Genomic DNA, 56,882 nt, shown 5'->3' with positions numbered 1-56,882 from the left:
CGCCCTTCATGTGCCGGATCTGGCGGATCAGCTCGGCGAGATCAGCCGCGTTGTTGACGAAGTCGATCTCCGTGGTCTGGAGGACCAGCAGCGGGGTATCCGTGTATCCGAAGAAGAACTCGTTGTACGCGCGATTGAGCGCGTCCAGGTACTCCCACGTCAGCTCCTTCTCGTACTCGCGCCCGCGCTGATGGACGCGTTGCATGAGCACGTCGGTCTCCGCGTGCAGGTAGATGACCAGATCCGGTTTGGGCAGGCGGCCTCGCAACAGGCCGTACACCTGGTCGTACAAGACCAGCTCGTCCGGAGAGAGATTGAGCGAAGCGAAGATGCGATCTTTGGGCAGAAACACGTCGGTGATGGTGACGTTGGAAAACAGCTCGTGTTGCGCCATTTCTTCTTGCTGGCGATACCGCGACAACAGAAAGAACAATTGCGTCTGGAACGCCCAGCGCCAGCGGTCCCGGTAGAACCGGAGCAGAAAGGGATTGTTCTCGGACTCCTCCAGGATCGCCTTGCCGGCCAATTGCTCGGCCAGCAACGTCACCAGGCTGGTCTTTCCCACGCCGATGGGGCCTTCGACGACCAGATACTTCGGGTCCATGCGCCGCTCGCGAGTGGCCGGTCACGCGGACCGGTTAATCGCCTCAAACAATCGGACCACGTGCGGATCGGCGAGGCGGGCGCGCAACTCCGCCACCGTGGCCTGGCGCACGGGATGCACGGCGCGCGGCGCGATGTCCTCCAGCGGAATCAGCACGAACGCGCGCTCCGCCATGCGTGGGTGGGGAATTTGCAGGTCCGGCGTGTCCACCACCCGGTCGCCGTACAGGAGAATGTCCAGGTCAAGAGTCCGCGGCCCGCCAGGGGATTCTTGCGCACGATCGCGGCCCCGGTCGTGTTCGATGCGACGGCACCTGGTCAGCAACTCGTGCGGCCCCAACACCGTGTCGATCGCGACCGCGCCGTTCAGAAACCAGTCCTGCGCGATCTCCCCGACCGGCTCGGTCTCGAACCAACGCGAACAGGCCGCCACCCTCGTCCCGCCCAGCCGACCGAGTGCGTCCACGGCCGCCTGGCAGTGCGCGAACCGGTTTCCGACGTTGGATCCCACCCCGATGTAGGCGCGAATGGTCTCGGGCATCGGTCAGAACACCAGTCCCAAATCAGACAACCGTCTCTTCAATTCATCCAGCACCCGCCGCTCGTCGGCCTCATCTTTCGCGAGAAACGTTGCGGAGAAGCGCAGATAGTGCCCCGCGTCATCCCAGGGCACCGTGGAGATCAAGCGTTCGGTGATCAGGAACTCCGACACGTCCTCCGCGCTCCGGAATTTCCGGCCGGCTTTCACGCCCTTGGGGGCGGCCGTGTACAGAAAAAACGACCCGCGCGGCATGGCGACATCGAAGCCCACCGAGGACAACGCGGCGACCATCCCCCGCAACCGTCGCTCGTATTTGCGCCCGATCTCACGGGTGATCTCGGGATGATCGAGCGCGTAAATCCCCGCCCGCTGGATGGCCTTGAACTGCCCGGAATCACAATTGTCCTTGACCATGCCGAACGCGGAGACGACCAATGGATTGCCTGCTACGAATCCCAGCCGCCAACCGGTCATGTTGAAGGCTTTGGACAACGAGTGCAGCTCCACGCCCACGTCCTTGGCGCCGGGGACCGACAAAAAGCTCAACGGCGGTTCCCCGTAGGTCAGCCCGGCGTATGCCGCGTCCACCACCACGATCACTTTGTGTTTCTTCGCGAACTTGACGACGTCCTGGTAGAAGTCGCGGGTAGCGGACGCGCCGGTGGGGTTGTTGGGGTAGTTGAGGTACAGGAGCTTGGCGCGTCTCAGGTCCGCGGCTTTCAGCGCACCCAGATCCGGCAGATAATGCCGTTCTTGGACCAGGGGGAGCTCGACCACCCGGCCGCCGTACCACCGCGTATGCGTGGCCATCACCGGATACCCGGGCACCGTGACGATCGCCACGTCGCCCCGGTCAATGAAGCACGCCGGCAGCATGGCCAGCGCGGGTTTGGCGCCGATGGCGTGGAGCACCTCGGTCTGCGGGTCGATCCCCGGAGCCCCGAACACGCGGCCCAGGTAACGCGCCGCGGCTTCTTTGAATTCGGCGATCCCGTTGTCCGCGTAGCCCCGGTTCTCCCATTTCGCGGCCTCGCGTTGCAGCGCCTCGACCACCCCCGGAAACGCCATGTCATCGGGCTCGCCCACGCCGAAGTCGAGCAACTCCACTCCGGGGTGGGCTTTCTGCGCGGCCGCCTTGGCGCGCTTGATCTTCTCGAATTTGTAGATTTTGGTGGACTTGCCGAACTTGGCCCCGCCGATCCGTTCGGCAAACCGCCCTTGAATGTACGATGACGCCACGAACACCTCCTGAGATGTTTACACTACGCGGTTTCTCAACGTGCCGATGCCTTCGATCCGCACCTCGACCACATCGCCCGGTTTCATCGGCCCCACGCCCGACGGCGTGCCCGTGGTCAACACGTCGCCGGGCATCAACGTCATGACCTTGGACACGTGGCTGATCAACGTGGGGACGTCGAAGATCATGGACGAGACCGGCGCGTCCTGTTTCACCTCGCCGTTGAGGCGCGTTTCGATGCGCAGCTGCGACGGATCGAGTTCCGTCGCAATCACCGGCCCCAAGGGACAGAACGTGTCGAACCCCTTGGCGCGGCTCCACTGGCCGTCTTTTTTCTGGAGGTCGCGCGCGGTCACGTCGTTGCAGCACGTGTAGCCCAGAATCACCGCGGCGGCCTGTTCGGGGGTGAGGTGGCGCCCGCGTTTGCGGATCACCACCGCCAACTCCCCCTCGTAGTCCACGCGCCGCGTCACCCCCTCCGGATACACGATCGCCTCTTCAGATGCCAGCACCGCGCTGGGCGGTTTGAGAAAGATCAAGGGCTCTTCGGGCAGGTCCTTCTTGAACTCCGCGGCGTGGTCCTTGTAATTGACGCCGATGGCGATGATCTTGGTCGGCAGGCAGGGCGCGAGCACCCGCACGGCCGCGAGCAACACGGTTCGTTCGGTGACCTTGTACCCCCCGAACAAGTCGCCATCGATCACCCGGACTAGATCGCCTTCCAGGCGGCCGTAGGCCACGACATTGTCATGAACGAAGCGAAGATAACGCATACCCGCCAGTCAACCGGGTCGGATCTTCGCACGATCAATGCAAAACGGTCAAGGCAAGCGTGGTCAGCAACGCGCCGGATGCAAGGCGCTGCGAGAACCGGAGCGGAGCGTACTAAGTCTGTACGTGAGCACCGGAAGCACAGCAGCAACGCCGCAGACGGCCGTTGATGGCCGCGCTACCCCCGGAACATGAAATAGACGGCGCCGATCAGACACAGCGCGGCCCACAAGAAGTTCCATCGCAACGGCTGGCCCATGTACCAAATCGCAAACGGCGCAAACACGGACAACGTGATCACTTCCTGCAGGATCTTCAGTTGCGTCAGATCGAGCGCCTGAAACCCGGTCCGGTTGGCCGGAACCTGCAGCAGATACTCGAACAGCGCGATACCCCAACTTGCAAACGCGGCCAGATACCACGGGTGATGATTGAGGTGTTTGAGATGGGCGTACCAGGCAAACGTCATGAAGACGTTGGATAAGACCAACAAGCCCGTGGTCTGCAACACAATCGGCATCAGCTCCTCCTCGGCGTGACAGATTTTCCCGCGATTGTAGAGCCGCTCCGGCTCATGATCAAGCGGGCTCGCCGCTCGCGCGCGGCAAGACGCCTGGAAACCGTGTGCTATCCTTACCGATCGTTTCGCCCGTGGAGCCGGTGTGACCACCCCAGAACGATTCGGCCCGTACCTCTTGTTGAAAAAGATCGGTCGCGGCGGCATGGCCGAGCTGTTCCTCGCCCGTCAGACCGGCGTGGCGGGATTCGAGCGGGTGGTGGCCATCAAACGGATTCTCCCCCACCTCACCGAGGACCGCGAGTTCGTGCAGATGTTCGTGAACGAGGCCAAACTCGCGGCCCAGATCACGCACCCCCATATCGTGCAGATCTACGATTTCGGCGCCGTGTTGGGCACCTATTACATGGCCATGGAGTACGTGATGGGCAAGAGCCTGGCCGCGGTGTTGGCGCAGGGGCAGGCTCGGGGCGTCCCCGTCCCCCTGTCCGCCGCGGTGCTGATCACCGCGCGGATCGCGGCGGGATTGGACCACGCCTATCGCGGCACCGCCGCGTCCGGCGCGCCGCTGGGGATCATCCATCGGGACATCAGCCCCCAGAACATCCTGATCGGGTACAACGGCGACGTCAAACTCGTGGATTTCGGGATCGCCAAGGCCGCCTCGTCGTCCAGCCACACCCAGACCGGGGTGCTCAAGGGCAAGCTCGCGTACCTGTCGCCGGAGCAGGCCTGGGGCAAAGCCGTTGACCATCGATCGGACCTGTTCGCGCTCGGCATCGTGTTGCACGAAATGCTCACCGGACAGCGCCTGTTCAAGGCCGACAACGAATTCACCACGCTCGAACGCGTCCGCACCGCCGACGTGCCGGTTCCATCCGCGGTCAAGGAAGGGTTGCCCAAGGCCTTGGACGCGATCGTGCTCAAGACACTCGCGAAGAACCCCGGCGAGCGGTATGCGACCGGCCAGGCGTTCGAGGACGCGCTCAACGGTTACCTGCGGACCCTCTCCCCACCGCCCAGCGCCAGGGATCTGTCCGAGTACCTCCGCACACTGTTCGACAAGGACATCGAAACCGACACGGCAACGTATCGGCAGGTCACCACTATTACCAAAACCACCGCGCCGCCGACGAATAAACGCCCGGAGCCCTCTGCACATGCAGAGAGAACGCGGACGATTGCCACCCCCGCGTCGCGCTCGGTTCCCGCTCCCACGCCCGCTGGTCGCGGCCGTTCGATTGCAATCGGGCTGGGTGTCGCTGCGGCGCTGGCGGTGAGCGCGGTCGGCGGGTGGGCGGTGCTGAATCGCTCGACGAACGAATCGCGTCCGACACCCGTTGCGGTCGCGCCGCCTACCGAGCCGGTGGTGGCCGATCCCCGCGTGGAGTCTCCGCTGGTGACGCCGGAACACCCCGTGGCGGTGGCACCCGCGCCTCAGGTCCCGGCACCCGTTCCCGAGACCATGTCGCCTCCTCCGAGTCCGATCGAACCGCCGCCGCAACGCAAGGAGCCCAAGCCCGCAAAGAAACCTGCGCCCGTTCCGGTCACCGCCCCGCGTAAGGAGCCGAGCCGCGTCGCGCCGCCGATACACGAAGCGCGAACGGTCACCCCGTCCCCTGAACCCAAGCCGAAGGCCCTGGCTCCGGCGCCCCTGGTCGTCGCTCCACCCGCGACCGAGGCGCTCAAGCCAGTCGCCGAGGTCAAACCAGTGGCTCCGCCGGCGACCCGACTCTCGACGGTGCGCGAATCTTCGAGCGCCTCCACCCCGGCGCCCCAACCACCACCCGAGCCGGCGCACGACGAAGCGCCGCTCCCCTTGCTGCCGTGAGATGACGACGCGACGCCTCGCAGCCACCGTGCAACGCGTCCTGCTCTTCGCAGTCATCGCAGTGCTGCCTTCGACCGCCGTCGCCGAACCGATCCGTTACTCCGTCGGGGTCAAGACGTGGGCCGCGGACTGGGGGGCCCTCAACGCGAACGGAGAATTTCGTTCCTATGTGGGCGCGTTGTTCGGACCCGTGGCGATTGCACGGTACCGGCAGGTGTTCGTGGGCGCGACGTTTTTTACCGGTCAGTTGGACTTCCCGTTCACGCAAACGGTCGTCAACCCGCCCAACATTACGACCACGAACACCACGATCGTGGCCCAGCGCACCGATCTCGATCTGACCGCGGGATACTACTTTCTGCCCACGTTCGGCGTGATCGGCGGGTTCAAGAGCGTCACCTTCGAGTTTACGATTCCCCCCCAACCCGGTTCAGGGCAAAATTCCACGCGGGTCGAGCAAACGTCCTCGGGCCCGTTCGTGGGATTGCTCGGCAGCTATACCCTCGGTCGCACGCGCTTCGCCCTGTATGGCAATGCCACGTACTCGTTCTTACAACGCGAACTCGGGGGAAGCGGCAGCGCCTCCAGCTCGTTCGGCGGCCCGTCCGGCGAGATCGGGCTCGCGTATCGGTTTCCGAAGCAGCCGGTGACGATCGCCGAGGCGTACAAGTTCCAGCGATTCGAGAGTGAAACCGGCGACAGCTCCGACACCTTCCAAGGAGTCATCTTCAGTATCGCGTATACCTTCTGACAACCCTGGTGCCGCCGCGCGCTCAGGGTCCGCGCCAGCGACTTCCACCCTGCTTCGGAAAATAAATCGGTTGCTTTTGGGGTCCTGAGTGAGAGAACCTCGCGTGACCGCGCAACCACACCATCGGGACGGAGCAAGCAAGCACATGACCATCAAGACACTGGCCAATGGATTCCGCGTGACCATCTTCCTGCTGATCGCGGGCACGGCGCCCGGGGCCCTGCGCAGCGCCGACGCCGGCGACGTGTTCGTGGAAGAAGTGGTACAGCACGTTACGGCCCAAGACAACGCCATCAGCGACCAAACCGCGAGCGTGCTGGTCCGTCAAGTGGACGCCCGCGGCGTCGAGCGCGTGAGCACCCATCGCCTCTATTGGAAGAACCTGCTGGGCGACAAAGGGTTGATCGGCAAGGCGCTGTTGGTCACGCAGACGCCGCTCGATAAACGCGGCGAGGGCTTCTTGCTCTGGCAAATGGAGCGGGCAAACGACTCCCAGGCCTGGTTGTACTTGCCTGATTTGCGTCAGGTCCGTCGCGTGGCGATCGCGGGTCACGAGCACCACGAACACGGAAGCCGGCGGCAGCCTGCGCTGGATCTCGGTTTCGAACAGCTCGGCACCCGCCTCGTGGGCACAACCGGACAACTCGTGGGGAAGGAAGCGATCGACGGCGTGGATCACCTGATACTGGACGACCGCTCCACCGTGACCAACGACCTGTTGCCGTTACGCCGCTTCTGGATCTCGTTTGCGGATTGGACGATCGGAAAGATCGAATACCGCGACGCCACCGGGCGCCTGATCCGCACCCAGCGAATCACGTGGGAGCACCTTGACCAAGGCTGGGTGTGGAAGCGGACCGAAATTCAACCTGCGGGCAGCTCAGGCAAGACGATCGTCGAATTGAGCGACATTGCGGTCAACACCGGCCTCGCTGACCGCCTGTTCACGGTCGAAAACCTCAAATCCGGAAGGTTGCCCTGAGGACCCCACATCGGGGACGTTCTTAATTAATTTAGAAACTCTCGAAGACCGCTCCTCAAATCAACCCGTCGCTTGAGAAGCCGTGCGCCGCGGCGTTCGGCAAACGTCACGGCCGGCGGACTCATGCCCAGCGCTTCGGCCAACTCAGTGCCTGTGATCCGATACCGCGTGCGCGCCACGTACGCTACCAAGGCCCGGCCGTTCGAGAGCGGTCGCGTGCGGCGCCCCGACGCCAGCGCCTGCGGCGAGAGACCGAGCGCGCGGCAGACCGCCTCCACCACGAACCGACAGCTCGCATCCGGCTGCTCAGGGGGGCGCGCGCTTCGGGCGCGGAGGCCGGCCACGAACTCCGGGCTCCCCCACGCGCCATTCGGATCAGCGCCCACAGGACGCGACGGGAGTTGCGCGGCGGTCGCACCAGCGGCCAAGAGCTCGGCGGTGTCTGTCCGCGGCGCTTCCTCGACATCGGCCTCCGCCGCGACAAACGCCGCGTATTCTCTGCGAGCCTGCTCCGGCGTGTCCCCGAACCGCGCTAGCACCTCTGCGGTTTCCTGCCAAGAGTGTTCGACCCGACCCAGCAGCGCGCCGTGCCCGCACCAAGGATGCTCCGCCAGCGCCTTGAGCCCGTTCACGATGCCGGCACGGAGGGGATTCAGGTGTACGTATCGGACCAAGGCGAGCAAGTAGGGTTCCTCCTCGCACACGATCGACTGGTACCGGTTCTGGAAGAGATGCCCCACGCGGCCGTGGCGACGATTAAATGCGACCGCGTACCCGGTCAATAAGCGCCGCATCAGAAACGACAGCCCGCGCGGCCCCGAACGCAGCGCGAGATGGACATGGTTCGGCAACACGCACCACGCCAGGCACGTTGTTTGGGTATCGGGGAGGAGGCGAGCTATGCGGCGGATGAAGTCTGCGCGGTCGTCGTCGTTCTGAAAGATCTTTCGCTGCTCAATGCCACGCACCACGACGTGGTGCACCACCCCCGGAGCGTCGAGACGCGGCCCGCGCGGCATGGCCGAGGCTATAGCACGAACCAGGAGGACGTGTAAAGCCGTGAGAACGAACGTCAGGGAAGAAGGGCCCTGGTCTGCTCCTTTACAAAGACCAGATCGCCGTAATACGCGGTGGCGCGCTCCTGCGTGTTGTCGGTATCCGTCATGATGGCGACGCCGCTGACCAGCGGCGGTTCCTTGCCGAACGCCCGCCGATAGTCGTCGTACACATTTCGTTCCTCGGCCACCCAGTCGCCCACCCGCGCTTTGCCGCTCTCGATCACGATGATTTTGACGATGTTCCCCATATGCGGACTGTCGACCACCGTGCCCACCGGCGTGCGGCTCGCCCAAATATAGGAAATCGCCGCGTACGGCACGCCGCCGAACAAGCGCCGGGCGGTCTTGTATCTTAAGCGCTCGCCAAAGCTCACCTTCTCGGGCTCGAATGCGAAAGTCACATACACCCGCGCCGCGTAGTCGTCCTTGTCCTTGCGACGAGGATCACCGGACGCCACCACGTTGTCGACCTTCCATCGCCACCGCAACACCGGGTACTCCCTCAGGTCCACGGGCACCTCGTACTCGAGCCCCGAAGCCGCACCGACGCTCTCAGCACGCACCACCGTCGTATCTCCATCTCGGACCACGCCGTACACGGTCTGTTTGGCGTCTCTTCCCTTCTTAAAGATCTGCGGTTTCCAACCCGAGGGGAGCGCGCCTTCGACTGCCCGGGAAAAGCCACCGACCACCAACAAATCCGTTGCGCCGACCGCTGGTTCGAACGCCAGGACCAACGCAGGTACAGCCAAGATGGTGACGTACGCCGTCGTGGCCTTCATCCGAGGATCAGAACGAGGGCGCGCTTACCTACATCAAGTCGTTCACGCATTGCCGATGATCCTACATGACTCGCAGATATCCCCAGAATAGCACCCGCTCTCCATCCCGTCTTTTTCGCGGCTCGTCGCTGCTGCCCCGCGTCCAAGCGCACCTCAAGCGCGACCACGTCGGACAATCTTGACTTTGGCCTCCGCGCAGTGCTAAGCAACAAGCACGGCGTTTCCCCTCTTTCGTCCTGTTCTCGGTTTCATTTGGGGGACGAGGCTCGTCCCCGAAGCGAGCGCCTCACGGCGACGCAGGCAGTAGTGGCCAGAACCATGGGAGGCGGGTTCCATGGAGTCGTGGCTGCGCGCTAGAGCCAGAGTCCCTCCCTCCGGCGTTTGTTTCCTAGACCACGCGGCTCTCGTGGCGTACACCCCGCTGCTTCTCGGATGGTTCTCAACCAAAGGAGGGAGCGCCATGACCACTGATCCAGATCATTACCCCCAGCGTCCGCCGGCTGTTTCTGAGAGGATGATGCTCTCGTTCGCGGCAGCGGTGCTGACCGTGCTGCTGATCCCAGAGGGTCGGGTGTTGTCGGCCGCAACCAGCGATCCAGGTGCCGGTGTCGAGCAACAAGAGTCCTCCGTCCAAAGCCCGGACCCGCAGGTCCAAGAAGAGATCGGGAACCGAATCCTCGCGCTGGACCGGTACGACTCCGAACGACTGACCCAGCTCGCCGAGCGCTGGAGGCGCGTCAGCGACGACGCCATCAGCTTCGCCGACAGTCGCAACGCCCGCCTGCAGGAAGCGCTCGGGCTTTCGATCGCCACCACCGCCCAGCTCCTGTACAATGACCGAGCGTCGCTCGACGCCGCCCTCGCCGACGCCCTCGACCTGCAGCAGCGCGTCCGCAGCGGAGCGTGGCTTCAGGAGCGCCTGGGCGAGGTGATCCTGCAAACCGCCGCCTTTGCTGCGCCGAACACGGCGCGCTTTCAAGAGCAGCTCCAATCGCGCATCAAGGTGCTCTCCGAGATGGAACGGCGGATGGCGCTCAACACCGACGCGCGCGTGGTCGCGCTGAGCGCCCGCCAGGCGCAGCTTCCCCGCGAGGCAATCGCCCGCCTGGCCGACGCCGTGGCGGACGGGCACCGAGTCGCGCGTTTCTATGACGCGTCCGTCGACGCCCGCATCGCGCGCGAGATGGACGCGATCCGAAACGAGATGGCCCAAACACGGAGCGCCGAGGACTACCAGCAGCTCGCTGAAGCGGCTGAAGCCGCGATTCGGTCTCCCTGGAACACCCGAGGATTCCTTGAGTTCGGCGCGGCTGCGCTGCTCGGAGCCATCGCCATGATGGCGTGGGTCGGCCTCTTTGCCAGAGGAGGGCTCCCCCGTGCGCGCACTCGGGATATCAAACCCATCGGCTGGAGAGCGTCACCTCCGCTTCGATGGAGAGACAAGGTCGCGCGAACGCAGTCCACGACCTTGTCCATCTGGCCCCACGAGGTCATGTTCGGCAGCCATTGTACGCGCGACATTGGGCGTTACGTCGCCCGCGAGAAGGCCGCTCACGTCACGATCGTGACGGATCAGGGCGTCGCCCAGCAAGGCCTGGTGGACCCCGTGAAAGCCTCGCTCACCAAGGCCGGGGTGACGTGCGACGTCGTGGATCAGGTCTCGCGCGAAGTCCCTCACACCGTGATCGCCGAGATCGCGAGTCGCTGCCAGAAGTCGGGAACGGACTGGCTGGTCGCGGTCGGGGGCGGAAGCGTGATCGACACTGCGAAGGCGGTCGGGATCGTGTTGGCCAACGGCGGATCGATCCAAGACTACGAGGGTGTCGACCGCATCAGTCGCCCGATCACGCCGCTCTACGCGGTTCCGACCACCGCGGGCTCCGGGGCCGAAACCAGCCCCTTCTGCATCGTGCGGGACACCGCGCAGAAACGGAAGATCGAAATCTTCAGCCGCAAACTCATCCCGCAACGGATCTTCATCGATCCCTTGATGACCCGCTCGATGCCGCCGGAGCTGACCGCGAGCAGCGGGATGGATGCCCTGGCCAACGCCATCGAGGCGTATTTCTCCACGTTCGCGAATCCCGTGAGCGACACGCTCGCGCTGGACGCGATACGGTTGATCGCGGAGAACCTCCGCGCGGCCGTGGCCAACGGCAACAACCTGAAGGCCCGCCAGCAGATGGCGCTCGCGGCCTTCGAGGCCGGGCACGCCGCCGTCAACGCGAGGAGCGGCGCGGTGCACGCGCTCGGGCACTCGCTTTCGGGGCTGTTCGATATCCCGGAGCGGATCGGCGACGCGATTCTGCTGCCTCACGTGATGAAGGCCAACATGAACGCCGACATCAGGCGCATGGCCAAGGTGGCCGAGGCCCTGGGCGAATCCGTGGAGGGATTGAGCGTGCGCGCCGCGGCTCAGCGGGCGATCAACGCCGTGATGCTGCTCATGGTGGATGTGGGGCTTCCCACCAGCCTGACGCAAGTGGGTGTGGACAAGAGCGCAATCGCGACCCTGAGCGAACGAGCCTTGCAGGACCCGTTTCTGGCGACCAATCCGCGGGCGTTCAGCCGCAAGGACATCGCGGCGATCTACGAAGACGCGTTCATCGAGTACGCTGAAGTCGAGATGGAATCGACTCCGTCTCAAGGCACCAGCGCCACGGTCCCCTAAGCACCGACCGAGCGGCGGCGGCCCTTCCGAGGGCCGCAGCTCGGTGCGTCAAAATTCAACCTGGCTTGGCGGTCCTGAGGAGCGGCTCCAGCTTGCGGCGGATCACCTCTGGATCGCGCAGGCCCGCCAGCCGCACGTAGGTTCCATCCTCACGATGAAGCGCCACCGTGCCGATGCCGAGCAATCGATCCAGCCCACTCTGCCGCACGCTCACCGACTCCACCTCGGACATCGGCAATCGGTCTTCGCGTTGGCCCCAGACGCCGACCGTTCGGTAAATCGCGTCCTGGGTCACGGTGTACCGGGTGGTGCGCCGAAAAAACACCGCGAGACCCACGAACGCGGCCATGCCCCCGACGTGGATTGCCACGATTCCCCACTGCGCCCACCACACAGACAAGACAGCCCGGACGCCGAAGACCAGCGTGATGAACCAGAGAAACACGTACTCGCTCCACGCCGGCTGGCCGCTCCAGCGGGTGACTTCATGGCCGTGTGGCGAGTCACCAGAGTCCATGGCAGTCGTTTACGAAATTCTTAAGAAGTTGCTAGCGATCATTTAAGAACGCGTTCGCGGCGATCCGCGTATGCTACGCCTTGCATGATACTGCAACCCTCAACCGAAGGAGGACGCCATGAAGATTCGTCTCGTCAGCTTCACCGTACTGGCAGCCATCGCATTCCTGAGCTACACGGCCCTCGCCGACTCGAGGCCGGACGCGGACAAGGCCATTCTTGACCGCGGACGGTACCTGGTCTGGATCGGTGGGTGCAATGACTGCCACACCCCAGGCTTCCCGGAAGCCGCTGGCGGAATTCCCGAGGAGCGATGGCTGACCGGGAACCCGGTCGGATTCCAAGGTCCATGGGGCACGAACTATCCCAAGAATCTCCGCCTCTATATGCAAAACATCTCCGAGGAGCAGTGGCTCGCGCGCGTGCGAAAGCCCATGGGACCGCCCATGCCGTGGTTCAATCTGCGCGACATGACTGACAGCGACCTGCTCGCGATCTATCACTTTGTGCGCTCGCTCGGCCCGGCCGGCGTACCCGCGCCCGCCGCGGTAGGACCCGGCGTGGCGGTCACGACGCCGTATATCGAGTTTTTCCCCAAGAACCTGCCGAAGCAGGCGGGGAAATAACATCCCGCCAGGAAGGAGATCAGACATGGCTACGAAGAAGCTTATCGCCATTGCCGGGGCCACCGGCGCACAGGGTGGCGGATTGGCGCGCGCGATCCTGAACGACCCGACCAGCGGGTTCGCGGTCCGCGCGCTCACACGGGACCCGAAGTCCGAGAAAGCACAGGCGCTTGCCAAGGCCGGAGCGGAAGTCGTCCAAGCAACCATTGACGATGAGGAGAGCGTGAAGCGGGCATTCGACGGCGCGTACGGCGCGTTCTGCGTCACGTTCTTCTGGGACCACTTCTCGCCTCAGCGCGAGGTGGACGAGGCGCGCAACATGGCTCAAGCGGCCAAACGCGCCGGCGTTCAGCACGTGATCTGGTCCACACTGGAAGACACCCGTCGCTGGGTGCCCCTCAGCGACACGCGCATGCCCACGCTGGGGGAGCGGTATAAAGTGCCGCACTTCGACGGCAAGGGCGAGGCGGACCGCCTGTTCACCGAGGCGGGATTACCGGTCACGCTCCTGCTCACGTCGTTCTACTGGGAGAACCTCATCTACTTCGGCATGGGTCCCAAGAAGAGCGCGGATGGCAAGCTGGCGATCGCGTTCCCCATGGGCGACAAGAAACTCCCCGGTATCGCGACTGAGGATATCGGCAAGGCCGCCTACGGCATCTTTAAAAGGAGCCGTGAGTTTATCGGGAAGACCGTCGGCATCGCGGGCGAGCACCTGACCGGCGCTCAGATGGCGTCGGCGCTTGCCCGGGCCCTGGGTCAGGAGGTTGGTTACCACGACATGCCGCCCGACGCGTATCGCGCCTTGGGGTTTCCGGGCGCCGATGACCTCGGCAATATGTTTCAGTTCAAGCGCGATTTCAACGAGGACTTCTGCGGCGCCCGCAGCGTGTCGGCAAGCCGCGCGTTGAATCCGGCTCTGCAGGACTTTGCGACCTGGCTTGACCGCAACGCGGCTCGCATCCCGATCGGGTAACGGGCGGCCGAATCAGCGACCGGGCGCGTCCGTGAGCCGCAGGGGCCGTGAAACGCTCAGGCGGAAACGGCCGCGCCCGGTCTTTTCAATCGCGAGAAACGCGTGGCGCTCGGCGAGCCGTCGTTGCAGGAGAATCAGCCGCGCTTCGAGATTGTCCGTGATGTCCGGCAAGCCCAGTGAGGGATCGCGCCGCAGCTCGCAGTTGGTGAACTCGGTCCTTCCGGCGTCGACGTAGTCGCCGATCAGCTTGCGCAGGATCGCGCCGGCAACACCCTTGATCAGATACTCGTTGTCGACGAACACACTGTGGTCGGCGGCGAAGTGCCGGATCGCCACCGGCGTTCCGCGCACCGGTGCCGGCGGCCCGGCGACGGCGGGCGGTTCGTCGGGCGGTTCGGCCGCGTCGGACAAGAGCTGGATGGACAGCGCCAACTGGCCGGCAAACACCTCGAGGGCGTCTTCGTCCTCGTAGCTGAAACGCCGCGCTTGCGGGCTTTCCACGTACAGGACGCCGAGCAGGCGGCGCCCGCGTGTCAGCGGGACGGCCAGTTGACTATTCGAATTCTGCAGGCCCGGAAACGGAATCTCGGTTTCAAGGGCATCCACACCGCTCTGCTCAAACCCCGCCCGCGCCACGCGACCGTACAGGTATTCGCTCGCCGCGTAGCTAATGCGGATCGCCGTCCGTTCACGCGCCGCAACGCCGACAATGCCTTCTCCGAAGCCGATCTCCGAACCAACGCCGGATGCGGGGTAGCCGCGGCTGGCCACGGCGTAGAGCCGGTTGCGGCGTTCGTCGTGCATCAACAACATCGCGTGTCGAATGTCAAAGTGCTTATCCAGTCCCTGCAACGCCTCGTTGAACAGCCGCGCCAGGTCGTCGCACCGGGCGAGATCGACTAGACCCGCGCGGAGTGACGACAGCATGCGTTGAGTGTGGGATGCGTCGGCCGCTGGCTCGCCGAACACGTGCTCGATCCGGACCACTCGGTACACGTCCGAGCCGCGCAAGCGAAACACCTTGCTCATCCCGGTGTGCGAGGCGATGCCGGCCAGCTTGGCCTTCATCTTCTCGAACAATGGGCCTTCGGTTTCGGTGCGCAAGTATTCGAGGTGCAGGCGGAAGTGGGCGGCTGTGTCGGGATCTACAATCTGCACCACTCCTCGCGGGTTGGCCAGGATGTTTTGGCGGGTGGTGTTGAAAAACTGATACGTCAGCGCGACGTGCTCGTCGTCCACGAAATGCACCTGGGACAGGTACGCAACATTCGGTGTGCCGTCCGGGTCGCACGTCGCAAACGCCGATGGCACCGCGCCTTCAAAACAACTGCGCAGGTCCGCGAGCCGAGTGGTCATGGGTTGACAGCCAGACGCTGCCCCGCGCCCGGCCCCGGAGTCTGCACGAACGCGGCGATCGGTGTAAATGTTACGCCCACCGCCGCTCCGCTCGCGCCTGAGACGATCGCGCGCGAAAACCGCTCCTTGAACCCGATCGCGCCAACCTCCGCCATAAACGCGTCCGCGTATGCGGCCATGATCGCGCGGTCGCCGCGGCCAAGCGGCGCGACCTTGACGTCAGCGCCCTTGAGCTGGATGGTCTGGTGGGTCTTGGGTCGGGTGAACACCACTGCGACCGGGCGCCCGGCGCGCAGGTCGCGCAACAACGGCTCGGCCTGCGGCACGGAAAGAAAGACCGTGACACGCCGCCGGTCGCTGGAGATCCGACACCCATAGCCGCGGGCGACTGACGGCATGTGTTTCTCGTCACACGATGCCACGTTGATCGCCACCGGACCGCCGAGAAACGCGGCGTGCGTCTGATCGAGCAGGGAACTGTCAGTTGAGGTCGCGGTTATCGCACGCGTCGAAGCGCGCGCAGTCGGAGAGCTGTTGCGAGTTTGGTTACGGCCAACCGGTTGAGAAACCCGTCTTTGTCGCGTTGATCGCACCGCCGATTACCTGGCGAAGCCTATAGCACGAACCCGCAGAAGGTGTAAAGCGTTCGGCTGATTCCCGGTAACGAACCGTCCACGATGGACGCATCTGTTACTCGTCCCGCGCGTTGCTTGACGGGGTTGCCAATTGGCAGCTAGAATAGCGCCAAATGGATGTAGAGCGATGAGCACCCCTCAACTGGCCCCGCCGACGCCGCCGGACGAACCGTACTCGAAAGACGTCGCGGATTTCGTGGATTTTCTGCGAAAAGGCAGCCCGGGACCTTATGCGTATGTGATCCTGTTGGGCCTGAAGGCGTTCGATTCGGCCCGCCTGCTTCGCATGGTGGAAAGTGGCCTGTCGTTCAAAACGCTCGAGCGCTTTCAGCGCAACTTCTCGCTCTCGCAGTCGCAGATGACCGCACTCGTGCACATCGCGCCCCGAACCCTGGCGCGTCGCCGCCAGGAAGGCCATCTCACCCCGGAGGAGTCGGATCGGCTGCTGCGTGCCACCCGGTTGCTCGCCCGAGCGCTGGAGTTGTTCGAGGGAGACACGGTCGCCACCAGGAAATGGCTGTCGAGCCCTCAGGCCGCGCTGGGCGGCGCGGTGCCGTTTGATTTGGCTCGGACCGAGGTCGGTTCGCGTGAGGTGGAAGCGGCGATCAGCCGGATCGAGCACGGCGTCTTTGTGTAAGTGATAACGAGCTGGCGTATCGTCAAGAAGCCCTACGCCACCCACGCGTTCGACGGCGAGGGCGCACGCGCCAGCGGCGGGCGTTGGAACTCGCCGGGCGTCAAGATGGTCTACACCGCGGACTCCCCCGCGCTCGCGACGCTTGAGATCCTCGTCCAGCTCGGCAACCCCACCATCCTGCCGAGTTTCGTGCTGATCTCCGCCACGTTCGAGGAATCCCTAGTCACCCGTGTCCAGCCCCACACCCTGCCCGCCAAGTGGCGTTCGTATCCGGCACCGCCTGAATTGCAGCGACGCGGAGACGAATGGCTCCTCTCCCGATCCTCGGCGGTCCTGGCCGTGCCCAGCGCCGTGGTGGAGCATCACACCAACTACCTGATCAACCCCGAACACCCCCACTTCCCCACCATCACCCGCTCCTCGCCCCAGCCGTTTGAGTTCGACCTGCGGCTACTGAGGAAACCCTAACCCGCGAAGGCACCGGACTCTGCCCCGTGCGATTGTCTCAATTGACTTCCTGCGCGATCGCCCGTAGTCTGCGGCCCGTGCGTGGCACGCAAACCCCGACCACAATGCTCAGCCCTGACCCCAAGGCGATTCACGCGTGAAAGCACCACGCGAGCGCCTGCCCCACCGGCGTCCCGATGTGCGACGGGCCAAGCTGGTCGCGACTGCTGCAGGGAGTCACTTCAAACTCACGATCGAATACGACGGGTCTCGCTACCGGGGGTGGCAGGAACAGAGCAACGCCATGACGGTGCAGGAAGTGATCAAGAACGCGCTGAACGAACTCTTGGCTAAGGACTACCAGATGGCCGGAGCCGGGCGGACCGACGCCGGGGTCCACGCCCTCGCGCAGGTGGTCTCGCTCCACTCCCCGCGCGTGATCGCCCCGTCGGTATTGCTCGACGAACTCAACCGGCGCCTGACCAAAGACGTGAACGTGCTCAAGGTCGAACCCGTGGGACCGGATTTCCACGCCCGGCATTCCGCCGTCGCTCGCTATTACCTTTACCAGATCAGCCTGCGACGTACAGCGTTTGCGAAAAACTACTGTTGGTGGGTGAAGCACGCGCTCGACCTGGGCGCCATCGACCGCTCGTTGCCAGCGTTTCTCGGCCTGCACGACTACAAAGCCTTCGCGGACGCACGGACGGGGGACGGTTCTACCAAAGTCCAGGTGGACGAGCTGCGGGTCACGCGCCACCGCGAGCTGCTCATGATCCGAATCGGCGCCTCCCACTTTCTCTGGAAGATGGTGCGCCGGATCGTGGGCGTGTTGGTCAGAATCGGCTCGAAGGAGGTTCCGGCGGGACTCGCGCTCTCAGAGCTCAGCCGGCGGTACGCCCAGCAGATTCCCACCTGGACCGCCCCCGCCGCCGGCCTGTTCTTGGAGCGTGTGTGCTACCCCGGCGACCCACCGCCGGGTGAACCGAAGCCGCTGATCGCGCTGTAAACAAAGCGTGCGCTCTGGACGGCCTGGGCTATCGAGCCAGGCCGATCTGTTTCATGAAGGTTTGGTTATCCGACATCAACCATTCCTCGTCCATCACACCGTCTTTCCAGTGCCCGATCGTGACCATGGTCACCTTAAACGCCTTGCCGGTCGGCGGGATGGTCTTACCGTCGCCGATCGGCATCGGCTGAGTGAAGGTCCCCTCCGTGACTCCCATGACCGCGGTCCGGTCGCCCGATGCGATCTTGATCGGGTGCTCTTTGATCCGCGTGTCGGGCGCAAACACGAACATAGCCTTCAGGTCTTCGATGTGCGGCTCGATCCCGGTGGTGGTCCGGCCGTCGGGCCAGTGAACGATGATGTCCTTGGAATGGCTCTTGCCGAGCTCGTCCCACTTCTGACCGGAAAAGACGTTGAAATCCAGATCGTCGAAGGTCGCCAGATTCGCCTGTTCCATCTGCTCCGTCATCCTGACCTTCGCCAACTCAGCCGCGCTCTTGGAATCCGTGCAGCCGACCTGTATCCATGCAAGCAGCACCGCGATCATTACCGGAAGCTTCGTGTTCATGACCGACTCCTTCCCGGCTAACTTGAGCAGGTGTGAACAACCGTTGCCTGTCCGAATGTCCCAATCGGGCCCATGGCAAGAAAGGCCCAGCGCTTCATGGTCGGCCTCCCTATATTTGGAGATGGGGTTACGTCACGACCGGCTTTACTAGGCTCGCGGCCAATTTCGCACGTTGCCGCGCTTCGTCCGTGTCCTTCCCGATCGCCAGCGCCACGCCCATGCGGCGCTTGGTGAAGGATTCGGGCTTGCCGAAGAGCCGGATTTCCGCGCTCGGCACCTCCAGCGCGCGGTTCACGTTCTCGAACGCGATGCCTTTGGCTTCTACCCCGCCGTAGATTACCGCGCTCGCGCCAGGGGCTCGCAAGGTGGTCGAGACGGGCAACCCCAGGATCGCGCGCGCGTGCAGATCGAACTCGCTTTGCCATTGGCTAATCATGGTGACCATGCCGGTGTCGTGCGGCCGGGGGCTTACTTCTGAGAACAGGACCTGATCGCCCTTGACGAAGAGTTCCACGCCGAAGATGCCGCGGCCGCCGAGGTTGTCGGTCACGAGTTCGGCAATCTCGCGCGTCTTGACGAGCGCGGTCTTTGTCATGACCTGCGGCTGCCAGCTTTCAACGTAGTCGCCTTTGATCTGGACGTGGCCCACGGGCTCGCAGAAGAACGTTTCGACCTTGCCTGACTCGCCGATTGCACGCACGGTCAGTTGTGTGATCTCAACGTCAAACTCGATCAGTTCCTCGACGATCACCTTCCCGTGTTGCACCCGCGTGCCGGTCATGGCGTACTGCCAGGCCGGATCCACGTCCTCGCGGGATCTGACCACGGATTGGCCCTTCCCCGACGACGACATCACGGCCTTGACCACGCACGGATAACTGATTCCCGAGTCGATCGCCCGCTGCAACGCGTCGCGGCTTTCCGCGAACGCGTAGCGCGACGTGGGCAGCTTCAGATCTTCGGCGGCCAGGCGGCGAATCCCTTCGCGGTTCATGGTGAGACGCGTGGCGCGCGCGGTGGGGATGATCTCGGTCCAGCCCTCGCGCTCGATCTCGACCAATGCCTCGGTCGCGATGGCTTCGATTTCCGGCACCACCAGATGCGGCCGCTCCCGCTCGATGACAGCCCGCAGCTGCGCGGGATCGGCCATGTTGATGACGTGATGGCGGTGCGCCACCTGGTGGCCTGGGGCGTTCGGATAGCGGTCCACCGCAATGACTTCCACGCCCAGGCGCTGCAGCGCGATGATGACTTCTTTGCCCAGCTCGCCCGCGCCCAGCAACATCACGCGCGTGGCCGAGGGGCTCAGCGGGGTGCCGATTCGCATGCGTGAACCTCCAAGGAGAGGGGGCGATCATAACACGGTGCGGGCGGGCTGCGGAAGCTGGCTCGTTGACCCCTTGAGAAGGCCTGTGTTATGACCACGATGTGAGCGGCCTCCCCCAAGTCCCGCGCGACTTCGGGCTTCAGGAAGAGAAGGTCTGGAGCCTGGAGGAGTCCTTTGCGCACTGCGAAATGCTCGCGAGAACCCACTACGAGAACTTCCCGGTGGGCTCATGGCTCCTGCCGGACGACAAACGCAAATATCTGTGGGCCATCTACGCGTTCGCGCGCACGGCCGATGATTTTGCCGACGAAGGCCAGTACCTCGACAACCTGCGGCTCCCGCTGCTGGAGAACTGGGAGGGCCAGCTCCTGCAGTGCATGTGGCGTAAACCCCAGCACCCCGTGTTCATCGCGCTCAAGGACACGATCGAGACCTTCCGCCTGCCGGTCGAACCCTTTCAAGACCTGTTGATGGCGTTCAAGATGGACGTGGTGGTCGATCGCTACAAGACCTTCGATGACCTGCTCGGGTACTGCCGCTTGTCCGCCAACCCGGTGGGCCGACTGGTGCTCTCCGTGTTCGGCTACCGCGACCCTGACATCCACGAGTGGTCGGACGCCATCTGCACCGCGCTCCAGTTGACCAACCACTGGCAGGATCTGGCGATCGACGCGAAAAAGAGCCGGATCTACCTGCCGCTGGAAGACATGGCCCGACACGGCTACAGCGAGGAACAATTGCGCGCCGGGGTGGTTGACGACGCGTTTGTGCGCCTCATGGCCGACATGGTGGAGCGCACCCGCAGTCTGTTCGATCAGGGACGGCCGTTGCTCGATCGCGTGGGCCGCGATCTGTCGTTCGAGATGCGGCTGGTGTGGCTCGGGGGCACCGCGATTCTCAGACGGATCGAGGCCGCGCGGTACGACGTGTTCCGCAGGCGGCCCTCGCTGGGGTTGGGATCCAAAACCGCGTTGCTCGCGCGGGCCGCCCTGTTCTCACCGGCCAAGAGCGCGCAATGACCGTCGCGGACGTCGTCAAGCCGCCGTCGCACGCCAGCAATTTCCGCTACGCGTTTCTGGTGCTCTCGCGGCCGCAACGGCGCGCCCTCCAGTCGGTGTACGCGTTCTGCCGCGCGGTGGACGATGCGGTGGACCACGCGGACTCGGTGGATACCGCGCGCGCCGGCCTGCTCACCTGGCGCCGCGAGCTGGATCGCATTTATCAGGGCACGCCCGAGACCCCGGTGGGTATGCTGCTGGCGCCGGTTGTGAACGCGTACCACCTCCCCCGCGAGCACTTCGACGAGTTGCTGCTGGGCGTGGCCATGGACATCGGCCGACCCCGGTATCAGACGTTTACTGAATTGTCCCGTTACACCTACCGCGTGGCATCAACCGTGGGGCTCCTGTGCCTGCCAATCTTCGGCGTTGACGGCGAGGCCGCGCAACGCTACGCGATCGAGCGGGGCCTGTCCTTGCAGCTCACCAACATCATCAGGGACGTCAAAGCCGACGCGGCCCTGGGCCGGATTTACCTGCCCCTGGAAGACCTCGCGGCGTTCGAGTATTCCGAAGACGACCTGTTGGCGTGCCGACACACGCCCGCGTTCGAGCGCTTGATGGCATTCCAATGCCGACGCGCGCGCGACGCGCACGAGCGCGCCCGGATGCTCCTGCCCGACCCGCGCCGCCTGCTGGTGCCGGAAATCATGGGACGAACCTATGAAGCGCTATTGGACCGGATCGAGGCGTCGGGCTACCGGTTGTTCGACAAGCCGGTGCGACTCAACACCTCAACCAAAGCCGCGATCGCGTTGACGAGTTGGGTGGGCGTCCGCTTGGCTCGCCCGGCATCGTCACGGGAAAGGAGGATCTGATGGGACTCGCAGACAATGCGTGTATCCCCTGCCGCGGCGGCGTACCGCCGCTCCCGCGCGACAAGGTCGACGCGTTATTGAAAGAACTGGAACCCGGCTGGACCGCGACGCACGAGAGCACGCGGATCGAACGCGCGTTTCAATTCAAAGAATTCGCCGACGCCCTGGCTTTCGCCAACCGCGTGGGTGAGATCGCGGAACGCGAAGGCCATCACCCTGATCTCCACATCGGCTGGGGCCGCTGCCGCATCGAGATCTGGACCCACAAAATTAACGGGTTGACCGAGAGTGATTTCTATCTAGCTGCGAAGGCCGACCGCGCCTACCACGGCTAATCGTGAGGTTTTGATCTTCCGGTCACACGGTTCTGCCACCGCTGAGCGTCAAGAAGGCGGCGGATGCAAGGCGCCGCGAGCTGCTGTGTTGTCGCTCTCTTAAGGTGCCACGGCCGCCTCACCGTCTCGGCGGCGCTCGTGGCTTGGCGCCACTTCTTCGTGGCGCCACTCGCCTCAGGATCGATACGCGGCGTTGATGCGCACATACTCTTGCGACAAATCGCATGTACGCACGATGGCCTCGCCTTTGCCCTGACCCAAGTCCACCGTCACGCTAAATTCGGCCTGCTTCAAGATCACGGCGGCTTCCGCTTCAGCGGACGGTCCGAGCCCCACGCCGTGCCTCACCACCGCGACCGGTCCCACGAGCAACGCGATGCGCTCGGGTTTGACCGGCACGCCCGCGTTGCCGATGGCCGAAATGGTTCGACCCCAGTTCGGGTCCTCGCCGTGCCACGCGGTCTTCACAAGGGGCGAACGCGCGACCGCCTCCAGCACGCGTTTGGCGGCCACGGCGTTGGCGGCTCCGGTCACGCGCAGCGTCACCAGTTTGTTGGCGCCTTCGCCGTCTCGGACGATCATCAGCGCCAGGCGCTCACAGACCTGGTGCAGCAATCCTTCGAACTTGGCCAGGCCCGCGCCCGAGGTGAGGGGGGGGTTCTTGGCCAGACCGTTGGCGAAACACAACACCAGGTCATTGGGGCTCGTTTCACCGTCTACGTCGATCGTGTTGAAGGTCGAGGCCACGGTTCGCTTGAGCAACGTCTGCAGCGTGCGGGAGGGCACCGCGGCGTCGGTGGTGATGAAGGCGAGCATGGTCGCCATCTGGGGGTGGATCATGCCGGCCCCTTTGGCCATCCCGCCCACGGTGATGGCGATGCGTCCGCTCGCTTCGCGGATCGCGATCTCCTTGGGCATGGTGTCGGTGGTCATGATGGCGGTTGCGGCCTGCGGGCCGCCCGACGGGGTGAGCTGGGCCGCCGCGCGGATGATGCCGGCTTTGACGCGATCCATAGGTAACCGCGCACCGATCACGCCGGTGGACGCCACCAGCACGTCGCGCTCGTCCAGGGCAAGGGCGCGAGCCGTTTCCTGGATCATTTCCTTCGCGTCCTCGAGTCCCTCGGCGCCTGTACACGCGTTGGCGCACCCGCTGTTGATCACCACGGCGCGGCCGCGCCCCCGTTTGATCCGCGGTTGGTCGAGCAGGAGCGGAGCGGCCTTGATGCGGTTGGTGGTCATCACCCCGGCCACCGACGCTTCGGCGTCCGATACCAGCAGCACCAGATCGGGCTGCTCCCGCTTCTTGATCCCAGCGGACACCGCCGCCGCACGAAATCCCTTGGGCGCGGTGACGCCCCCAGACACGTGGACCGGCGCGTCGGCCTGCCGCGTCACGGAAACACCGGCGGAGCGGACAGCCCCTGGGTTTCGGGGAACCCGCACATGAGGTTCATGTTCTGGATGCCTTGACCTGCCGCACCCTTCACCAAGTTGTCGATCGCTGTCATAAGAATCACCCATCCGGTCTCGGGAGCCGACGCCGCGCCCAGATCGCAGTAGTTGGAGCCCCACACCGCTTTGGTCTGCGGCGACTCGCCGGGTTCCAGCACGCGAATAAACGGTTCATCGCGATACGCGGCGCGATAGAGCGCCACCACGCGTTCAGGCGTCAGCGCCTTGGCGGTTTCCACGTAGATCGTACAGAAAATGCCTCGCGTCATGGGCGTCAGGTGCGGGGTAAAGACGACCGACGGGGCCGGCGCGGTGAGGCGACCGAGTTCCTGGGTGATCTCCGGCTGGTGTCGATGCCGCCCGATCTTGTAGGCCATCAGCCCCTCGTTGGCCTCGGGATAATGATAGGGCAGCGCGGCTCCCCGACCCGCACCGGAAATCCCGGATTTGGCGTCGATGATCACGGGCGAACTGGGCTTCAGAAGCCCTTTGCGCGCGAGCGGAGCGAGCGCGATGATCGCACCGGTGGGGTAACAGCCGGGATTCCCTACCAGCCGCGCCTTGACGATCTGGCGGCGGTGCAGCTCGGGCAAGCCGTACACGGCACGGCCCAGAAGTTTGCGATACCGGTGAGGGTTTCCGTACCAGCGCTGGTACACCGCAGGTTCCACGAAGCGGTAGTCGGGACTGAGGTCCACCACCCGACACCCTAAGCCGCACAACGCAGCCGCCGCATCCATCGCCGCGCCGGACGGCAGGGCCACAAACGCCACGTCGGCGTTCGCCGCCACCTTCTCCGCGTCGAACGCGACGAGCGGCGCGTCGATCACCCTTGCGAGCGAGGGGAACACCTCGGACACGGGTTTGCCCGCGGACTGTTCCGAGGTGACCACGGTGAGCCGCACCCCCGTGTGGCCCACCAAAAGGCGCAGCAGTTCGCCGCCGGTGTATCCCGTGGCGCCGACCACCGCGACCCGAATCGGTTTGGCCTGTGCCATCCGCCTTCTCAGCGCAACGCCCTCACCCAGGGTGCCATGATCATTCGGCCCACGCCGGGACATCGCGCGTCGATTCCACGAAAAAGGGGAAGGCCGGTTGACCTTCCCCTTGATCGATCCTGGTTGAGGTCGTTACCGTTTCGAAAACTGGAAGCGCCGACGGGCGCCCTTCTGCCCATACTTCTTGCGCTCTTTGACCCGCGGGTCCCGACTCAGCAGTCCGTCGGCTTTGAGCCGCGGCCTCAAGGTCCCGTTGACCTCCAGCAGCGCGCGCGCAATGCCGTGGCGGACCGCGCCCGCCTGACCGCTCAACCCTCCGCCCGCGACGTTCACGGACACGTCGTACCGGCCCATCAGGCTGGTGGCTTCAAGCGGTTGTCGCACTTGGAACTTCCACGCGTCGCGAGGGAAATATTCCTCGTAGGGCCGCTGGTTGATCAGAATCATCCCGTTGCCCGGCCGAAGGATCACCCGCGCGACCGCGCTCTTGCGACGTCCGGTTCCGGAGAATGGAGCGGCCATTATGCGCCTCCTTGCTGGCGGGTCTTGAGCGTGAACGGTTGAGGGGCCTGCGCCACGTGCGGGTGCGTCGCGCCCCGGTACACGCGCAGCTTGGTGGCCAAGTGTTTCCCGAGTTTATTCTTGGGGAGCATGCCGTTGATCGCCAGGGTCACGAGCCGCTCCGGTTTCTCTCGGAGCAGGATGCCGGCCGACACTTCCTTGAGCCCCCCGGGATACCCGCTGTGGCGGCGATAGATTTTTTGCCGCAATTTGTCGCCGGTCAGCCGGACCTTGTCGGCGTTGATCACGATCACGTGATCGCCGGTGTCCACGTGCGGGGTGAAAATCGCCTTGTGTTTGCCCCGCAGTAAAATCGCCACCTGCGTGGCCAGCCGTCCCAAAATCTGGCCGTCCGCGTCCACGAGGTGCCAGGCCGCCTTCACGTCGGCCTTCTTCGCTGAAAACGTCTTGCTCATCAGAAACACCCCTGTTCCATCGTCAACCCGAGCTTGCAAAGCAGGTATTAACACAAAAATTGCGGTCGCTTGTCAAGGAGATTCTACCGCCGTCCCAGCCGCTCGTACCCGGGTCCGGAACGTTGCTCCCTTTGATCATTGGCCGGTTTTCTGCTACAAGCGTGCTCGGCCGACTCGGTGACCATTCAATGTCCTCGTTCGTCTACGCCGCGTACAAGATCGTCAAAATCGCCGTCTACCCGCTGAGTTGGATTCTGCTGTTGCTGGTCCTCGCGCTGTTCGGGTTATGGCGCGGCCGCCGCCGATTGCTGCAAACCTGCCTGGTGGCGGCCCTGGTGCTGACGTACGGCCTGTCGCTCCCTCCAGTGGCCCGCACGCTGGCCCGCACGCTCGAGCACCGTTATCCCGAACCCGCCCGGATCGAAAAGCCGCCGGCCAAGCCTTGGTACGACGCGGTCGTGGTCCTCGCGGGAGGCGTCAGTCGACGGGGCGGCTTGCGCGCCGAGGACCAGCTCCAGCCGGCGTCGCTCGAACGGCTGCTCTGCGGTCGAAGCCTGGTGACGCAGGGCCTCGCGCCGGTGCTGGTGTTGTCCGGCGGCAACGCGGACCCGTTCGCCGATTACACCCCCGAAGCCGAGATCATGGCCCGCACGCTGCAGACGTTCGGGCCTTCGCCCGCGACGATCGAGATCGAATCCCGCTCCCGAACCACTTACGAAAACGCGGTGGAGACGAAGAAGCTCCTGGGGGCACGCGTGCGCATTGCCCTCGTCACGTCCGCCCTCCACATGCCGCGTGCGATGGCGCTGTTCAAACAGCATGGGTTTGAGCCCGCGGCGTTCCCCTGCGGATACCTCGCAGGCGCGCGCGAATCCGGGATCAAAGAATACCTTCCGGATATCCGGAACCTGCACCACAGCACGCGCGCGATCAACGAATGGGTGGGCTTGTGGCTCTACGACTTGGCAGGGAAGGCCGCGTCGGACTAGCCGAGGTCACTCCGCAGGCGGTCGAGAACGACCGTGCCCGCCGCCACCCCTGAACGGCAGGGCCTCCCACTGGGCCTTCAGGTCGGGGTGCTGGGCCAAAAACGCGTTGACGGCGTCTTGATCGCTGAACACCTCGCGCTTGCGGGCGTTGTACTCCTCGGTGGTGAGGCCGTATTTCTTCAGGATACTCGCGACCGTCTGATCGATCTGCGCCACCATCGCCTCCCGCTCACTGGGAGGCGGGCTGCCGGCCCCAGGTCCCATGGTGGAGAAAAACTCCTTCATCGCGGCGCCGATCTCGATCTGAATCCGCACATAGCGCTCCAACTCCGACATCGTGTTCGTCGGATCGGCTGCGACAGCGGCGCCAACCAGCGCGAAGATCACCCATCCCGCGAGAAACGCGTTGCGTAACCACCGACCGGTCATCGAACCCTCCTTTTCTGCGCCGGGGATCCGCGGAAGACTCCGCGTCCCCGCGGTCGCTACCCGCCCCGCAAGGACCCGCCGGTTGCGGCGGCCGGAATCGCAAGGGACACGAGCACCACCTGGTACCAGAGCGGAAGCCACCCCCGGAACGCGAGCATCCACGTCAGGCCGAGCACCACCATGACCGCCCCCAGGACCACCGCGTGAGCGATCGGCGCGCGACGAGCGACCCTGGCGGTGACGTACCCCGCCGCAATCATGAGCGCGACGTCCGAGCCCAACAGGGCGAGGAGCCATCCGGGATGCGGAAACACGTCTTCGCCGGGTGCGGGCAATATTTGGGGGGAAAAATACCGGATCAACCAGAACTTTGACGCAATGGACACGGCCAACAGAAAATAGCCGGCCAACACCGCCGCCGCGCTCCGGGTCATGCCCTCCTCGATCAGTGTGGTCGCCGTCATGGAATGGCCTTCGGAATGGCCATTGAACCGGCCGCATCCTACGGCAAGCCCCACGTCGGGTCAAGCGGAGGCGCGTGTTATCGCCTAATCGCGAACTCGACAACCGTGTGGCACTTGTCGCAACGCGGCCCGAGCGCCCCGTCGTGGAGGTCGTCGTTGCGGTGGCAAACGCCGCAGACGGTCGGAGTCCTGGTCGTGAAGAGCGGCCGGATGTGGCACTCCGTGCACTTGACCTTCCCGTGCGCTCCTTGCAGGGCGTAGCCGGTCTCCTTGCGATGATCGAAGTCTTTCCGCTCCCACGTTCGGTCGGTATGGCAGCGCTCGCACTTCGTGCCGAACTTCCCTTTGTGGTCGTCGTCCTTCTTGTGGCACTCAAAACAGACCTTCGTCGTATCGGCGAACAGTTGCGTCCGATGGCACGTCTTACACTCGACCGGCTCATGCTTGCCTCTGAGCGGAAATTCGGTCTTCTGGTGGTCGAAGGTCGGCGCCTTCTTCCAGGTCTTGGCGTCGTGACAGGTCTCGCAGCGATTTCCGAGCTTGTCCTTGTGTACATCATCCTTGCGATGGCAGCCGATGCACGTGGTCGGCGTCTGGTCCAGTTTGGGCGTGGTGTGACACGCAAGGCACTCTGTCTCGCGGTGTGTGTCGAGGAGCCGAAAGTCGGTCTTGTTGTGGTCGAAGGTCGGCTTCTTCCAGTCGCGTTCCGTGTGGCACGTCTCGCACTTCAAGCCCAAGATATTCTTGAATTGTTTGTTCTTGTGGGGGTCATCGGCTTTGTGACACCCAGCGCATTCCATCGGAATGTTCTGGTACCGCTCGCCCGCGTGACACTGATCGCACCCGACCTCGACGTGCTTCCCCACGAGCGGATAGCGCGTCTTGGAGTGGTCGAAGCGAAACTTTTTCCAGTCGGCAGTGGTATGGCAGTCGGCACACTGCATGCCCAGATTCCCTTTGTGACGGTCGTCTTTCTTGTGACAGGTGTAGCAGACCTGCGGAGTTTCTTGGAGCCTGGGGGTTTTGTGACAGTCTAAACATTTCGTGTCGCGGTGCCTTCCCGTCAGGGGGTAGTCCGTCTTGTCGTGGTTAAAGATGATCGATGTTTTCCAATCCCGGTCGGTGTGACACGATTCGCACTTCTCGCCCAAGATGTCCTTGTGCGGGTCGGCCTTCTTGTGGCACGCCACGCACGCGGTAGGAGTCTGTTTGACGTCCAACTCCTTGGTATGACACTGCTCGCACTTGACCGGCTCATGCTTCCCGTCGAGCGGGAAGTCGGTCTTGTCGTGGTCAAAACGGATTTCTTTCCACGAGGTATCGACGTGGCACTGCTCGCATTCCTTTCCCAGCGTGCCTTTGTGGTAGTCGTCGTCCTGATGGCATCGGTAGCACACCCGCGGAGTCTCGCGAAATTTGGGCTTCTGATGGCATTTGTCGCACGCGACCTCCAGGTGTTTGCCCGCAAGCGGGTACTCGGTCTTATGGTGGTCGAATGTTTTCTTATCGAACGTGACCAACTGGAAGGCGCGGCCCTTGTGCTCGCTGTGACAGACCTCGCACTTGGCGGTGTCGGTCTTCCCGTGAAACCCGCGCGTGTTCGCCAGGTCTGCACCGACCTCTTTGTGGCAGATGACACACTTGGGTTGGAACGACCTGCCCAGGGCGGCGTGGCACTCGAAGCACTTCTCCTCGACCTTGACGTGCGGCTCGGCCACCTTACCGGGCATCACGCCCTTGAACAGGCTGATGCCATAGGCCATGGCGGGCCAAACCGAAACCAGCAGGAGGAGCAGGAGAAGCGGGCGACCAGCCCGCCCAGGGATCAGCCGCACACGGTTAGAATAGCAGGACCGCCGTCAGGTGGAAGACGACGGTGACAACCAGCACGACGAGCAGCGGCAGGTGCAAGTGGTGCCAGAACCGAAACGCGCGCTCCGTGGCCTCGACCAATGCGATGCGCTTCTCAAACCCGGTCTTGACCGCCAGCCCCTGAAGGCCCCCCACCTCCAGCATCCCGCGTTGCTGGGGCTTGAGGTCGCGGCGCATCAGCAATCCGGCCTTGAACTCTTCGGCAGCCTGCCGGAGAATGGCGCGCTCGAGCACGTCCAGCTTCGCCAGCAGGTAGAACGATTTCGCTACGCCGACGTCCTTTACGGCGGTTCGGACCTCGAAGAATTGTTGGATCTTGTCCAGCAGTTTCTGCGGCACTCCGCTCTGACCCGCGACTTCGAGATCAATCAGGCTCCGCTGCTTTTCGATCTGTCTGAGGCCAGCGCGTTCGCCGCCGAGCGTCTGCAGTACGTGGCCGTGAATGTATTTACCGAAGAGCCCGCTGCCCACGACGATCAGCATGCTGTAAATTGCGACGCCCGAGTTCGGCGCCAGAACGTTGAACGTGGCATGGTACATGATGAACGTGGGGCCCGCCAGGCAGAGCGCGATGTGCGCCGAGAGCCAGCCCGAGAGTTTGCCGACTTTCTTGAAGCGCGCCGCGCGTTTGCGGAGCGAGTACATCCCGGCTCCAACCAGCATACAGACAAGCCCCGTGATGCCGAGTGCGATGCCGAACGGGGACTTCGAGGCATACGGTTCGTACGTCATCACGTACAGCGGCCCCACGCCCCAGATCAGAGCAAAGCCCACATACTTGAAAGTCTCGAGTACACCCGACGACGGCCGCATCCACTGCAGACGGATCGGCGCGGCCTCAGCTGACGACAGTGTGGCATCCATATCCTGAGTCCTTTCAGTTCACACGAGTGCGCTCACATCGTGATCTTCAATTCGGCTCCGTCCACGCGCACGGGATACACTTGGGCCTCGAACCCCGGATGGTCATCGGCCTCGCCGGTCTTCAGCGAAAACTCCCACTCGTGCGTGGGGCACACGAGCGTGCAGTCCTTAATTTCGCCGTCACACAGCGGATTGCCCTCGTGCGGACATTCGTTGTTGATCGCGTAATACGTCCCGCCCTGGTTGATCAACACGACCTTCGCGCCATTTACCGCCACGAGTTTGCGTTGACCGGGACCGACTTCGCTGACCTTCGCCACCGCATATTCCCTCGCCATCTCCGTTCCTCCCTGTTCGTTGTCCCTATCCGCCCCCTGCGGGAGCGCACTCCTAAAACAGCAGCGTCACATTCAGGCGAGAAAAGATCGCCGTGCGTCCGGGCTCGTGAAATCGGTTCTCGATCGTGTACTCGCCCTCGGCCGTCACGGAGAGAAACCTCGCGGGCGCCACGTCGAGCACCAACCCGGGGACGTACCGCATCGAGTCACCCGTCCCCCCGTTCTTAAAATTGGTGTACTCCACGCGCGCCTTGAGTTGCAGCGTCGTGGCCGGGGCGATGCGCTCCCCGGCCGTGAGCGAGAGTGTATCCGTCGCGAGATCGGAGCCGTCTTGGAAAATGACCAACACCGACGCCGAGTCGGGAAGACGCCAGGCGTTGTATTGCGCCAGGTACCCGGAGAGGCGGTTGAACGTGGTTCGAATCCGACTTCCGTCCGCCTGTGTGATGCGGCTCGTGGTGTACGCGTAATCCGCGGTCGAGGTCCAGTGCTCATCGATCGTCCATCGAACGCCTACCCGCGTGTCCGTCGAATCAATCGTGTGGAGCTGTGCCAAATTGCGGACCGCGTCTTCACCAACCAGGTCCACGAATTCCTCCAGGGATCCGATTCCGGGGGTGATTGCCGTCGGATCCTGGAGCGCGGTACTCATCTGCAGGTAGGGGTCGTTTCGGATATCCTGCGCGACCGCGATATGAAGCGATTCCTTCAACGCGTAATCCAGGGAGAGAAACCGATCGTTGAACTCGCCGAAACTCGTGTCGTAGTCGAGGTTCCCATTGAACCCAAAACGACCCCAGACTCCTTGAATATTTCCGCCGACGGCTTGCCGGTCCACGACACTCCCGGCCGTCTGCTGTACCGCGTAGACGCGGCCGGTGGAGCCGCTGAGGTCCGCCACGCTGACGCCAGCTTCGTAAAACCGCGTATCCGTCGAAAACGCGCCGCTGGTCGACAGATCCACTGGAAATCCCGCCGCCGCATTCAGCGCCACCGTAGGTATCACCCGGTAATGGATCTCCGCGCCGTCATACCGCGTTGAGAGCGATCCCGGGGTGGAGGGTTGCCGTCCTGCCCGCACCGAGAAGGTATCCACCGCGTTGCGCCAGTCGCCGTAGAGCTTCTGGAGACGGGCACGATCATTGCGACTGTCTTCCAAGTCGAACGATCGAAGCCCGCTGAAGACCAGTTTGCCCTGGCCGGCGTCGAGATTGCGCACCTGGGCGTCCAGACGCGTGGTCACCCGGTTCAACGTGGTCAACGGATCGGGCGTCAGGTCCTTGCCAAATTCGTAATCCGTGGACAAGGCCCCGACCATTCGGACCGCTTGCGCCGGTTTCGGCCGCGCCGCCTTTTCGAGCAGACGGAGCCGATCATCGGCGTCCGGCGCGTTGGGATGGTCGGGAAAGTTGGTGAGAAATCGTTTGTACTCCGAGATGGCCTCGATCGAACGACCCTCCAGCTCGTAGGTCCTCGCGATGAGCCACTGCACCTGCGCGAGGTCGTTCTCGCCAGGGTACTGGGAGATGATCTGCATCAAAACACGCCGGGCTCTGACGTAGTCGCCGTTCAGCAACGCCGACTCACCGTTCTTGTACGCGGCCTCGATCTCGGCGTTGGCGAACCTCGGCGACGGGGGGACTCGCCTGCTCGCGCCCCCGCATCCTTGAAGGAGGATCGTTACGCTCAGCACCGTCACCGCCCACCACCCGATTCCGCGCCTCGCGTTAGAACCGATACCCCGCATGCTCGTGACAGTTGGCGCAGTTCGCGTTGACCTGCAGGCTGACGTTCTTGTGGTGGTCTACGGGGTCGTAGTCGCGCTTGTGGCAGTTGGAACAGAACCCGAATTGCACCCCGTCGCGATAAAACACCGAGGTGAACGCCTGGGGGTGACAGATCTTGCAGTCCAGGCCCGCGTGCCCGCCGATCAAGCGGGGATTGTCGTGACTCGTGTACGTCGCCGGCGTCCACCCCGTGGTGCGATGGCACTGATCACACTGCGCGGTCGTCGCCAGATGACCGGAGGGTTTGCCCGTGGCGGTCCGCCCGTTGTGGCAGGTATCGCACCGGCCTGCGGTCGTCGCCGCGTCGTGACGGAACGTCGCCCCCGCAAAACTCGTCGTGGTATGGCACTGATCGCACTGCGCGGTGGTGACAATGTGTCCGGAGGGCTTACCCGCGGCGGTCCGCCCGTTGTGGCACGTGTCGCACCGGCCTGCCGCCGTCGCATCGTGCTGGAATCCCGCGCCGGCAAAACTCCTGGTATTGTGGCACTGATCACACTGCGCGGTGGTCGCAAGGTGCCCAGAGGGTTTACCCGCGGCGGTCCGTCCGTTGTGGCACGTGTCGCACCGGCCCGCGGTCGTGGCATCGTGCTGAAATCCCGCGCCGGCGAAACTGGTGGTGGTGTGGCAGGTGCCGCACTCCGCGGTGGTGGCGATGTGGCCGGCCGGCTTGCCCACGGCTCGCTGGCCGTTGTGGCAAGTACTGCACAACCCGCCGGTCATCGCAGGGGTATGGACGAAACTCGCGCGGCTCCAGTCGGTGGTGTCGTGGCACGCGTCGCACCCGCCCGCGGCTGCGGCAGTCCGTTGATCGACCACATGTCTGGCGGGCGCTTTGTGGCAGGACCCGCACTGCGTAGGCAGGCTCTCGTACCGGCCGCCAGTGTGGCAGGCCTCGCATTCCAACCGCTGGTGTTGCCCGGTAAGCGGAAACAGGGTCCGGTCGTGGTTGAATACTTGCCCTGGAGGCGCGGCCTGTCCAGCCAACGCCCCGTGGATGACCCAGATCAGGAGTCCAATAATCGCGGAGATTGCGAGTCGCGTGCCCCAACGTCCTGCATATGGACTTTCTATCATGTAGGCGCTCCCGGCGCTCTCAATATCGGCTATACCCCGCCGCTCTTACACAGCGCGGCGTTAGAGTTTGAGTAGCAAAGTTTATACCAACGCGGGCAACCTGTCCTGCGCGTACGCGAGTCCTCAGAAACAGACCAATTACGTTGAGGATTACGTTTCCGATACAGGAGCGGGTAGACCCGTTCCAGGTTCCGTCCCAACTTCTTCTGCCCGAAATCCAGCACGGTCAGGCCAACTTCCCTGTATGCATTGATCAAAGGTTCGTTCCAGTTCCTGTGCCAGTACCCGTATCGTTCGGATCAGGGCCTGTCCATGTGCCAGTACCGGTGTCAGTGAATGTATTGGGCATCCCGGTCTGGATGTTCGTGGCCGTCAGATCTCCGTCAGCAGTGACTCTGCTGTCAACCGCGTTTACATCGGTGGCTGTGGCGGTATCAGTGGCCGTGGCATTCCCTGTGGCAGTGGCCGTGCCAGTGGCCGTCCCCGGACCCCCCGCTCCGGTTCCGGTGGCTGTGGCGGTGTCAAGGCCTGTTCCGGTGTCCGTACCAGTGGCTGTTCCCTCAGCGGTATTGGGGTCGGTGGCTGTCAGGGTGGCGGTGGCGTTCCCGTCACCAGTCGCGGTGGCCGTGGCAGTGCCTGGCCCCCCGGTCCCGGTTCCCGTAGCCGTCGCCGTGTCGAGGCCCGTCCCCGTCGCCGTGTTGGTCCCGGTGCCGTCGACCGTATTCGGGTCGGTGGCGGTGTCGGTAGCCGTGGCATTCCCATCACCGGTCGCAGTCGCGGTCGCGGTGCCAGGTCCCCCGGTTCCGGTGCCCGTAGCCGTCGCTGTGTCGAGACCGGTACCCGTGGCGGTTCCAGTACCCGTTCCGTCATCACCGCCTCCAGTCGCCGTGGCGGTCGCCGTATTGGGGCCAGTCCCAGTGGCCGTGGCGGTGGTGTCCGCATCACCGTCACCATCAGCTTTAAATGCCAAGGCCGACCCGGAACTCCCATCATCGCTTGCGCAGCCAAACGCCACCATGATCGTCGCGAACACAGTTCCCACCCGCAACACCCGTGACCTCCACGTCCCTTCCTCCTGGTCGGCTTCTTCACCAGCGAGCCGAAGGTAGGTCGCAGCAGCTCCCTGCCAGGATTCGTTAGTCATGGCCTTCTCCTCTTCGGTAAAGTTGGTTCATGAACGTCGAGCAGCCCTATCGTTCTGACGGCGCAACCACGGCATCGATCCATTTTGAGGTACTGGACCGAGCGTGGATGCCGAGCTTGGAAACCCTGATCCCACCTGAAAGCCCAGCAACAAGCGGCTCCAATACCAAGGGCAATTCTGCGGGCGCTGGCCGTGCGGCAGGATTTCGATCCAGCATCCTCAAAATGAGGTCCCCAAGGGGCGCAGGAATGCCCTTCGGAAACGGACCGGGCGCATCAACCAGTTGCGGGAAGCGGACCCCGGGATCGGTGTTGTCCCGAGCTGCGGGAGCGCGAACGAAGGGCCGCCGTCCAGTGGCTGCATGATACAGAGTCGCCCCCAGGCCCCACATATCCGTTGCAGTGCCCATGCATCCCACAAAGGACTTTGGATCGCACTGCTCCGGAGCCATATAGGCGTCGGTGCCTATTGGGGCCCGGAGCAGCTTGGCGCTCTCCGCGGATCGAGCGATGCTCAAGTCGATCAACCGAGGCGGTATGCCCATCATGATGTTGCCGGGCTTCACATCCAGGTGAACAAAGCCCTCGACTGAAAGGTAGTGCAGAACCGCTGCCATATGCAGAGCGAGCGGGAGAAGTTGTTCGAGCGGAAGTTGCCCGTGTCGATTGATCAGCCTGTCGAGAGTGGGACCTTCGATATGCTCGAGCAAGATGTGGGGATAGGAACCCGCGACAACGGTTCCGAAGCTCCGCACGAGGACCGGATGAGCCAGTCTTTCGAGCACCTCAGCCTCGCGCCTGAGTTCATCCAGTGCCCGGGCATCCTCGGCTTGGTCCGGACGTAGGATCTTGGCCACCATGAGCGCAAAAAGCCTTTCATCCCAGACCAGGTAGACCTCGTACCGGCTTCCCCCGCCAAGCCGCTTGACGACCCAGCGTCCGTCCGCGATCGATGCGCCCGGTTCAAGGTTCCAGCGCGCGTACTTGGGCTTTGGCTGTTCTTCCCGCTCTCCTTGCTCGCCCCTCTTGCTGCTATGCGCCCACATTTGAAATGTGATCCGGTGAAACGTGATCCGGCAGCCTCACGCTAAACGAATACCGCCTCCCGCTCCACAACGGCCCCGCCGAGGGCTACTCTTGGAGATCCCTTCAGGAACGTCACGAGCGCGTCTCCGCCATCATCGCGGCTCTCCTATCCGCTGCTGTCCTCAAACTCCACCTTCACCGCCGTCAGAACACCGTCGGCATCCAACGTCCCTTCCACCTCCAGTCGCACACCGTTCGCCACGTCGATGGCCGAGCCATGTTCGTACACGGTGGCGGCAGTGGTCAGGACGAGAATGCCGTTCACCTTAAAGGGCTGATCAAGCGAGCTGAACTCCGTCACAAAGCCCTCGATCTCCACATGATCACCTTCCTCGCCCAGGGAGTCGGAGAAGGGGCTCTTCACCGCGACCTCACTGGCCTGGATGGCCCCGCCCGACGGAGGTTGTTTGCTCTCCACTTCCACGAACAGACCATTTTCCAGCACGCCATTGGGAGAATTTTCAAGTTTCAGCTCGGCCCCGGTGTATTGCACTACCAGGGGAGTTGTCGCTGCTCCAATCACAAAAGTTTTCGACGTGGTATCCAGGTTCCGGATAGTCCCCTTGATCTCGAGTTCCCCGACAGCATTAAAGTCGTCCCCTTTGAACGCGATTCGGGTGGCCAGAATATTTCCGTTGGCATCCACCAGACCACTGACCTCCACCATCTCGCCTTGGCTCAGCTCACTCAGAGCGTTAAACCCGTCAAAAACCGTGGAGGTATTCACGACCACTGTCTGACGCAGCACTGTCAATTGATTTCCCGCGTCCACGCTATCTACGGGGCCTTCCAGGTTGTCTTCGAAGGCCACGCTGGTGGCCACGCCGGTGAGGCCGTCCGGGCTGAAGTTCCCACGCACGACCACCACCATCCCCAACTTCAGACTGCGATTGGGATCGCCTGAATCGTCATCCACGCCCTCCAAGGTCACGGTGGCGTTGGAGATGTCCAGCTCGGCGCCATTCACAAAAATGCTGCCGAATCCCGTAATGGGGCCCACGGTGACTCCCGTGCCGCCGATGCCGCCGCCCGAAAACGTGCTATTGTCGGCGCTACAGGAGACCAGGACCGCTATGGGCAGCACCAGAACTAACATCCTCTTCAAAAACATGCGCGTCATTTTCCCCTTCCTCCCTCCGGGAACTCTTCTTCAAAATAATAAATACCGATGCCGCCACGCTTTCGCCCTGTCCCCTGGGCGGAAGGATTCAGGTCTCGGTCATGTTGTGAAAGCCATCGGTCCATCTCTTCCAAGAGGGCCTGCGCTCGCTCGCGGGTGCGCTCTCTCAGTTGCGGCAGGACTTCTTCGGGCAGGTTGTCATAGGCGACCTTGCGTTGAAAGAGGGCCTCGGTCTCCCCGGCGCGAAGATTATGGTCGATGGTGCGAACCAGATCCGATACATCCGTTCCCAGAATGCTGAGTTTCTCTGTCTCCTCCCTGCGTGGGACATAGGCACGGGCCAGAAGGCGGACCTTGCCCTCCCCCCGACGCCCCACCAGGCCGTTTCGCAACAGCTCGTCCAAGACCGCCCGGGCCGGTACATCCCCGCTGAACCGCCGGACCAACTCGGCGAAGGTGGCCCCGGTTCCTTCCACGGACAAAACGGCCGGGTTTCCCTGTCCGTCGGAAAAGGCCTCGTCTCGGACCCAGCCGGTCACTACCCGAGCCGCCCGGTTGTAGCGCCCGACAGCCTCCGCGTCATCCGGGATGGGCAGATGCCTGACGCGCCCCACTTCCTTGCGGGATAGACCGGTCAGGATGGACACCCTGGAAACGGACTGTTTTCGCCCGGGCAATCCGAACTCCTCCATGGCCACTTCTACATAGACCCGTTTCGCCAGGTCTGAAAACACTCCGAAGGAAACGTGGTTCCTCAGCAGGATGCGAATTACGGGGCGAAGCAACTTTCGAATCGCGGCCGAAAGGGCCTGGCTCATGTCCTTTTTCATATTTGGGAATATAATCCCAAATTTTGTCCCAGGCAAGAACTTTTTTTAGACAATCCAAAATCTTATTTAACGCGTTGAAACTATTAGCATGTTTCTTAATACGACGTCCGAATCCCTGGAGATGTCGGGCAAAAACTTGAGCGTTATCTTCTTCGTAACGACACGAGTGGCCTGTTTGCGGCGTCAGCGGGAGTCCCAAGGTAGTTGTTCCCCGGGACAGAACGCAGAGGTGGGATCTCCTCAGGTACTGGTCAGGACTCTTGGGAATGGGCCTGCGGGCTAGCCCCAAGACGACCGAGGCGCGCGACAACCTCCGTCTCGGTCAATTCGTCGATTTCGAACAGTTTTCGCGACGACGCGTGCCCCGCAACGCACCGCACACGGGATGTCGCCACTCCCAGCGACGACGCGAGCAGTTCGCACACGGCTGCGTTGGCCCGCCCCCCTTCGGGCGCCGCGGTGACCGCGACTTTCAAGGCCTTGCCCAGCCAGCCAACGATGCGCGTTGAGGAAGCCTTGGGAATCACTTTCACGGATAGGCGGGACACTGTGCGCTGCGCTTCACATCAATCGAGGTACATCCACTGCTCGAACATGGCGGCCTGGCCCTGGTATCGTCCGTCAGCGTCCACAATCGTCCACACCACGGCGCGCTCGATCAGGAACCGACGTCCGCCGGTCGAGATCCGGACGCCTCGGTACGTATCGGTATAGCCCTGACGTGCCACATCGGCCAGAACGCGCGCACGTTCGCCACGGGCCAGCGGCTCCGCGGTCAGGCGCGACGGCATACGCGTAAATCGCTCCCAATCGGTCTCCCACAGGGTCAGCGCCATCCGGTTCCCGTAGTTGAGGATCGGATCCGACTCGGTCCCGTGCGAGAGGAGGACGAACGGCGCTTCGAACAATTGCCTGGCCAAATCGTTGACATCGCTCGGCCTTGCAACCAAGTCCCGGCCGGTCCAACGAGAAAAGCTCGCTGAGAGCCGCCGAAGATGCTCCGCAAGCGCTCTGCTCATACGGGGCGGCGCTACGCTATTGCTCAGGGAGCGCGACTCCGGCTGGCTGCTACGAGCATCGTTCATCGTAACGTCCGAATGCGCGGTGAACGTCCACGATAGACAGCCACGCCATACCACGTCCCCCCCTCAAAAGTCGAGGTCGGCTGGGTCTGCACCAGATTGCTGAAAACCTGGCAGTTGTCCCTTCGCACCGTCTAGATTCCGGGCGGTGCACTTGCCCCTGAGCCGCCGGTGCCTCGAGCGGCGTCGACGCATCGAAGACGCTTCGATCTGTCCGCGATCCGTGCCTGACACACTGAAACTGTGATCCTGATTACGATTCAGCACCGAGTACATCGTTTCCTGACGACCTGACACCCCTGCCTTGAGATCGGTTCCTGTCGAGAAATCCGACCACTTTCATCGCGCTTTCGACCGATCTTGGGTTGGCACCATCTTTGCTGAGAGCTTCGGTGGTTTTGCGCACTCGCATGTTCAAAGCGCAAAACGCAGACAAGGATCGTGAGGTTCCAGAATCGAACAGAAGGGTGAGCTAGACCGACATGACAACCAGCAGTCCCAGCATTCCACAAAATCTCAAATCGCACCCATCGTCCGTACTGTCTTTGATAGGCGCGCTCCTGTTCGCGGCGCTCGTCGTCTTGGGGTCGGGAACTCCAGTCTTTGCGGCAGACGCCATCTTGTCTTGGGACGCCAACACCGAGCCTGACTTGGCCCGGTACAACGTCCACTACGGAACCAGCTCCGGTTCATACACCACGGTGATTCCTGTTGGTTTGGTGACTTCGTATACCGTCACCGGGCTGGGTCCCGGAACGTACTATTTTGCGGTGACCGCGGAAAACACCGCGGGCGGGCTGAGCGGGTTCTCCAACGAGGTGAGCAAGGTCGTCCCCGACACCACCCCACCCGTGATTTCCGCGGTTGCTGCCAGCGCCATCACCGCATCCGGCACGACGCTGACGTGGGCGACCAACGAAGCGTCGACATCGCTGGCGGAATTTGGGCTCACCACCAGCTACGGGAGTTCAACCGCCCTTGATTCCACGCGGGTGACCGCCCACACCCGGACACTCAGCGGACTATCGGCCGCCACCACCTACCACTATCGGGTGATCAGCACCGATGCCGCCGGCAATACCGCGGTGTCGGCGGACAACACGTTTACCACCGCGTCGGCCGCGGACACCACGCCGCCGGGGCTGTCGAACATCACGTCCGGCTCCGTGACCAGCGCGGCAGCCAGCATCACGTGGGTCACCAACGAAGCCGCGACCACGCAGGTCGATTACGGCACCACCACGGCCTACGGCGCCTCGACCACGCTCGACGCCACGCTCGTCACCGCTCACAGCGCCGCGCTCGTCGGTTTGCAGGGCGGCACCACCTATCACTTCCGCGTACGCAGCGCGGACGCGGCCGGCAACGTCGCGGTCTCCGGCGATGCCACCTTTACGACGCTTGCGGCGCCGGATACCACGGCGCCCACCATCTCCGGCGTGGTCGCCAGTTCCACGGGAGCCACGAGCACCGTGATTACGTGGTCCACGAACGAGCCGTCGACGTCCGTGGTGGACTACGGCCTCGGGACCTCCTATGGATCGTCGTCCACCGACACCACCCTGGTCACCAGCCACAGCAGATCCCTGATCGGACTCACTGCGTCAACGACCTACCACTTCCGCGTCAGGAGCGCGGACGCGGCCGGCAATACGGCGTCGTCAGCCGACTTTGTGTTCACGACATCCGCGCAACCCGACACCACCGCGCCCACGCTCTCAAGCATTGCGTCGGGCTCGGTGACCAACGCGGGCGCGACCATCACCTGGACCACCAACGAGGCTTCCACCACCCAGGTCGACTACGGCACCACCACGGCCTACGGCGCCTCCACCACCCTCAACGCCACGCTGGTCACCGCCCACAGCGCCGCGCTCTCCGGGCTCCAAACCGCAACCACCTACAACTACCGCGTCCGCAGCGCGGATGCGGCCGGCAACGTCGCGGTCTCGACCAATAGGACCTTCACCACGGCCGCCGCGCCCGACACCACCGGCCCCACGATTTCCAACCTGGCTGCGGGAAACGCGACGCCGACGTCCGTCGTGGTGACGTGGTCCACCAACGAGCCGGCGACCTCGTGGGTCGAGTTCGGCCTCACCACGGCCTACGGGCAACAATCTCCGGCCAGCGCGACCCTGGTGTCGAGCCACAGCCAAACGCTCACCGGCTTGACCGCCGGAGCCACGTACCACGTCCGGGCGCAGAGTGCGGATGCCGCTGGCAATGTATCCCGTTCGAACGACCTGACGGTGGTTCTCCCCACGGTCGCGGACACCACAGCTCCCGAGGACGTGCGCCAATTTTCGGCCACCGGAGAGCTTGGCCAGATCAGATTGCGCTGGAACAACCCTCCGGATGCGGATTTCGTCGGCGTGCAGATTCGCTTCCGCCTAGACCGATTCCCCACCGGTCCGACCGACGGGGAGATCCTGGGGGACTTCTCGGGCCAGCCCGGAGAGGCGGGCGAGGCGCTCCACGACGGATTGATCGACGGGGTGACCTACTACTACGCCGCCGCGTCGTACGACTTCTCGGGCAATCGCCAGAACACGGCGTTCGCGTCAGCCATGTCCGGGGCATCTTTGAGCTCGCTCAACGAAGACTCCTCGCCCCAGACAGGGGGTTGCGGAATGATCATCCCGCGCAACGGTGACCCGCCGTCCGGGCCGTGGCAGGCTGCCGATCTGGTGCTGATGGCTCTGGTCGCGATCTACCTGATGCGGCGACGGCTCGTCCGCTGGCCCGCGGCAGGGGCGGTTACGTCTCCGGGTTGACCTCAGCCCACCACGCGGCGCGCCGGGACCGAGTCAGTTCGTCGACCGGATCCCGCAGCGTGAGGACGCAGGTATCCGCGGGCGCGGCCCTGAGCACCACGTCGAATACCATCAATTCGTCGCGGCGAAACGCATGGATGCGGACCGTGTTTCCCGGCGGGTGCGTGCCGACCAGGGCATCCAGGTTTGCCCGCGTGGCCCGCAGCCCGTCGGCCGCAACGATCACGTCACCGGCGGCCAGACCCGCGGCGCGAGCCGCGCCGCCGTCGTAAACCGCGGCCAACGTCGCGTCCGGAGTCTGATCCGCCAAGCGGACTCCGAGTGTCGACCTGGCTGGGCGGGGGTTGGCGACTGGCTTCCCGCCCTTGTCCTGCTCCGACTCCGCCGGCCGCAACGCGAGGTCGATGCCGAACGCCGCAAACAGCTCGGAGAGCGGCAGGTCCTCGGCGCTCCGCAGCGCGTGATCAAAAAACGCCCGTAGATCAAGCCCCGACACGTCCGAGGCGATCCGCTCCACGCCGTCTTCGGGAACGCCGATGCCGGTCTTGCCGTACCGTTCCCACAACGCCCGCATGATGTCGTCCAGCGACCGAGTGTTCGCGGTCTCACGTCGAATGGTGAGATCGAGCGCCAACGCGACCAACGCCCCCTTGGTGTAATAGCTGACCACGGCGTTCGGGGTATTTTCATCGGGTTTGTAGAATTTGATCCACGCGTCGAAGCTCGACTCTTCCACGGTCTGCTTGAACCGCCCGGCCCCACGCAGCAGTCGCGTGATGGTTTGACCCAACAGCTCCAAGTAGCTCGTCGGCGTGATGCGTTTGGTGCGGACCAGCGCCAGCGCGTCGTAGTACGAGGTGATGCCCTCGAACGCCCACAACAGTCGCGTGTACATTTCTCGAGATAGATCGTAGGGCACGAACGCTTGGGGTTTGATCCGCTTCACGTTCCAGGCGTGAAAATACTCGTGGCTTGCCAATGCCAAAAACGTGCGGTACTGGTCGCTGACCTCGGCCTCGCCGGGGTTCGGGAGATCGTTGCGCGAGCACAGCAGGCTGGTGGAGGCCCGGTGCTCGAGCCCTCCATAGCCGTCACCGACCGCGTGGATCAGGAACACGTACCGATCGAATGGTGCGGGTTCTCCGAACATCCGAATGTGGTGTTCACAGACGGCTTGCAGATCTCGGCCGAGGCGCTCGACGTCCGCGCGGTGGCGCCCCGTGAGCACCACATCGTGCGGGACCCCGCACGCCGTGAACGACGCCAGGGCAAAGTTCCCCATCTCGACCGGATGGTCGACTAGTTCGTAGTAGTCCGCTGCGCAATAGCCGCCGAACCCGTACGGGTCCGCACCGCTTCGGCGCATCGCGGTCGCGATGCGCCAGTCGCGCGCCCCGCCAGGCGGTGGCGCGATCTCCACGGCGCACGGCCGGTGCTCTTGTCCCTCGACCATCAAAAACACGCTGGTGCCGTTGAAGTAGCCCCGCGTCGTGTCGAGGTACGCGGTGCGAACCGACAGGTCCCACGCGTACACGCGGCACACGATGATCAAGGGACCACTGACCGGGTCGCAGCGCCAGCTGGCCTTGTCGAGCTTGATCACGTGAACCGGCCGACCCTGTGACCGCGCGTGGAGCGTCACCACGTGACGGGCGAAGTCCCGGATGAGATAGCTGCCGGGAATCCAAGTCGGCAGGGCCACGCGCTGGCCGTTCGGGTCCGGGTCGGGAATCGTACACGTCACCTCGAACAGGTGAGCGGCGGGGTCGACGGGCTCGATACGGTATCGAATCGGATCGGACGCGGGCACGGCGCGATTGTAGCAGAAACCCGCCCGGGGCCAACGACGCGTGATGCGTTGCGGACTATGCGGCGGGCGACGCGACGAACGTCCGCAACTCGTCGCCGGTCATGGTCTCTTTTTCCAGCAGTACGGCGGCCGCCCGTCGCAGCGCATCCTGACGCGCTTGCAGCGTGGCCCGCACCCGGGCGTATTGCGCGTCGATGATGGACCGCACCTCGCAGTCAATCTCCCGCGCCGTGGCTTCGCTGTAGTCCGCAGGAGCGCCGGCTGGGGCTGCCTGCAGGAACGTGGGTTGTCGTGCGCCGTCGAACGTGACCCCGCCGAGCTTGGCGCTCATGCCGTATGTCTTAACCATGCTCTTCGCAATGTCGGTGGCCTTCATCAGATCGTCTTGGGCCCCGGTGGAGACTTCGTGATAGATGATCTCTTCCGCCACGCGGCCACCCAGGAGCATGGCGATTTTATCCTCAAGCTCCGACTTGGTCATCAGAAAGCGGTCCTCGGTGGGTAACTGCAGCGTGTACCCGAGCGCGGCAACGCCGCGCGGGATGATCGAAATTTTCTGGACCGGGTGCATGCCGGGCATCGACAACGCCATCAGCGCGTGACCGATTTCGTGATGCGCCACGCGTTCGCGTTCCATGGGATTCAACACGCGGTTCTTTCGCTCAAGCCCCGCAATGACCCGTTCCACGGCCTCCTGCAGTTCCGCGGCGCCCACCAGGTCCTTGCCCCGGCGAACCGCCAGCAGCGCGGATTCGTTGATCAGGTTGGCCAGATCCGCCCCCACGAAGCCCGGCGTCATTCCGGCGATGACTTCGAGATCCGCGTCGGGCCCAAGGGGTACGCTGCGGGCGTGAACCTTGAGAATTGCCAGCCGGCCCAACCGATCGGGGCGATCCACCACCACGTGGCGATCAAAGCGCCCGGCGCGGAGCAACGCGGGATCCAGAATCTCCGGCCGGTTGGTCGCGGCCATCAGGATCACCCCGACGCGCGGATCGAACCCGTCCATCTCGACGAGGAGCTGGTTGAGCGTCTGTTCGCGCTCTTCATGCGCCATGGGTCCCATCCCGCGCGCTTTCCCCAAGGCGTCCAACTCGTCGATAAAGATGATGCACGGCGCCTTCTGTTTGGCCTGCAGAAACAGATCGCGCACCCGCGCGGCGCCCACGCCGACGAACATCTCCACGAACTCGGACCCGCTGATCGAGAAGAACGGAACTGCGGCCTCCCCGGCCACGGCGCGCGCGAGCAGGGTTTTCCCGGTTCCCGGCGGACCCACCAACAGGATGCCTTTGGGGATCTTGCCGCCCAAGCGGGTAAATTTGCCGGGGGTCTTGAGAAACTCGATGACCTCGCGCAGCTCCTGTTGCGCTTCATCCACGCCCGCCACATCGGTGAACCGCACCTTGATATCCTGCTCCATGTAGATCTTGGCTTTGCTCTTGCCCACGGTCATAAACCCGCCCTGGCCCTGACCCATCCGGCGCATGAGGAACAGCCACACTCCCGCAAACACCAGAATCGGCACCACCCAGGAGAGTAAATCGCGGAGAAAGGTGCTCTCGATCACGCCCGTGACTTTCACGCCGTGGGCCTCCAGATCGCGCAAGAGGTCCGGATCGTCCACTCGGATGGTGTTGAAAAGACGCGCCGAGTCCCCGGCTTGGTCGGCTTTGAGACGGCCGTGAATCGTGGCGGTTGAAATCGACACCTCTTCCACCTTGTCTCCCGCCACCGCGGCCTTGAAGTCGCTGTAAGAGAGCTCCGAGGGGCCGAAGGCGGGAGTCACGAACAACTGGATCAGGGCCACGACCCACAGCGCCACCACCACGTACCAGATCGAGAACCGTAGCTGTTTCTTGTCCATCGTGACGCACTCCTCGATCCTTGATACACGGCCCGCCCCACAAAGCGCAAGGGCTCGCCGGTTGCGCCGCCGGCGAACGGTTTGCTACGGTGTGAGCATGTCGCGTGCACCGATCAAGAAACAACGAGCGGACTTGGCTTTGGTGGCCCGCGGCCTGGCCCCCAGCCGCGCGCGAGCCCACGCGCTGATCTTGGCGGGGCTGGTGAGATCCGGCGATCGCCCGGTCGAAAAACCCGGGGAGTTCGTCGCGGCGGACGCCACGTTGCACGTCGAAGGTCCCGAACATCCCTACGTCAGCCGCGGAGGAATGAAACTCGCCGCGGCGCTGGACGCGTTCGGGATCGACCCCCACGGCCTGGTGTGTCTGGACATCGGGGCATCGACCGGCGGGTTCACCGACTGCCTGCTCAGGCGGGGGGCGACCCGCGTGTGGGCCGTGGATGTCGGATACGGACAGTTCGCATGGGAACTCCGCAGCGACCCGCGCATCCGATTGGTGGAGCGCGCGAACATCCGGAGCTTGCCGCGCGCCACCATCACCGACCCGATCGATCTCGCGGTCATCGACGTGTCGTTCATCTCCCTGCGCCTGGTCCTCCCGAAGGCCGCGGAGTTTCTCCGGCCCGAGGCGCGGGTGATCGCGCTCGTCAAACCGCAGTTCGAAGTAGGACGCGCGCACGTCGGCCGGGGCGGGATCGTCCGAGACCCGGCCCAGCGGATCCGCGCCGTGGAGGACGTGGTGGCGGCGGCCGCGGGGTCGGGACTGGCCTGGAAAGGGACGATCCCCTCGCCGATCCAGGGGCGGGACGGCAACCAGGAGTACCTGGTCGCGCTCGTCGTCGCCCCCCGCGCTTGATCGCTCGGGCACCTTCAAGTACTATTTCGGTATGCGCGGTGCGTCCGCGATCGTGGGGCTCGTCGCCCTCAGCGTGACGGTCGGGTGCACCCTTCCCTCTACGTTCCACGCCATCCGCCAAGAACTCGCCGCGCTGCCCGCGGAGCCCGCTTCCCCGGCGGACCCGGAGCTTCGACGGTTCAAAGGCGTGGTGCACGTCCATACCCACCTCTCCCACGACAGCCGCGGCGATGAAGATGAGATCGTGCGTGCGGCCCGCGCCGCGGGTCTGGACTTCGTGATGTTGACGGATCACAACCGCCCCGCGATCTTCGAGTCCGGCATGGCGGGTGAACGCAACGGCGTGCTCCTGATCCGAGGCGCCGAGTTTCGGTGCGACGACCAGTACCTGCTCGCCGTCGGGATCGACCGCTTCCTCGACCCCCAGGGTCTGACCTGCGCCGAGGTGGCGACCGCAATCACGGCGCAGGGCGGGCTGCCAATCGGCGCCCATCCCAACCGGCTCACGTTGTGGGACGAACCCTCGGTGGCCGGGGTCGAAGTCTGGGACCTGTACGATGAAGCCAAGACCCACCGCTGGCGGTACCTGGCATGGGCGCTGGACGTGGCGGTCTGGTACGGCACTTATCCCGGAGAGATCTTGTCCAGGACGATCCGGCGGCCCGACCGCGCGCTGGCGGCCTTCGACCAACAAACCACTCGGCGCCGCTTGACCGCCGTCGCCACCCCGGACGCGCATCAGAACGTCCGCGTATTGGGGCGACAACTCGATCCCTACCCATTGGCGTTTCGGCTCGTGCCGCTGTATGTCCTGGCCCCCGATCGCACGCGGGACGGCTTGCTGGCCGCCCTTCGCCAGGGTCGGGTCTATTTTGCCTTCGAGGTGTTCAAGCCCGCCCCGGATTTCGAGTTCCGCGTGATTGACGGGACCGGGACAGCGTGGCACATGGGCGACGAGGTGCCGGTCGCGCACGGGTTGACGGTCGAGGTCTTCGCACCCCATCGCGGGCTGATCACCGTGCTGCGCGACGGGCGCCCCGTGGCGCACGCTGAGGCCGCTCGTCTCTCGCTGCCCGCGCCAGGGGCTGGGGTCTACCGCGCGGAAGTAGCGCTCTCGGTGCAAGGACAATGGCGTCCGTGGATCTTCTCAAACCCCATTTACGTGCGCTGACCGTCGGGGTATTGCTGGCCCTCCCAGCGAGCGGCTGCCTGCCCATCGATCACACGCCGGTCGAGTCCACCTCCGCGTTCACCGCGGCGCTCGCTCAAGCCGACCGGGTGACGCCGATCGAGCCGCAGCCTCTGCTGGCCGGAGCCGCTCGGGTGGACATGACGCCGACCGGCTCCCCGCCCCTCGCGGGCTATGGCAACCGCCTGGGCCGACCGTCCCAGGGCGTACACGACCGGGTGTACGCTCGCGCATTGGCGCTGGCCGCAGGCGAGCGCACGCTCGTGCTGGTCTCCCTGGATCTCCTGGCCGTCACCGACGACATGGTGACCGCCATCGAGGCGCGCCTCGATCGCGAGGTCAACGTGGCGGGCGGGGACCTGATCGTTGCCGCAACCCACACGCATTCCAGCTTCGGCGCCGTCGCCCGCAGGGTGTGGGAGAGCTTTGCGGCCGGCGAGTACGACGAGACCCTGTTTCGCTTCTTGGTGGATCGTGCGTCGACGGCCGCGATTACCGCGATACGCGACCTTGCCCCCGCCGAAGTCGCGTGGGGGGAGGCCATGGCGCCCGATCGCGTCACCAACCGCATGATTCCCGACGGATATGCCGACGCCGCGGTCCCGTTTCTGGCGGTGCGGCGACCCGCCGGGATCCCGCTGGCGACCGTGGTCAATTTTTCCGCCCATGCCACGGTCCTCAAGGCGGACAACGCGCTGTTGTCGGGTGACTATCCGGGCGCGTTCGCTCGCTCGCTGGAAGAGCGGGGCGGGGTGGCCTTGTTCACGGCCGGCGCGGTGGCTGATCAAACCGGCGTCCCACCGGAGGCTCGGGATCGGTTCACAGCCACGGAGGCCATGGGCGTTGATCTCGCGGATCGCGTCCAGACCGCCAGGGATCGCCTGCCCGCAGACACCTGGGCTGGTCGCGCGGCGCTGGGCTCCTGGCGGTTGACGCTCGACCTGCCGGCCTCGCAGATCAAAGTCTCGCCCCACCGACGTCTTCCGCGGGTGGTCGGCGATCTGCTCTTCGACCGTGCCACCAGCGTCACCCTTGCGGTAATCGGCGACGGGATCCTCATCGGCGTGCCGTGCGACCTCTCCGCGCAGATCGGCGCGGCCTGGAAGGCCGAGGCCACTCGCTTGGGCCGACGCGCCGTGGTCGTTGGATTCGCCAATGACTATGTGGGGTACGTGATCCCTTCGGAGTATTACGAGACCCCCCACTACGAGGCGCGAATGTCGTTCAACGGCCCGTACATGGATCGCTATCTGTCCGCGGTGGTCTCCCGCGGTTTGTCGCGCCTGGGTCCGCTCCCACCGGTCGCGCCGTGATTTCGCGGCGCGCAGTCTTGCTCGCGGCCCTCGCGGTGGCGGGCTGTCGGCCTCGGGTGAGCATTCCGGATGCTCGCCGGCCGCTCGGGCCCCTGCCGCAGGCGCCGCCCCGCGACGGCCGACTGCTCGCCAAGGCGCTGCGGTTCGAGGCGGCCATGATCCCGCACCTCACGCCCGAAGGGCTTGTGCTCAGCGAGCGTCGTGACCCGCCGGACCCGAATGATCCACTCAACGCTCAGGACGCCGCGATCTGGACCGGCTGCTACGTGGCGGCCGAGGCGTTCCGGTGGATGGCCACCCGCGATCCGGCAGCGGCCGAACGCCTGGACCGCGGTCTCGCGGGTCTGCACCTCCTCCACGACGCCACCGGCGTTCCCGGCGTGCTGGCGAGGATGGTCAAACGCGCGAGCGGCCCGGTGCCGCGAGAATGGCCGACGTGGCGGCAGGGCTCAGGGCCGTGGCGGGCATTTCGCTGGCTGGGCGACGTGAGCGTGGACCAGTACGCCGGCGTGTTTTTCGGGTACGCCGCGGCCTTCGAGGCGCTGGAAGAAGATGCTCCCCACCGCGAGGAGATCGCGCGGCGCGTGGCCGCGCTGGTCGACCGTTTGATCGCGCACGAGTGGCGGATCGTGGACGCGGACGGCCGCCCCACCAAACACGGCGACCTCGCCGGCGGGGCGTTGACCGAGCCGCTCAACTCGCTCTTGGCATTGACGTTCGCGAAGGTCGCGGTGTCGGTCACACGGGCGGAGCGCTTCGACCGCGCGTACGCGACCCTGCTCGATCGCGGATACGGGCGCGCCGCGGTGCGCGCGCGCGATCCCTGGTGGGAGTATCTGTTCGGCGTGAACCACTCGGACAACAACCTCGCGTACCTGGGCCTGTACCCGCTGATTCGGCTCGAGCGCGACCCGGAACTCGTCGAACGATACCGCGAGGCGTTAGGGCGCGTGTGGGGCGTGGTTCGGGCCGAAGGCAATCCGTTCTTCGCGTTCATCACCCAGGCGGTGGAAGACCCGGGGTGGCGCGACGAGACCGCCTTGGCGTTGGCAATGGACACGCTGACGCGGTTTCCATTTCCCAAACGCGACGAGACCGTGGTCAACAGCACGCGACGCGACGTGTGCCGCGCCTGGTTCGACGACCGACACGGCGCCCCCCAGGCTTGCCGGCCGGTCCCGGTCGATGAGCGCCCGCGGTCGTCGTTCGAATGGGCCTCCAACCCCTATCGACTCGATCGCCGCGGCGACCCGCGCGTGTCCCTGGCTGGGGTGGACTACCTGGTCGCCTACTGGTTGGGACGCCGACACGGATTCCTGGCCGATGCGCAGTAAGCCGTTCGCCGTCGCAGCCCGCGCCGCGCGCCTCGGCCTGGTCCTGACCCTCACCGCGTGCGCAGCTTCGGTGCCGGTCCCGGATCGGTCTTCGTTTCCGGTCCCGGATCGGCACACCGCGCTGTTCGACGTCCCGCCCGTGCCGTTGCAGCCGCGGATCGGCTCGGTCAAACGGCGCGGGACCTACACGGTCAGCCGACTCACGTTTTCGTCGGTCCTGCACGCGCCGGGCGTGGAACCGGTCGAAGCCTTCCTGTACCTTCCCAACGAGGGGAAGCGCTTTCCGCTCGTGCTGCTGCTGCCGATTACGCGCGGCGATTATTTTTCACAAGGCTTCGCGGTCTATTTTGCCGAGCAGGGCTACGCGTGCGTCCGCTTTCGCAGCCAGGGCGACATCGGCCGGCTCTACGGCAGCCCCGCGAGCCTTCCGTTATTTCGGGATCTGTTGCGGGCGCGGGTGATCGACGCGCGCCGTGTCCTGGACTGGGCGCTCACGCGCCAAGAAATCGACGGTGGTCGGATCGCGCTGGTCGGCATGTCGCACGGCGCGCTGGTCGGGAGTCTGCTCACCGCCGTGGAACCCCGAATTCGCGCCGCGGCGCTGCTCCTGGGCGGCGGCAACCTGGCCGGCATTATCCGCGACTCCCACCAGTCCTCGCTGGAGCGCATCCGGGACAGTCTGATCGCGGAGCAAGGCCTCACGCGCCGGTCCTTTAACGAGTCGGTTGCGCCCACGCTCGAAGACGTGGACCCCCTCACCTACGCGCCCCTGGTATCGCCTCGCAAGGTGTTGATGATCAACGCCCGTTTCGACCGCGTCATCCCTCGATCGTATGTCGAGGCTCTTTGGCGCGGGTTCGGACGACCGGATCTGGTCTGGCTGCCCGCAGGGCACTACACCGCCGGGCTGTTCTCCTCGTACGCCCGACACAAGATGCTGGCGCACTTTACGCGGATCTTTGAGGAAGGGCCGTGAGGCGCGGGACCCAGTTAGGGCGGGAGTCGCAGATCCAGCGGCGCCGGGGCCAGGGCCAGATTGTTGCCTTCACGGCTTTCCGCCACGGTGTTGGCGCCGTCCACCTTGGCGATCAGAAAGTAGCGGGCCGTGGACAAGCCGCGTGGTGGGATCGGCAGGTGCGTTTCGGCGCGGGAGTCGGTTCCGGGCTGGAGGGACGGCACCAGCCGGTACCCGAGCGAGACGTCGCCTTGATCCCATACCCCGTTTCGCGACAGAAAGAACAGGATCCCGCAGCCGTCAGCGCTCCGATTGCCCTGGTTCGAGACCGCGTCGCGGACCACCACGGCGCCGCCTTCCTGACGGGCCGACAACTCGGCGACCACCAGGTCCGGTCCCAGGCGGAACCCGGCGGCGAGCCGGGATCGGTTATTGTCCTCGTCCGATTCCGCGATCCGTTGGTCCGGATCCACCTCGGCCATCAGCCCGTACTCCCCGGCGGGGAGATCGCCGGGCGTCACGAGCACGTCGAACAACGCCGTGCTGTTCGCCGCCACCTCCGGCAGCGCCGCGGACTCCTGGGCTCGGGTGACCGGATCGTCGCGGAGGGTCCACAGCACGCCGACCGAGACCGCGGGCGCCGTGTGAGTCCCGCGGTTTCGCACGCGCCCCGTGACCTGCGCGCCCTCGGCCCGGTTGGTCGCGCGAAGGTCCTCGATCACCAGATCGGGGCCGAGCGCCAGCGGCACGCCCCAGAGCGCGTCGGTCGCGCGGGGCGGCGCCGCGGCGGGATCGGCGGGAAGCACCCTCGCGATCACGTAATACCGTCCCGGAGGCTGCGGGGGCACGGCGGGCCTCAGGTCGAACTCGGCCCGGCCGCCCGCTGCAACGGCGGTCACCGGCCGTTGATCGAGGCGCACGTCGTCGGCGTCGATCACGCCGTCGCGGGACAGGTACACTTCCAGCACACCGGGTGCGCTGACGTGGTTGGGCAACGGATTGCCGACGGTGACCTGTATGGAGGCCGACGCGCCATCGGGCGTCAACGCGCCGTGCAGCGCGACCGGCCGGGGCAGGTCAGCCGCGGCCGCTCGGGAGGCGACTCCGAGTACGGCGAACAAGAGCCCCGCGACCAACGGGACTCCGCGCCACCGCGTCATTCGTGGGGGAGGCCGCGTGGACCGGGTCCGCCCTCGGACACCTTGATTTCTCCGAAGCGGACCTCGTATCGAGTGATGTTTTCGCGCAGCGCGAGAAAAAATCGCTTGGTGTGGCTCGGGCTGGAAATGATTCGCGCCCGAACCTTGGCTTTGGGCTGCTGGGGCTGGACGAACAGGAAATCGAACAGAAACTCCGTTTCCGTATGCGCCACCAACGCAAGGTTCGTGTAAATGCCCTGCGCGACGCCGTCGTCGAGTTCGACCTGAATTTGGAGGGGCGGATTCGGCGGTTCCGGGGTGCTCACGACGATCTCGCGGACGCAGCGAAGGACTGTACCGGATCATGACAGCCAAGTCAATTCGGCCAGTGCGGTCGGTCCTCCAGGCGGCGATAAGAGCGCGGCGCTGCAACCGCCCTTTGATCATCGCCCACCGGGGCGCGTCGGCCGCGGCCCCCGAGAACACGCTTCCCGCGTTTCGACTCGCGCTCCAGGCCGGAGCGCCCGTGATCGAGTTCGACCTGCACCAGACTCGAGACGGCGAGCTCGTGGTGATCCACGACGCCTCGCTCCGGCGCACCACCGGAGTGCGCGCGGCGGTTGGAACCCGCTCGCGTCGCGAGATCACGGGACTGGACGCCGGAGCGTGGTTCTCACCGGCGTTCGAAGGCACACGGGTCCCGACGCTTCGCGAGGTACTGCGCGTGCTGGATGGGAGGGCCGCCGCCAATATCGAGCTCAAAACCGGAAGGAAGCGGCTCTACCCGCACCTCGAATCGAAGTTGCTGCGAGTGCTGCGCCGCCTCGGTTGGGCTCGCCGGGCGTTGATTTCGTCGTTCCACGTGCGCTATCTCGAACGCCTCCGGCGCCTGGACCGCTCGATCGCGATCGGCGTGCTGGTGCATCCCTGGTCGCTGCGCACCGCGCTGGCACGAGCCAGGCGCCTTGAGGCGTGCTCCATCCATCCTCCAGCGCGCGTCGTGACGGCGGATCTCGTCCGCACGATCCATCGCGCAGGGCATGCGGTGATTCCGTACACCGTGGACCGCGCGCGCGACAAGGCTCGGTTGTTGCGCCTTGGGGTCGATGGCTTTTTTACCAACCGCCCGTGAGCACACCGCTGTGGCTTGACGGTCTGGCCGCTCGACTCTACCTTTAGGCCGCACCCGGTTCCTGGCAAGGAGACCCTCATCGCCCGCAAACGTCTCGGCGACTTGTTGATCGAACGGGGCACCCTCACGCCCACGCAACTGGAGACCGCCCTGGCGCGCCAGCGGGAGACCGGCGGACGCGTGGGCGAGACATTGATCGAGATGGGCTACCTCACGGAGGGCGAGTTGTTCGCCATTCTCGCGAGCCAACTGGGTCTGCCGCAACTCGATCCCTCGCAGACGCCCAGCGACCCGGACGCCCTGCTGCTGGTTCCGCCCGCCGTGGCCCGAAAATACACCGCGCTTCCCATCCGCTTCGAGGGCAAGCGGCTGGTGGTCGCCCTTGCTGATCCCCTCGATTACGAAGCGATCCAGGACCTCGGGTTTTGCAGCGGCGCGCCCGTCCAGCCCGTGCTGGCCAGCCGGCGCGCCCTCCTCGAGGCGATCGACGCGCGGTACAAAGCCGCGGAATCCGACCCTGATCGCGAGGGCGCGCTGGTGGAGGCCCTGGTCGAAGAAAGCTCCTCGCAGTTCAGCGACGTCCGAGTGGAGCTGGTCCCCGAAATCTCGCTCACGCCCGAGGAAACCAAATCCCTCGCCGACCGCAGCCGGCTCGCGCCCATTATCCGCTTGGCGAACATGATCCTGACCAAAGCGGTCACGCTGCGAGCCAGCGACATCCACATCGAACCCGAGAAGCGCGAGGTCCGGGTGCGCTACCGCGTGGACGGATTGTTGCGTGAAGACATGCGCCTGCCCAAGTGGGTGCAAGGAGCATTGGTCTCGCGGCTCAAAGTCCTGGCCAAGCTCGACATTGCGGAGCGACGACTCCCCCAGGACGGCGCGGTGCGGGTCATGGTGAACCAACAGGAGTTGGACCTGCGGGTGTCGGTGGTCTCGGTGCAACACGGGGAAAAAATCGTCATGCGCGTGCTGCAATCCTCGGCGGCCCAAGCGTTGGGCCCCTTCGGGATGTCGCCGCGCGATGAGGCCTTCATGGCCTCACTCCTGACGCACCATAAGGGGCTGATTCTGGTGACCGGGCCGACAGGCAGCGGCAAAACCACCACCCTGTTTCGGATGATCCAACGCCTCGCCACGATCGCGGTCAATATCGCGACCGTGGAAGATCCGGTGGAATACCAGCTCGAGGGGGTCAATCAGATGCAGGTCAACGCGGAAATCGGCCTCACGTTCGCGGCCTGCCTGCGGGCGGTCTTGCGCCAGGATCCCGACGTGATCCTGATCGGGGAGATCCGCGACGCGGAGACCGCCCAGATCGCGGTTCGTGCCGCCATGACCGGCCATCTGGTGCTCTCCACCCTCCACACCAACGACGCGCCCTCCACCTTGTCGCGCCTAGTGGATCTGGGCGTGCCGCGGTACCTCGTCGCCTCTCAGGTGGTGGGGGTCATTGCACAGCGCCTGGTCCGGCGCCTCTGCGAGACCTGCCGCCGCAGGGATACCGCTACCGAAGAGGAATTGCTCACCTTGCGCGTCCCGCACAAGGTCGGACGGTCGATGAGCGTCCACCGCGCCGTGGGCTGCCCGGCGTGCCAACAAACCGGGCACAGCGGGCGACTCGGCTTGCACGAAATCCTGGTAATGACCACGCGGCTGCGCGAACTGGTGATGGCCGGTGCTCCCGACCACGAAGTCCAACACGAAGCCCTGGCGGCCGGGATGACCACGCTCTTTCAGGCCGGCCTCGCGATGATTCGCGAGGGCGCCACCAGCGTCGACGAACTGCTCCGGGTAGTGGAAGTGGAGGGGTCGTACGAGACGTTGTGCGCCACGTGCCAGGGGGTCCTGCACTCGGACTTTCTCACCTGCCCCTCGTGCGGCACCCCGGTCGCGAATCGGTGTCCGCAGTGCGGGAAAACCCTCCGCGAAGGATGGACCTACTGTCCGCGCTGTCGCCGCAAGGAGGATCACCCCGCGGTCGTGGAACTGTCCCCCCTCCAGAGTCGGCGGGGGCGCCGCGCCGTCAATGAATAGTCCCGCGTCGTGATTCCGGCCCTTTCCTTGCCTTGTTCGCACCGCACTCCTATACTCCAGGCGTTTTACTGATCCCTCATCAGCATGCCTGAGACGCACGTCCGCTTCGCGGCGCCTCCCTTCGAGGCTCGGCGGTGACAGACCGTCCCGCTGGTTGGCACGCCGTCTGGCTCGCGCTGCGCGCGTGGCGCACCGCCGCGGTCACCCTTCTGTCCTTCTCCTCCGGCCTCCCACTGGGCCTGGTGTGGATCGCGATCCCGACCTGGCTCGCGCAGGAGGGCGTGGACATCAAAGTCATCGGCCTGTTCACCCTGGCCCAAGCGCCGTGGACCTTCAAATTCGCGTGGGCGCCGTTGATGGATCGCTACAGCCTGCCGATCCCGCGCCTGGGCCGAAAACTCGGGTGGGCGCTCGCCACACAAGTGGCGCTCCTGGCGCTCACATTCTGGTTGGCGCGTTTGGCCCTTCATCCCGACGCGGTGTGGATCATCGGAACCGTGTCGCTGGCCATCGCCTTTGCGTCCGCGAGCCAAGACATCGCGATCGACGCGTACGCGGTGGAGGTGCTTCGGCCTGAGGAGCAGGGCGTGGCCGTGGGGGCGCGGACCGCGCTCTACCGCGCGGCCATGTTCACGGCCGGCGGCCTGGCGATTACCCTGGCCGGCCTGTGGTCGTGGCCAACCGTGTTCGCGGTGCTCGCCGTCTTCTACGTCCCGATATTCTTCGTCACCGTGGCGGCGCCCAAGCCGGACGAGGCGGCCGCTCCCGCCCCGCGTAGCCTGCGCGAGGCGGTGTGGGACCCGTTCGTCGGCTTTCTCGGCACGCATCGCGCGTGGGAGATCCTGGCGTTCGTGGTGCTCTACAAGCTCGCTGACAACCTCGCGGGTGCGCTGGTGCGGCCGTTCCTGGTACAGGTAGGGTTCGACAACATCGACGTCGGCGTGGCCACCGCCACCATCGGCCTGATCGCCACGCTCGCCGGAACGTTCCTGGGCGGCGCGCTGACCACCGCGATCGGCCTGGGCCACGCGCTCTGGATCTTCGGCGCCCTGCAGATCGTCTCCAATCTGGGCTATGTGGCCGTGGCGATGATCGGCCTTAACCGGCCGGTGATGTATAGCGCGATGGGCTTCGAGAGCCTCACCACCGGCATGGGCACGGGCGCGTTCGGCGTGTTGCTGCTGCGCATGACGCAGAAACGCTTTTCCGCCACGCAATACGCGCTCTTCTCCAGCCTCTTCGCGCTCCCGCGCCTGCTGGCGGGACCTGTGACCGGTGTGCTGGTGGATGCGATCGGTTGGCGGGACTTCTTTCTGTTCACCATGCTGGTCGGCATCCCCGGCATGATCATGCTCCAACGATTTACCCCCTTGGGAAGTCGCGAACCGCGGCTGGCACCGGACACCGCGCAACGCGGCAAACCCTTGTCGCCCGCCGCACTGCTCGCGCGCGGCATGGTAGGCGCGGTGCTGGCCGCTGCACTCGCCGCGTTCAGCGCCGCAGCCCTTGCCGGCATGAAGGCCGTGCACAAGGATCCCACCGCCTCGTTCGCGCTGCTCTCGCGCCTCGGGGACGTGTTCACGCCGGAGACGGTCGGCACCTGGGCGCAACTTGCCGGCATCGCGTTGTTCGGGGTGGTGGTGGGTCTGGCTGTCGCCGCCACCGCGGCGGCACGGGCGGGCGTCAAACCACGCGACGAGCGCCAGCGGCCGGTGGCCTGATCTTAGCGCTCGGGAAAGCGGTGTTTCGATGAACCGTCCGTCCCCTCGAAACTAAAGATTGTCGGGTAGACCCGGGTGTTGCCACCCGGGTCCCCCACAGATCCGGACGTGCGCGATTCGCGCATCCGGCTCTTCAGCTCACGGATTCGCTGCGTGACGGTAGATGGAATGGACAACCGTTGGTTT

56 protein-coding genes (1 of these 56 running past the window's edge) are annotated in these 56,882 nt (G+C 64.7%); 22 read left to right on the top strand and 34 right to left on the bottom strand.

Translation table 11 applies throughout. The features are described from left to right. The 5 genes from AB1451_03890 to AB1451_03870 all read right to left on the bottom strand — a co-directional run. Positions 1–604: the 5' portion of a deoxynucleoside kinase gene (locus AB1451_03890; GenBank protein MEW6682053.1), read on the bottom strand. 29 nt of this gene lie to the left of the window's left edge; the window shows 604 of its 633 coding nt (coding positions 1–604); its start codon is at positions 602–604; its stop codon lies beyond the left edge, outside the window. A gap of 21 nt (positions 605–625) precedes the next feature. Beyond that, positions 626–1,144 (bottom strand): 2-amino-4-hydroxy-6-hydroxymethyldihydropteridine diphosphokinase, encoded by a 519-nt coding sequence (gene folK, locus AB1451_03885; GenBank protein ID MEW6682052.1) that lies wholly within the window; start codon positions 1,142–1,144, stop codon positions 626–628. Between the two features lie 3 nt (positions 1,145–1,147). Further along, positions 1,148–2,383 (bottom strand): LL-diaminopimelate aminotransferase, encoded by a 1,236-nt coding sequence (locus tag AB1451_03880; GenBank protein MEW6682051.1) that lies wholly within the window; start codon positions 2,381–2,383, stop codon positions 1,148–1,150. Positions 2,384–2,401: 18 nt separating this feature from the next. Further along, positions 2,402–3,157, bottom strand: coding sequence for a fumarylacetoacetate hydrolase family protein (locus AB1451_03875; GenBank protein ID MEW6682050.1), 756 nt, complete (start codon positions 3,155–3,157; stop codon positions 2,402–2,404). Positions 3,158–3,333: 176 nt separating this feature from the next. Further along, positions 3,334–3,675: a DMT family protein gene (locus AB1451_03870; GenBank protein MEW6682049.1), complete on the bottom strand. Its 342-nt coding sequence runs from the start codon at positions 3,673–3,675 to the stop codon at positions 3,334–3,336. Positions 3,676–3,817: 142 nt separating this feature from the next. Between AB1451_03870 and AB1451_03865 the strand changes: the two genes are divergently transcribed. The 3 genes from AB1451_03865 (at position 3,818) to AB1451_03855 (ending at position 7,236) form a co-directional block, all read left to right on the top strand. Then, positions 3,818–5,503 (top strand): protein kinase, encoded by a 1,686-nt coding sequence (locus AB1451_03865; protein MEW6682048.1) that lies wholly within the window; start codon positions 3,818–3,820, stop codon positions 5,501–5,503. Position 5,504: 1 nt separating this feature from the next. Continuing rightward, positions 5,505–6,254 (top strand): hypothetical protein, encoded by a 750-nt coding sequence (locus AB1451_03860; GenBank protein MEW6682047.1) that lies wholly within the window; start codon positions 5,505–5,507, stop codon positions 6,252–6,254. Positions 6,255–6,399: 145 nt separating this feature from the next. Continuing rightward, on the top strand, positions 6,400–7,236 hold the full coding sequence (locus tag AB1451_03855; GenBank protein MEW6682046.1) for an outer membrane lipoprotein-sorting protein: 837 nt from the start codon (positions 6,400–6,402) through the stop codon (positions 7,234–7,236). A gap of 26 nt (positions 7,237–7,262) precedes the next feature. On the opposite strand, the gene AB1451_03850 is transcribed toward AB1451_03855, so the two are convergent. Continuing rightward, positions 7,263–8,255, bottom strand: a complete 993-nt coding sequence (locus tag AB1451_03850; protein ID MEW6682045.1) for a transposase — start codon at positions 8,253–8,255, stop codon at positions 7,263–7,265. Positions 8,256–8,308: 53 nt separating this feature from the next. Then, positions 8,309–9,076, bottom strand: a complete 768-nt coding sequence (locus AB1451_03845; GenBank protein MEW6682044.1) for a DUF3047 domain-containing protein — start codon at positions 9,074–9,076, stop codon at positions 8,309–8,311. Positions 9,077–9,536: 460 nt separating this feature from the next. Between AB1451_03845 and AB1451_03840 the strand changes: the two genes are divergently transcribed. Continuing rightward, the gene (locus tag AB1451_03840) at positions 9,537–11,747 is read left to right on the top strand and encodes an iron-containing alcohol dehydrogenase (protein ID MEW6682043.1); all 2,211 of its coding nucleotides are present in this window, start codon (positions 9,537–9,539) and stop codon (positions 11,745–11,747) included. Between the two features lie 55 nt (positions 11,748–11,802). Here AB1451_03840 and AB1451_03835 read toward each other — a convergent pair whose 3' ends face one another. Beyond that, complete coding sequence (locus tag AB1451_03835) at positions 11,803–12,264, bottom strand: PH domain-containing protein (GenBank protein MEW6682042.1); 462 nt, start codon at positions 12,262–12,264, stop codon at positions 11,803–11,805. Positions 12,265–12,382: 118 nt separating this feature from the next. Here AB1451_03835 and AB1451_03830 point away from each other — a divergent pair, with 118 nt between their 5' ends. Both AB1451_03830 and AB1451_03825 read left to right on the top strand, forming a co-directional pair. Further along, positions 12,383–12,889: a cytochrome c gene (locus AB1451_03830; GenBank protein MEW6682041.1), complete on the top strand. Its 507-nt coding sequence runs from the start codon at positions 12,383–12,385 to the stop codon at positions 12,887–12,889. Between the two features lie 25 nt (positions 12,890–12,914). Next, positions 12,915–13,865 carry an NmrA/HSCARG family protein gene (locus tag AB1451_03825; GenBank protein ID MEW6682040.1) on the top strand — a complete coding sequence of 317 codons (951 nt, stop codon included), beginning with the start codon at positions 12,915–12,917 and terminating at the stop codon, positions 13,863–13,865. 12 nt (positions 13,866–13,877) lie between these two features. Here the strand turns inward: AB1451_03825 and AB1451_03820 are convergent, their stop codons facing one another. After that, positions 13,878–15,221 carry a GAF domain-containing protein gene (locus AB1451_03820; GenBank protein ID MEW6682039.1) on the bottom strand — a complete coding sequence of 448 codons (1,344 nt, stop codon included), beginning with the start codon at positions 15,219–15,221 and terminating at the stop codon, positions 13,878–13,880. Continuing rightward, complete coding sequence (locus AB1451_03815; protein MEW6682038.1) at positions 15,218–15,619, bottom strand: hypothetical protein; 402 nt, start codon at positions 15,617–15,619, stop codon at positions 15,218–15,220. The genes AB1451_03820 and AB1451_03815 overlap by 4 nt, the downstream gene beginning before the upstream one ends. Positions 15,620–15,983: 364 nt before the next feature. On the opposite strand from AB1451_03815, the gene AB1451_03810 reads away from it, so the two are divergent. From AB1451_03810 to truA, 3 genes are all read left to right on the top strand, one after another. Continuing rightward, positions 15,984–16,493, top strand: a complete 510-nt coding sequence (locus AB1451_03810; GenBank protein MEW6682037.1) for an antitoxin Xre-like helix-turn-helix domain-containing protein — start codon at positions 15,984–15,986, stop codon at positions 16,491–16,493. Then, the gene (locus tag AB1451_03805; protein MEW6682036.1) at positions 16,494–16,961 is read left to right on the top strand and encodes an RES domain-containing protein; all 468 of its coding nucleotides are present in this window, start codon (positions 16,494–16,496) and stop codon (positions 16,959–16,961) included. Between the two features lie 136 nt (positions 16,962–17,097). Continuing rightward, positions 17,098–17,949: a tRNA pseudouridine(38-40) synthase TruA gene (truA, locus tag AB1451_03800; GenBank protein ID MEW6682035.1), complete on the top strand. Its 852-nt coding sequence runs from the start codon at positions 17,098–17,100 to the stop codon at positions 17,947–17,949. Between the two features lie 28 nt (positions 17,950–17,977). On the opposite strand, the gene AB1451_03795 is transcribed toward truA, so the two are convergent. Together AB1451_03795 and purT are read right to left on the bottom strand one after the other, a co-directional pair. Then, on the bottom strand, positions 17,978–18,517 hold the full coding sequence (locus AB1451_03795) for an ester cyclase (protein ID MEW6682034.1): 540 nt from the start codon (positions 18,515–18,517) through the stop codon (positions 17,978–17,980). Positions 18,518–18,644: 127 nt separating this feature from the next. Beyond that, positions 18,645–19,844, bottom strand: coding sequence for a formate-dependent phosphoribosylglycinamide formyltransferase (gene purT / locus AB1451_03790; protein ID MEW6682033.1), 1,200 nt, complete (start codon positions 19,842–19,844; stop codon positions 18,645–18,647). A gap of 101 nt (positions 19,845–19,945) precedes the next feature. Here purT and hpnC point away from each other — a divergent pair, with 101 nt between their 5' ends. Genes hpnC through AB1451_03775 form a run of 3 tightly spaced genes read left to right on the top strand, consistent with a single transcriptional unit; the run spans position 19,946 to position 22,055 of the window. Then, on the top strand, positions 19,946–20,863 hold the full coding sequence (gene hpnC, locus AB1451_03785; protein MEW6682032.1) for a squalene synthase HpnC: 918 nt from the start codon (positions 19,946–19,948) through the stop codon (positions 20,861–20,863). Continuing rightward, entirely contained in the window at positions 20,860–21,720 is an 861-nt protein-coding gene (locus AB1451_03780) for a squalene/phytoene synthase family protein (protein MEW6682031.1), read from the top strand. Before hpnC ends, AB1451_03780 begins: the two co-directional genes overlap by 4 nt. Continuing rightward, positions 21,720–22,055 (top strand): 4a-hydroxytetrahydrobiopterin dehydratase, encoded by a 336-nt coding sequence (locus AB1451_03775; protein MEW6682030.1) that lies wholly within the window; start codon positions 21,720–21,722, stop codon positions 22,053–22,055. Before AB1451_03780 ends, AB1451_03775 begins: the two co-directional genes overlap by 1 nt. A 174-nt stretch (positions 22,056–22,229) precedes the next feature. Here the strand turns inward: AB1451_03775 and argJ are convergent, their stop codons facing one another. From argJ to rplM, 4 genes are all read right to left on the bottom strand, one after another. Beyond that, positions 22,230–23,453 (bottom strand): bifunctional glutamate N-acetyltransferase/amino-acid acetyltransferase ArgJ, encoded by a 1,224-nt coding sequence (argJ, locus tag AB1451_03770; protein ID MEW6682029.1) that lies wholly within the window; start codon positions 23,451–23,453, stop codon positions 22,230–22,232. Beyond that, a complete protein-coding gene (gene argC / locus AB1451_03765) occupies positions 23,450–24,508 on the bottom strand; it encodes an N-acetyl-gamma-glutamyl-phosphate reductase (GenBank protein ID MEW6682028.1) in 1,059 nt (352 codons plus the stop codon). Before argC ends, argJ begins: the two co-directional genes overlap by 4 nt. A gap of 132 nt (positions 24,509–24,640) precedes the next feature. Beyond that, on the bottom strand, positions 24,641–25,030 hold the full coding sequence (gene rpsI / locus AB1451_03760) for a 30S ribosomal protein S9 (GenBank protein MEW6682027.1): 390 nt from the start codon (positions 25,028–25,030) through the stop codon (positions 24,641–24,643). Then, the gene (gene rplM / locus AB1451_03755) at positions 25,030–25,485 is read right to left on the bottom strand and encodes a 50S ribosomal protein L13 (GenBank protein ID MEW6682026.1); all 456 of its coding nucleotides are present in this window, start codon (positions 25,483–25,485) and stop codon (positions 25,030–25,032) included. The genes rpsI and rplM overlap by 1 nt, the downstream gene beginning before the upstream one ends. A gap of 188 nt (positions 25,486–25,673) precedes the next feature. Here rplM and AB1451_03750 point away from each other — a divergent pair, with 188 nt between their 5' ends. After that, complete coding sequence (locus AB1451_03750) at positions 25,674–26,474, top strand: YdcF family protein (GenBank protein MEW6682025.1); 801 nt, start codon at positions 25,674–25,676, stop codon at positions 26,472–26,474. Positions 26,475–26,480: 6 nt separating this feature from the next. Here AB1451_03750 and AB1451_03745 read toward each other — a convergent pair whose 3' ends face one another. From AB1451_03745 to AB1451_03685, 13 genes are all read right to left on the bottom strand, one after another. After that, positions 26,481–26,903, bottom strand: coding sequence for a DUF4168 domain-containing protein (locus AB1451_03745; protein MEW6682024.1), 423 nt, complete (start codon positions 26,901–26,903; stop codon positions 26,481–26,483). A gap of 56 nt (positions 26,904–26,959) precedes the next feature. Further along, the gene (locus AB1451_03740; protein MEW6682023.1) at positions 26,960–27,367 is read right to left on the bottom strand and encodes a hypothetical protein; all 408 of its coding nucleotides are present in this window, start codon (positions 27,365–27,367) and stop codon (positions 26,960–26,962) included. A 77-nt stretch (positions 27,368–27,444) separates the two neighbouring features. Next, entirely contained in the window at positions 27,445–29,130 is a 1,686-nt protein-coding gene (locus AB1451_03735) for a cytochrome C (protein MEW6682022.1), read from the bottom strand. Positions 29,131–29,206: 76 nt separating this feature from the next. Beyond that, the gene (locus tag AB1451_03730; protein MEW6682021.1) at positions 29,207–30,103 is read right to left on the bottom strand and encodes a hypothetical protein; all 897 of its coding nucleotides are present in this window, start codon (positions 30,101–30,103) and stop codon (positions 29,207–29,209) included. Between the two features lie 32 nt (positions 30,104–30,135). Further along, positions 30,136–30,441, bottom strand: coding sequence for a Rieske 2Fe-2S domain-containing protein (locus tag AB1451_03725; protein ID MEW6682020.1), 306 nt, complete (start codon positions 30,439–30,441; stop codon positions 30,136–30,138). 52 nt (positions 30,442–30,493) lie between these two features. Then, positions 30,494–32,134, bottom strand: a complete 1,641-nt coding sequence (bamD, locus tag AB1451_03720; protein MEW6682019.1) for an outer membrane protein assembly factor BamD — start codon at positions 32,132–32,134, stop codon at positions 30,494–30,496. A gap of 34 nt (positions 32,135–32,168) precedes the next feature. After that, positions 32,169–33,305, bottom strand: a complete 1,137-nt coding sequence (locus tag AB1451_03715) for a cytochrome c3 family protein (GenBank protein ID MEW6682018.1) — start codon at positions 33,303–33,305, stop codon at positions 32,169–32,171. A gap of 253 nt (positions 33,306–33,558) precedes the next feature. Beyond that, a complete protein-coding gene (locus AB1451_03710; GenBank protein ID MEW6682017.1) occupies positions 33,559–34,449 on the bottom strand; it encodes a hypothetical protein in 891 nt (296 codons plus the stop codon). 46 nt (positions 34,450–34,495) lie between these two features. Then, positions 34,496–35,494: a serine/threonine-protein kinase gene (locus tag AB1451_03705; protein MEW6682016.1), complete on the bottom strand. Its 999-nt coding sequence runs from the start codon at positions 35,492–35,494 to the stop codon at positions 34,496–34,498. A 146-nt stretch (positions 35,495–35,640) separates the two neighbouring features. Continuing rightward, positions 35,641–36,654 carry a DUF5666 domain-containing protein gene (locus AB1451_03700; GenBank protein MEW6682015.1) on the bottom strand — a complete coding sequence of 338 codons (1,014 nt, stop codon included), beginning with the start codon at positions 36,652–36,654 and terminating at the stop codon, positions 35,641–35,643. Next, on the bottom strand, positions 36,651–37,472 hold the full coding sequence (locus AB1451_03695) for a DUF6502 family protein (protein ID MEW6682014.1): 822 nt from the start codon (positions 37,470–37,472) through the stop codon (positions 36,651–36,653). Before AB1451_03695 ends, AB1451_03700 begins: the two co-directional genes overlap by 4 nt. 263 nt (positions 37,473–37,735) lie before the next feature. Next, on the bottom strand, positions 37,736–38,032 hold the full coding sequence (locus AB1451_03690) for a DUF167 domain-containing protein (GenBank protein ID MEW6682013.1): 297 nt from the start codon (positions 38,030–38,032) through the stop codon (positions 37,736–37,738). 18 nt (positions 38,033–38,050) lie between these two features. Beyond that, positions 38,051–38,503 carry an MEKHLA domain-containing protein gene (locus AB1451_03685; GenBank protein ID MEW6682012.1) on the bottom strand — a complete coding sequence of 151 codons (453 nt, stop codon included), beginning with the start codon at positions 38,501–38,503 and terminating at the stop codon, positions 38,051–38,053. 608 nt (positions 38,504–39,111) lie between these two features. Here AB1451_03685 and AB1451_03680 point away from each other — a divergent pair. Then, positions 39,112–41,343 (top strand): fibronectin type III domain-containing protein, encoded by a 2,232-nt coding sequence (locus AB1451_03680; GenBank protein ID MEW6682011.1) that lies wholly within the window; start codon positions 39,112–39,114, stop codon positions 41,341–41,343. On the opposite strand, the gene AB1451_03675 is transcribed toward AB1451_03680, so the two are convergent. Further along, a complete protein-coding gene (locus tag AB1451_03675) occupies positions 41,327–43,153 on the bottom strand; it encodes a PDZ domain-containing protein (protein MEW6682010.1) in 1,827 nt (608 codons plus the stop codon). The two genes, AB1451_03680 and AB1451_03675, sit on opposite strands and share 17 nt — an antisense overlap. A gap of 55 nt (positions 43,154–43,208) precedes the next feature. Then, positions 43,209–45,020 (bottom strand): ATP-dependent zinc metalloprotease FtsH, encoded by a 1,812-nt coding sequence (ftsH, locus tag AB1451_03670; protein ID MEW6682009.1) that lies wholly within the window; start codon positions 45,018–45,020, stop codon positions 43,209–43,211. Between the two features lie 97 nt (positions 45,021–45,117). Here ftsH and AB1451_03665 point away from each other — a divergent pair, with 97 nt between their 5' ends. Genes AB1451_03665 through AB1451_03645 form a run of 5 tightly spaced genes read left to right on the top strand, consistent with a single transcriptional unit; the run spans position 45,118 to position 50,688 of the window. Next, entirely contained in the window at positions 45,118–45,876 is a 759-nt protein-coding gene (locus AB1451_03665) for a TlyA family RNA methyltransferase (protein ID MEW6682008.1), read from the top strand. A 31-nt stretch (positions 45,877–45,907) separates the two neighbouring features. Then, positions 45,908–47,047, top strand: a complete 1,140-nt coding sequence (locus AB1451_03660) for a PHP domain-containing protein (protein MEW6682007.1) — start codon at positions 45,908–45,910, stop codon at positions 47,045–47,047. Next, complete coding sequence (locus AB1451_03655) at positions 47,014–48,378, top strand: neutral/alkaline non-lysosomal ceramidase N-terminal domain-containing protein (GenBank protein ID MEW6682006.1); 1,365 nt, start codon at positions 47,014–47,016, stop codon at positions 48,376–48,378. Before AB1451_03660 ends, AB1451_03655 begins: the two co-directional genes overlap by 34 nt. Then, the gene (locus AB1451_03650) at positions 48,375–49,712 is read left to right on the top strand and encodes a hypothetical protein (GenBank protein ID MEW6682005.1); all 1,338 of its coding nucleotides are present in this window, start codon (positions 48,375–48,377) and stop codon (positions 49,710–49,712) included. The genes AB1451_03655 and AB1451_03650 overlap by 4 nt, the downstream gene beginning before the upstream one ends. Continuing rightward, the gene (locus tag AB1451_03645) at positions 49,702–50,688 is read left to right on the top strand and encodes a CocE/NonD family hydrolase (protein ID MEW6682004.1); all 987 of its coding nucleotides are present in this window, start codon (positions 49,702–49,704) and stop codon (positions 50,686–50,688) included. The genes AB1451_03650 and AB1451_03645 overlap by 11 nt, the downstream gene beginning before the upstream one ends. Before the next feature lie 14 nt (positions 50,689–50,702). Here the strand turns inward: AB1451_03645 and AB1451_03640 are convergent, their stop codons facing one another. Beyond that, positions 50,703–51,827: a CARDB domain-containing protein gene (locus AB1451_03640; protein MEW6682003.1), complete on the bottom strand. Its 1,125-nt coding sequence runs from the start codon at positions 51,825–51,827 to the stop codon at positions 50,703–50,705. Beyond that, a complete protein-coding gene (locus AB1451_03635) occupies positions 51,824–52,132 on the bottom strand; it encodes a DUF3467 domain-containing protein (protein MEW6682002.1) in 309 nt (102 codons plus the stop codon). The genes AB1451_03640 and AB1451_03635 overlap by 4 nt, the downstream gene beginning before the upstream one ends. 38 nt (positions 52,133–52,170) lie before the next feature. Here AB1451_03635 and AB1451_03630 point away from each other — a divergent pair, with 38 nt between their 5' ends. From AB1451_03630 to AB1451_03620, 3 genes are all read left to right on the top strand, one after another. Next, positions 52,171–52,938, top strand: a complete 768-nt coding sequence (locus AB1451_03630; GenBank protein MEW6682001.1) for a glycerophosphodiester phosphodiesterase family protein — start codon at positions 52,171–52,173, stop codon at positions 52,936–52,938. A 15-nt stretch (positions 52,939–52,953) separates the two neighbouring features. Continuing rightward, entirely contained in the window at positions 52,954–54,975 is a 2,022-nt protein-coding gene (locus AB1451_03625; GenBank protein MEW6682000.1) for an ATPase, T2SS/T4P/T4SS family, read from the top strand. Positions 54,976–55,109: 134 nt separating this feature from the next. After that, entirely contained in the window at positions 55,110–56,696 is a 1,587-nt protein-coding gene (locus AB1451_03620; GenBank protein ID MEW6681999.1) for an MFS transporter, read from the top strand. Between the two features lie 2 nt (positions 56,697–56,698). Here AB1451_03620 and AB1451_03615 read toward each other — a convergent pair. Further along, positions 56,699–56,882: hypothetical protein (locus AB1451_03615; protein MEW6681998.1), on the bottom strand; the 184-nt coding region annotated here is incomplete at its 5' end.

The sequence above is a fragment of the Nitrospirota bacterium genome, assembly GCA_040757335.1.
Lineage (GTDB): Bacteria > Nitrospirota > Nitrospiria > 2-01-FULL-66-17 > 2-01-FULL-66-17 > JBFLXB01.
This window is presented reverse-complemented; position numbering and strand designations above follow the sequence as displayed.

Excerpts from the sequence above, each read along its gene's own strand:
- folK (MEW6682052.1), bottom strand. The coding sequence starts at position 1,144 with ATGCCCGAGACCATTCGCGCCTACATCGGGGTGGGATCCAACGTCGGA.
- AB1451_03875 (MEW6682050.1), bottom strand. The coding sequence starts at position 3,157 with ATGCGTTATCTTCGCTTCGTTCATGACAATGTCGTGGCCTACGGCCGC.
- AB1451_03870 (MEW6682049.1), bottom strand. The coding sequence starts at position 3,675 with ATGCCGATTGTGTTGCAGACCACGGGCTTGTTGGTCTTATCCAACGTC.
- AB1451_03860 (MEW6682047.1), top strand. The coding sequence starts at position 5,505 with ATGACGACGCGACGCCTCGCAGCCACCGTGCAACGCGTCCTGCTCTTC.
- AB1451_03855 (MEW6682046.1), top strand. The coding sequence starts at position 6,400 with ATGACCATCAAGACACTGGCCAATGGATTCCGCGTGACCATCTTCCTG.
- AB1451_03850 (MEW6682045.1), bottom strand. The coding sequence starts at position 8,255 with ATGCCGCGCGGGCCGCGTCTCGACGCTCCGGGGGTGGTGCACCACGTC.
- AB1451_03845 (MEW6682044.1), bottom strand. The coding sequence starts at position 9,076 with ATGAAGGCCACGACGGCGTACGTCACCATCTTGGCTGTACCTGCGTTG.
- AB1451_03840 (MEW6682043.1), top strand. The coding sequence starts at position 9,537 with ATGACCACTGATCCAGATCATTACCCCCAGCGTCCGCCGGCTGTTTCT.
- AB1451_03835 (MEW6682042.1), bottom strand. The coding sequence starts at position 12,264 with ATGGACTCTGGTGACTCGCCACACGGCCATGAAGTCACCCGCTGGAGC.
- AB1451_03830 (MEW6682041.1), top strand. The coding sequence starts at position 12,383 with ATGAAGATTCGTCTCGTCAGCTTCACCGTACTGGCAGCCATCGCATTC.
- AB1451_03825 (MEW6682040.1), top strand. The coding sequence starts at position 12,915 with ATGGCTACGAAGAAGCTTATCGCCATTGCCGGGGCCACCGGCGCACAG.
- AB1451_03820 (MEW6682039.1), bottom strand. The coding sequence starts at position 15,221 with ATGACCACTCGGCTCGCGGACCTGCGCAGTTGTTTTGAAGGCGCGGTG.
- AB1451_03815 (MEW6682038.1), bottom strand. The coding sequence starts at position 15,619 with ATGCCGTCAGTCGCCCGCGGCTATGGGTGTCGGATCTCCAGCGACCGG.
- AB1451_03810 (MEW6682037.1), top strand. The coding sequence starts at position 15,984 with ATGAGCACCCCTCAACTGGCCCCGCCGACGCCGCCGGACGAACCGTAC.
- AB1451_03795 (MEW6682034.1), bottom strand. The coding sequence starts at position 18,517 with ATGAACACGAAGCTTCCGGTAATGATCGCGGTGCTGCTTGCATGGATA.
- purT (MEW6682033.1), bottom strand. The coding sequence starts at position 19,844 with ATGCGAATCGGCACCCCGCTGAGCCCCTCGGCCACGCGCGTGATGTTG.
- AB1451_03780 (MEW6682031.1), top strand. The coding sequence starts at position 20,860 with ATGACCGTCGCGGACGTCGTCAAGCCGCCGTCGCACGCCAGCAATTTC.
- AB1451_03775 (MEW6682030.1), top strand. The coding sequence starts at position 21,720 with ATGGGACTCGCAGACAATGCGTGTATCCCCTGCCGCGGCGGCGTACCG.
- argC (MEW6682028.1), bottom strand. The coding sequence starts at position 24,508 with ATGGCACAGGCCAAACCGATTCGGGTCGCGGTGGTCGGCGCCACGGGA.
- rpsI (MEW6682027.1), bottom strand. The coding sequence starts at position 25,030 with ATGGCCGCTCCATTCTCCGGAACCGGACGTCGCAAGAGCGCGGTCGCG.
- rplM (MEW6682026.1), bottom strand. The coding sequence starts at position 25,485 with ATGAGCAAGACGTTTTCAGCGAAGAAGGCCGACGTGAAGGCGGCCTGG.
- AB1451_03750 (MEW6682025.1), top strand. The coding sequence starts at position 25,674 with ATGTCCTCGTTCGTCTACGCCGCGTACAAGATCGTCAAAATCGCCGTC.
- AB1451_03745 (MEW6682024.1), bottom strand. The coding sequence starts at position 26,903 with ATGACCGGTCGGTGGTTACGCAACGCGTTTCTCGCGGGATGGGTGATC.
- AB1451_03740 (MEW6682023.1), bottom strand. The coding sequence starts at position 27,367 with ATGACGGCGACCACACTGATCGAGGAGGGCATGACCCGGAGCGCGGCG.
- AB1451_03735 (MEW6682022.1), bottom strand. The coding sequence starts at position 29,130 with ATGGCCTATGGCATCAGCCTGTTCAAGGGCGTGATGCCCGGTAAGGTG.
- AB1451_03730 (MEW6682021.1), bottom strand. The coding sequence starts at position 30,103 with ATGGATGCCACACTGTCGTCAGCTGAGGCCGCGCCGATCCGTCTGCAG.
- AB1451_03725 (MEW6682020.1), bottom strand. The coding sequence starts at position 30,441 with ATGGCGAGGGAATATGCGGTGGCGAAGGTCAGCGAAGTCGGTCCCGGT.
- AB1451_03715 (MEW6682018.1), bottom strand. The coding sequence starts at position 33,305 with ATGATAGAAAGTCCATATGCAGGACGTTGGGGCACGCGACTCGCAATC.
- AB1451_03710 (MEW6682017.1), bottom strand. The coding sequence starts at position 34,449 with ATGACTAACGAATCCTGGCAGGGAGCTGCTGCGACCTACCTTCGGCTC.
- AB1451_03705 (MEW6682016.1), bottom strand. The coding sequence starts at position 35,494 with ATGTGGGCGCATAGCAGCAAGAGGGGCGAGCAAGGAGAGCGGGAAGAA.
- AB1451_03700 (MEW6682015.1), bottom strand. The coding sequence starts at position 36,654 with ATGACGCGCATGTTTTTGAAGAGGATGTTAGTTCTGGTGCTGCCCATA.
- AB1451_03695 (MEW6682014.1), bottom strand. The coding sequence starts at position 37,472 with ATGAGCCAGGCCCTTTCGGCCGCGATTCGAAAGTTGCTTCGCCCCGTA.
- AB1451_03685 (MEW6682012.1), bottom strand. The coding sequence starts at position 38,503 with ATGAGCAGAGCGCTTGCGGAGCATCTTCGGCGGCTCTCAGCGAGCTTT.
- ftsH (MEW6682009.1), bottom strand. The coding sequence starts at position 45,020 with ATGGACAAGAAACAGCTACGGTTCTCGATCTGGTACGTGGTGGTGGCG.
- AB1451_03665 (MEW6682008.1), top strand. The coding sequence starts at position 45,118 with ATGTCGCGTGCACCGATCAAGAAACAACGAGCGGACTTGGCTTTGGTG.
- AB1451_03660 (MEW6682007.1), top strand. The coding sequence starts at position 45,908 with ATGCGCGGTGCGTCCGCGATCGTGGGGCTCGTCGCCCTCAGCGTGACG.
- AB1451_03645 (MEW6682004.1), top strand. The coding sequence starts at position 49,702 with ATGCGCAGTAAGCCGTTCGCCGTCGCAGCCCGCGCCGCGCGCCTCGGC.
- AB1451_03640 (MEW6682003.1), bottom strand. The coding sequence starts at position 51,827 with ATGACGCGGTGGCGCGGAGTCCCGTTGGTCGCGGGGCTCTTGTTCGCC.
- AB1451_03630 (MEW6682001.1), top strand. The coding sequence starts at position 52,171 with ATGACAGCCAAGTCAATTCGGCCAGTGCGGTCGGTCCTCCAGGCGGCG.